The following is a 56132-nucleotide window of genomic DNA, read 5'->3' on the forward strand; positions in this document are numbered from 1 at the left end:
CGACACCACGTCGGTGACGGTCGACGGCACCGCCCAGGTCGCCGGCCGCGACGCCTACCGGCTCGTCATCAAGCCCAAGCAGTCCGGTACGACGGTCGGCGCGATCAGCATCGCGGTGGACGCCAAGACCGGCACGCCGCTGAAGTTCACGCTCACCCCGTCGAGCGGCGGCGCGGCTGTGATCGACGCCGGCTACACCCAGGTCAGCTTCGCGAAGCCGGCCGCCTCGACCTTCGACTTCACCCCGCCCAAGGGCGCCAAGGTCACCGAGGGGGACAGCCTCGACAAGGCGAACAAGACAGACAAGGGCGACAAGGGCGACAAAGTAACCAAGACGCCCGGCCAGGGCACTCCCGGGGAGCTCGGCAAGAACGGCTTCGACGTCCTCGGTAAGGGCTGGAACTCCATAGCCGTCCTCGACACCGGCAGCAAGGGCGGGCTGCCCACCGGCTCCGCCTCCGGCGGCGGTGACGTGAGCGGCTTCCTCGGCTCGCTCGGTGACCCGGTCTCCGGCAAGTTCGGCAAGGGCACGGTCTTCTCCACCCGGCTGATCAACGCCCTGATGACGGACAACGGCAAGGTGTACGTCGGCGCGGTGGACAAGGCGGCGCTGGTGAAGGCGGCGAACGCGGGGTAACAAGGGCGGGACAGGGTACCGAAGTGCCCTGTCCCGCACGACGAATCGAGGAAGCCGATGGACCAACCGTCCGCCACGGAGCGGGAGTCGGAGAGCCCGGGGAAGGACGACCCGGCACGCGCGAGCGTCATCGACACCCGCGGCCTCACCAAGCGCTACGGCGGACAGCTCGCCGTGGACGGTCTCGACCTGACCGTCCCGGTGGGCAGCGTCTTCGGCTTCCTCGGTCCGAACGGCTCCGGCAAGACCACCACCATCCGCATGCTGATGGGCCTGATCACACCCACCTCGGGCACGGCCCGCGTCCTGGGCCGCCCGATGCCGCGCGCCTCCCGCGCCGTACTGCCCCAGGTCGGCGCCCTCATCGAGGGCCCGGCGCTGTACGGCTTCCTCTCCGGCCGCGACAACCTGCTGCGGTACGACGCCGCCGACCCCACCGCCGACCCGCGCACCCGGCGTACCCGCGTCGAGACCGCGCTGGACCGGGTGGGCCTGAGGGCCGCCGCCGAGAAGAAGGCGAAGGCCTACTCCCTGGGCATGAAACAGCGCCTGGGGCTGGCCGCCGCACTGCTGCAGCCCCGCAAGCTGCTGGTCCTGGACGAGCCGACCAACGGCCTCGACCCGCAGGGCATGCGGGAGATCCGCTCCCTGGTGCGGGAACTCGCCGGGGACGGCACGACCGTCTTCCTTTCCTCTCACCTCCTGGACGAGATCGAGCAGGTCTGCACCCACGCGGCCGTGATGACGCAGGGCCGGCTGATCACCCAGGGCGCGGTGGCCGACCTGGCGGCCGGGGCGCGCGGCCGGCTCGTGGTGACCACCCCGGACACCGGCGAGGCGGCCCGGATCCTCAAGGAACAGGGCGTCTCGGACGTCGCCACCGCCGAGGACCGGGTGACCGGCGAGCCGCCAGAGCGCGACCTCGCCGAGGTCAACGCGGCGCTCGTCGCGGCGGGCGTGCGCGTGCGCGGCTTCACCCTCGAGCGTGCCTCGCTGGAGGACGCCTTCGTGGCCCTGACCGGGGAGGGCTTCGATGTCGCAGGCTGACGTGACGGTCGCGGAGGGAACCGCCGTACGGCCGAACCCGCTGTGGACCCTCGGTCTGCTCCGCAGCGAGCTGGGCGTCACCCTGCGGCGCTGGCGCACCCTCGCGCTGCTCGGCGTACTGGCGGCGGTTCCGGTCCTGGTCGGGGTCGCCGTCAAGATCGAGACGCGCGGCGGCAGCCAGGCCGGCGGGGGCGGTGGCGGTGGCGAAGGCCCGGCGTTCATCGCGCAGATCACCAACAACGGACTGTTCCTGGTGTTCACGGCACTGGCGGCGACCCTCCCGTTCTTTCTGCCGCTGGCCGTCGGAGTGGTGGCCGGGGACGCGATCGCGGGCGAGGCCAACGCGGGCACCCTGCGCTATCTGCTGGTCGCCCCGGCGGGCCGCACCCGGCTGCTGCTCACCAAGTACGCGACGACGATGGCCTTCTGCCTTCTGGCCACCCTGGTGGTGGCCGCCTCCGCCCTCGCCGTCGGCGCGATCCTCTTCCCGCTCGGCGACCTGACCACGATCTCCGGCACCCAGATCTCGTTCACCGAGGGCCTCGGCCGCGCCCTGCTGATCGCCCTGATGGTGGCGGCCTCCCTGACCGGCATAGCCGCGCTGGGCCTGTTCGTGTCCACGCTGACCAACAGTGGCATCGCGGCGATGGCGACCACCGTGGGCCTGCTGATCACCATCCAGATCCTCGACCAGATCCCCCAGCTGCACGCGCTCCAGCCGTACTTCTTCCCCCACTACTGGCTGTCCTTCGCCGACCTGGTGCGCGACCCCGTCTACTGGGACGACATGGTCAGAAACCTGGAGCTGCAGGCCCTGTACGTGGCGGTGTTCGGGTCGGCGGCCTGGGCGCGGTTCACGACGAAGGACATCACGGCGTAGCGGCGGCGGAAGCCTCACCCACCGCGAAGCGGGCCAGGGACGCCTCCCCCGGCGAATAACTCCTTGGCCCGCGCCAGCGCCGCCGTGTCCTTGAGGACATCACCTCGCGCGCTGCCGTTGCCGAGCAGTACCCCGCCGATGGGGGCACCGCCCACGCCCTTAATGCAGTGGGGGAGCACGCCCATGCAGGCGGCCGAGTTGTGGAGCAGGCCGGCGTACGGATCCGCGACGGACGGCTCGTGGTCCGCCGGCACGGCCACCCCCCACAGGGTGCGCCCCGGCAGGGTCGCCCTGAAGTCGAGTCCGGGGGCGCGCAGCCAGCCCGACCAGTAGTCCAGGTAGCGCTTGGTGAGGCCGGACACCGAGTACCAGTACACCGGCGAGGCGATCACGATGGTCGGTTGCCGCGAGTGTGGCGTCGAGCAGCAGGCCGGCGTTGGTATGCGAGGGCGCCCGCACATGGTCGGCGTCGCGTCGCAGGTCCACGAAGTCCGGCAGCGGATGGTCGGCCAGGCTGATCCACCGCTGTTCGACGCCGTCGGGCAGTTGTTCGGCGGCTCGGCGGGCAAGGAGTTCGGTGTGGCCGTCGGAGCGGGCACTGCCCAGTACGAACAGGAAACGGCGAGTCACGAGATCCCCCAGGTGAGCGGCGTGCGACAAATAAGGGTGTGTGCATCACATGTACACACATTGAATCTCGCCAGGGGTGCCGCCGCCGGACCGGGCCGGGTGGCCCCTTCCTGATGCGAGGCTGTGACGTCGTGGTGACGCGTGGGCGGAGGGGAGCGGTCAGACTTGACCGTACGCACGGGTACGACCGGACGGTGACGCCGGGGGAATGAGGGCCGATGTCCCGACTCAGCCGCGAGACGAAGCGGGAAGCTCAGCAGACCGGCGGGGCGGCGGAACCGGTCGAGGTCCGCGTGACGGGAGGCGCCGCGACCGTGGACGGCGTACCACTGTTCCCGGCGCCCGGTGAGGAGCCCCAGCAGGCGGTCCTCAACCACCTCCAGCGCCTCGCCCACGCCACCGGCCGTCCCGCCCTCGCCACCATCCACGACAGCCGCATCGGCTATGTCGTCCGCCTCCAGGTGAACCTGGACGGCTCCAGCAGCTTCACCGGCGATCCGGTACGGATGACCGCGCCCGCGGCGCCGAACGCGCCCACACCCCCTGTCCCGGCGGACCAGCCCCGCCAGGGCAGGCCGGCACACCTCCTGCGCGCCGTCGACGAGCAGTCCGTCGCGGAGGTGGCGGTCACGCACACGGCGGTCACGGAAGCGCCACCCACCTTCTCGCTGCGGGCGGTCCCGGAACCGCCGGCAACGGCACCGCCGGTGCCGGGTACGGTCCAGCCGCCGACCGGGGTGTTCGGTCCGCCGCCCGTCATGGACGGGACCCCGGCCCCCGCCGTCGTACCCGCTCAGGCCGTCACCGGGCCTCAGCGGGCGTCCCGGACCGATCCGCGCGCCGAACCCCTCATAGAACCCCTCGTGGGAACCGAATCCGCCCGCGCCCTGGACGCCGATCTCAGGCACAGCCGCGCCCGCGGTTTCGACGCGGTCGCCGAGGAGGTGCTCGGGGACGAGCCCGTGACCGTGACGGCGGAGGGGGCCGCGCTGCTCACCGAGCCCGTGTCGCGGATCAACGAGGCCGTCCGGACGGGCCGTATCGAAGTGGCGGCCGAACTCGCGGAGCGCACCGTCACCGAGGCCTCCGCGACCCTCGGCGAAGGTCACCCCGAGGTGCTGCATCTGCGCGAGCTGACCGCCTACATCGCCTACCTGGGGGGCGACCCGCTGCGCGCCTTCCACCTCTCCCTCGACCTGGCCCGGCGGCGCCGGCAGGCACGGGACGGCGAGGGGGCGTACGGGAACGTGCGGAGCGCGGCCACCGCCTGGCGCGCGGTGCGCGACCCGGAACACGGGCTGCGCCTCGGCCGCGACCTGATCGACCTGTGGGCGCAGCTCACCACCGAGGACGGCCCGGCCGCCGACGACCCGGAGGAACTCGAGTCCGCCCGCGCCCGCATGGGCCGCCTCACCGAACGCGCCCGCCGCGCGGCCGAGAACGTCTGAGGGTCAGTCGGTCACTGCACGCAGAACTCGTTGCCCTCCGGGTCGGCCATCACCGTCCACGCCCCGGCCGGCTCGGACACGTGTCGCAGCACCTTCGCGCCCAGCGCTTCGAGCCGCGCGACCTCCTCCGACCGCTGGCCCTCCTCGGCGTGCAGGTCGATATGGAACCGGTTCTTGCCGGACTTCCCCTCCGGTACCCGCTGGAACAGCAGCCGCCGCCCCAGCCCGGTCCCGCGCTCCTGGTCGAACGGATCGTCCGGATGCCGTACGGCGATCAGGTCACGGAAGGCGGCACGGCCGTGGTACTCCACGGTCGCCGCGCCGGGCAACGCGCCCAGTTCCAGCAGACGTTCGACGAACGCGCTGTTGTCCTCGGCCACATAGTGCAGCGCGGCGGCCCAGAAGTCGGCCTGTGTGTGCGGGTCGCGGGCGTCGACGACGAGCTTCCAGTGCAGGGGTGCGGGCGTCTGCGTCATGCCGCCTACTTATAGCCGACGGCTGTGGGCCTCACACCTGGCTTTTGGGAGTCTCCGTGGCCGCCGTCACCGGCCGTGGTACGGACGCCGCCGCGAGCGCACGTGCGGCCCGGCGGGCGGTGCGCAGCGCGTCCCAGGTGAGCAGGGCGAGGGCGAGCCAGACCAGGGCGAAGCCGGCCCAGCGTTCGGTGGGCATGGCCTCGTGGAAGTAGAGGACGCCGAGCAGGAACTGGAAGACCGGCGCCAGGTACTGCAGCAGACCGAGCGTGGAGAGCGGTACGCGGATCGCCGCGGCGCCGAAGCAGACCAGCGGGAGCGCGGTGACGATACCGGTGGAGGCCAGCAGGGCGGCGTGCCCGGCACCGTCGTTGACGAAGCTGGACCCGCCGTGGCCGGCCAGCCACAGCAGATAGCCGAGCGCGGGCAGGAACTGGATCGCGGTCTCCGCGGCGAGTGACTCGATGCCGCCGAGGTTGACTTTCTTCTTGACGAGTCCGTAGGTGGCGAAGGAGAAGGCGAGAACGAGCGAGATCCACGGCGGCTGCCCGTAGCCAACGGTCAGTACGACCACGGCGGCGAAACCGACGCCTACCGCCGTCCACTGCGCGGGCCGCAGCCGCTCCTTCAGCAGCAGCACGCCCATGGCGATGGTCACCAGGGGGTTGATGAAGTAGCCGAGCGAGGCCTCGACTACGTGCCCGGAGTTCACGGCCCAGATGTAGACGCCCCAGTTGACGGTGATCACAGTGGCGGCGACCGTCACCAGCGCCAGCCGGCCCGGCTGCCGCAGCAGCTCACCGGCCCAGGCCCAGCGCCGTACGAAGGCCAGCGCGACGGCGACGAAGGCCAGGGACCACACCATCCGGTGGGCCAGGATCTCCAGGGGCCCGGCGGGCTTCAGCAGCGGCCAGAAGAGGGGGACCAGGCCCCACATCCCGTAGGCCGCGAAGCCGTTCACCAGCCCCGCCCGCCGCTCACCCCTCGATATCTCGGCCACCGGCCCTCCTCACGCCCAGCTCCAGCACACCGGGACGAAGGTAGCGTCGAGCACCCCGGTCTGTCATGGCCGTATCGGCATACGGTCATGACAGACCCGAGGGGGAGGCTCTCAACGCCTACTTGAGCGCGGCGGCGACGGCCTCGGAGATCGGGGAGGCCGGGCGGCCGGCCAGGCGGGAGAGGTCGCCGGAGTCGACGACCAGCTCGCCCTTGGCGATCGACGCGTCGACGCCGACCAGGATCGCGGCGAACGGTCCGGGCACCCCGGCGCCGGTCAGGATGGACTGGAGCACCTCGCCGGGCACGGAGTTGTAGGCGATGTCCTTGCCGGTCTGCCGCGCGATCTCCGCCGCGTACTCGGCGAAGCTCCAGGCGACGTCGCCGCCGAGTTCGTACGTCTGGTTCTCGTGGCCCTCGCCGGTCAGTACGGCGACGGCGGCGGCCGCGTAGTCCGCGCGGGAGGCCGAGGAGACCCGGCCGTCGCCGGCGGCCGCTACGACGGCGTTGTGCTCCAGCACCGGGCCGAGGTTCTCGGTGTAGTTCTCGTGGTACCAGCCGTTGCGCAGCAGGGCGTAGGGCAGGCCGGAGGCGAGCAGCAGTTCCTCGGTGGCGCGGTGGTCGTCCACAAGGGAGGCCTTCAGGCCGGCCGGGGCGCTGGTGTAGGCGAGCAGCGCCACGCCGGCCGCCTTGGCGGCGTCGATGACGACCTTGTGCTGCTGCACCCGGCCCTTGTCGAACTCGTTGCCCGAGATCAGCAGCACCTTGTCGCCGGTGGCGAAGAGACCGTCGAAGGTCTCGGGGGAGTTGTAGTCCGCGACGGCGATCCTGACGCCCCGGGCGGCGAATTCGGCGGCCTTGGCCTCGTCGCGTACGACGGCGGTGATCTGCTCGGCCGGGACCCTCTCCAGCAGCTGCGTCACGACGTGACGGCCGAGGTGTCCGGTGGCTCCGGTGACAACGATGCTCATGGTCTGCGATCTCCTTGTGGGGTTCCGATGACACTAACCCTAGGAGGTGCGCTAACCGAAAGAAAGTACCCACTTTGAAGTAAGGTACTTGCATGGCCGTACGTACTCATGAAGTCGAGGAGCGCCCCGACGTGCCCGCCGGGAGGACCGACAAGTACGCCGTCGGTGAGGCGATGTGCCCCTACCGCCTGGTCCTGGAGCACGTCACCAGCCGCTGGGGCGTCCTGGTCCTGATCCAGCTCCTCGACCGCCCCCACCGCTTCAGCGAACTGCGCCGCGCCATCGGCCGGGTCAGCGAGAAGATGCTCACCCAGACCCTCCAGACCCTGGAACGGGACGGCCTCGTCCACCGGGACGCCAAGCCCGTCATCCCGCCCCGGGTCGACTACTCCCTCACCGGCCTCGGCCGCGAGGCGGCCCAGCAGGTACGGGACCTGGCGCTGTGGACCGAGCAGCGGATGGCGGACGTGGTCCGGGCGCGGGAGGCGTACGACGAGGCGAAGCGCGCCTGAACGCGAAGCGGGGCCCGGACATGGCGTCCGGGCCCCGCTCACACGTACCGACGCTCAGCCCGCGACCGTCCAGGTGTCCCCGCCGGCCAGCAGTGCCGCCAGGTCGCCCTTGCCGTGCTGCTCCACCGCCGTGTCCAGTTGCTCGGACATCTGGGTGTCGTAGACGGGCCTGTCCACCGAGCGGAAGACGCCGATGGGCGTGTGGTGCAGGTTGTCCGGGTCGGCCAGCCGGGACAGCGCGAAGGCCGTGGTGGGGGAGGGGGAGCGGACGTCGTGGACGACGATCTCGGACTCGTTGTCCGCCGTCACGTCGACCACGGTCAGGTCACCCGTGAGCCGGTCGCGTACGACTCCGCGCGCGCCGTCGGCGCCGAAGCGGATGGGCTGTCCGTGTTCCAGGCGGATGACCGCCTCCTCGGCGGACTGCTTGTCCTTGAGGGTGTCGAAGGCGCCGTCGTTGAAGATGTTGCAGTTCTGGTAGATCTCGATCAGGGCGGTGCCGGGGTGGGCGGCGGCCGCGCGCAGGACGTCGGTGAGGTGCTTGCGGTCGGAGTCGATGGTGCGGGCGACGAAGGAGGCCTCGGCGCCGATCGCGAGGGACACCGGGTTGAAGGGGGCGTCCAGGGAGCCCATCGGTGTCGACTTGGTGATCTTGCCGACTTCGGAGGTCGGTGAGTACTGGCCCTTGGTGAGGCCGTAGATCCGGTTGTTGAAGAGGAGGATCTTGAGGTTGACGTTGCGGCGCAGCGCGTGGATGAGGTGGTTGCCGCCGATGGAGAGGGCGTCGCCGTCACCGGTGACGACCCACACCGAAAGGTCGCGCCTGCTGGTGGCCAGGCCGGTGGCGATCGCGGGAGCACGGCCGTGGATGGAGTGCATCCCGTAGGTGTTCATGTAGTACGGGAAACGGGAGGAGCAGCCGATGCCGGAGACGAAGACGATGTTCTCCTTCGCCAGCCCGAGTTCCGGCATGAACCCCTGCACGGCGGCCAGGATCGCGTAGTCACCGCAGCCCGGGCACCAGCGCACCTCCTGATCGGACTTGAAGTCCTTCATGGACTGTTTCGCCTCGGCCTTGGGGACGAGCTGGAGCAGTCCGTCGGTGGCGTCAGTCATGGATGGCCTCCTTGAGCGCCTCGGCGAGCTGCTCCGCCTTGAACGGCATGCCGTTGACCTGGTTGTACGAATGCGCGTCCACGAGGTACTTCGCCCGGATGAGGGTGGCGAGCTGGCCGAGGTTCATCTCGGGAATCACGACCTTGTCGTAACGCCCCAGGACCGTGCCCAGGTTGCGGGGGAAGGGGTTGAGGTGGCGCAGATGCGCCTGCGCGATCGCCTCGCCGGCCCGGCGCAGCCGCCGGACCGCGGCCGTGATCGGCCCGTAGGTCGAACCCCAGCCCAGGACCAGGGTGCGTGCCCCGTCCGGATCGTCGACGTCGATGTCCGGGACGTCGATACCGTCGATCTTGGCCTGCCGGGTACGGACCATGAAGTCGTGGTTGGCGGGGTCGTAGGAGATGTTGCCCGTACCGTCCTGCTTCTCGATGCCGCCGATACGGTGTTCGAGGCCGGGCGTGCCGGGGATCGCCCAGGGGCGGGCGAGGGTGTGCGGGTCGCGTTTGTAGGGCCAGAACACCTCGGTGCCGTCGTCGAGGGTGTGATTGGGCCCGTGGGCGAACTGCACCCGCAGGTCGGGGAGTTCCTCCAGCTCCGGGATCCGCCAGGGCTCACTGCCGTTGGCCAGGTAGCCGTCGGAGAGAAGCATCACCGGGGTTCTGTACGTCAGCGCGATGCGGGCGGCTTCCAGGGCGGCGTCGAAGCAGTCGGCCGGGGTTCGCGGCGCGACCACGGGGACCGGTGCCTCGCCGTTGCGGCCGTACATCGCCTGCAGCAGGTCGGCCTGCTCGGTCTTGGTCGGCAGCCCGGTGGACGGCCCGCCGCGCTGGATGTCCACCACCAGCAGCGGCAGTTCCAACGACACCGCGAGCCCCACCGTCTCCGCCTTCAGCGCGACCCCGGGGCCGGAGGTGGTAGTCACGGCGAGTGAGCCGCCGAAGGCGGCGCCGAGTGCCGCGCCGATCCCGGCGATCTCGTCCTCGGCCTGGAAGGTCCGCACACCGAAGTTCTTGTGTTTCGACAGTTCGTGGAGGATGTCGGAGGCCGGGGTGATCGGATACGAGCCGAGGAACAGCGGCAGGTCGGCCAGGCGGGACGCGGTGACCAGGCCGTAGGCCAGGGCCAGGTTCCCCGAGATGTTGCGGTAGGTGCCCATCGGGAACGCGGCGGTCGCCGGGGCGATCTCGTAGGAGACCGCGAAGTCCTCGGTCGTCTCGCCGAAGTTCCAGCCCGCGCGGAAGGCCGCGAGGTTCGCGTTCATCACCTCGGGCTTGCGGGCGAACTTCTGCTTGAGGAACCGTTCCGTGCCCTCGGTGGGCCGGTGGTACATCCATGACAAGAGGCCGAGCGCGAACATGTTCTTGCTGCGCTCGGCCTCTTTACGACTGAGGTCGAATTCCTTGAGGGCTTCCACCGTCAGTGTGGTCAGCGGCACCGGGTGGACGCTGTAGCCGTCCAGTGAGCCGTCCTCCAGTGGGGAGGTGTCGTAGCCGACCTTCTGCATCGCCCGTTTGGTGAACTCGTCCGTGTTGACGATGATCTCCGCGCCCCGCGGCAGGTCCCCGATGTTGGCTTTCAGGGCCGCCGGGTTCATCGCGACCAGCACGTTCGGCGCGTCACCGGGGGTGAGGATGTCGTGGTCGGCGAAGTGCAACTGGAAGGAGGAGACCCCGGGGAGGGTGCCGGCCGGGGCCCGGATCTCGGCAGGGAAGTTCGGGAGGGTCGAAAGGTCGTTGCCGAAGGACGCGGTCTCCGACGTGAACCGGTCACCGGTGAGCTGCATGCCATCACCCGAGTCCCCCGCGAACCGGATGATCACCCGATCCAGACGCCGGACGGCCTTCACACCGCCCGGCTTGCGCTGTTCTCCCAAGACGGTTCCGTCGGCCTGTTCCGTTGTCCTGCTGACCTGGCTGGTCACTGAACTGGACCTCCTTCGAGGCGGCTGTCCGGGCGTGGTCGTCCCACGGACCATCCCACATACAACCCTACGTCGGTTAGGGTCGCCTTCCCGCGCCGGCCCACATGATGGACGGCGCTTTGAGACGACCTGTCGCCCTGACTTGTCACGATTTTCCCTCCCCCTGGCCGCCTTCCGGCTCCGACACGGTGTCGGCCCCGTCAGGAGTTCAGATAGGTCAGAACGGCCAGAACGCGCCGGTGGTCCCCCTCACTCTGGGACAGCCCCAGCTTGAGGAAGATGTTGCTGACGTGCTTCTCGACGGCTCCGTCGCTCACGACCAACTGCCGTGCGATCGCCGAGTTCGTCCGCCCCTCGGCCATCAGCCCCAGCACCTCCCGCTCCCGCGGGGTCAGCCCGGCCAGCACGTCCTGCTTACGGCTGCGGCCGAGCAGCTGCGCGACCACCTCGGGGTCCAGCGCGGTACCGCCCTCGGCGACCCGCACAACCGCGTCCACGAACTCCCGCACCTCGGCGACCCGGTCTTTCAGCAGATAGCCCACGCCCCGGCTGGACCCGGCCAGCAGTTCGGTGGCGTAGCGCTCCTCCACGTACTGCGACAGCACCAGCACCCCGAGCCGCGGATGCGCCTTCCGCAGCCGTACGGCGGCTCGCACCCCCTCGTCGGTGTGCGTCGGCGGCATCCGCACGTCCGCCACCACCACGTCCGGCATCGCACCCTGCGCGTCGAGATCGGCGATGGTCTTGACCAGCGCCTCCGCGTCACCGACGCCCGCGACGACGTCAAGTCCGCGGTCGGTCAACAGCCGGGTCAGCCCCTCTCTGAGCAGCACGGAATCCTCGGCGATGACCACCCGCACCCTGTCCTCCACGATCTCCCGGCCCCCCACACCCCGTCCGGCGTACATGCCTGCCCTGTCCGGAAGACCAGCATTCCAGCATTCGGGTCGGAGCGTGTCGGGGTCATGAGAGGAGACGAGTCAAATCAGCGCGTCCGGCGTCCGGCGTCGGGCATCGTGCGTCCGGCGACCGAGGACGAGCGCCGCTCCGCAGCCCTGTCCGGCCCGTCCGGCGTTTGAGGACGAGGCTCTTCAGACCGACGCGGGGTCGAAGGGGGCCGAGCCCCCCTGGTGCCCCCTGGTGCCCCCTGGTGCCCCCTGGTGATGGGACGGGTAAGGGCGGAGGGGGCGGAAATCCGCGCCCTCAGCCCCGCCAGGGCAGTTCCGCCGTCACCCGCGTAGGCCCACCCACCGGCGAGTCCACCACCAGGATCCCGTCGACCGCGTCGAGCCGCTCGGCCAGCCCCGCCAGCCCCGACCCCTTCGTCGTGTCCGCACCCCCCACCCCGTCGTCCACGACCTGCAACATCAACCGGTCATCGCTCCGCCACACATCCACCGCCGCCGCACTCGCCCGCGCATGCTTGCTGATGTTCTGCAGCAGCTCGGACACCGTGAAGTACGCGATCCCCTCGATCGCCGCCGCCGGCCGCTCCGCCAGGTCGACCTCCACCTGCACCGGCACCGTGCACCGCGAGGCCACCGCCGACAGCGCCGCGTCCAGCCCCCGGTCGGTGAGCACCGCGGGATGGATCCCCCGGGCCAGGTCCCGCAACTCCTGCAGCGCGGTCTTCACCTCGCCGTGTGCCTCGTCCACCATCCGCGCGGCGACCTGCGGATCCTCCCGCAGTTTCTCCTTCGCCAGCCCAAGATCCATGGCCAGCGCCACCAGCCGGGCCTGCGCCCCGTCGTGCAGATCCCGCTCGATGCGCCGCAGGTCGGCCGCGGCCGTGTCGACGACCACCCCCCGGTCGGACTCCAGCTCCACCACCCGTGACGCCAGCTTCGAGGGCCCGAGAAGCCCGTGCACCATCAGCCGGTCCACCAGCGTCAGCGCCCGCACGATCCACGGGGTGGCCAGCGTGAACAGCAGCCCCACCAGAGCGGTCACGGTGATCTCGAACGGGTTGTCGAGGTAGACGCTGTGATGCGCGTCGCCGTAGAGCTGGAGACCGTCCTGCCCGGCGTACATCGGCAAGACCCAGAACCACAGCGGGTACGTCAGCAGGGCCCAGCCGTACGCCCAGAAGTTGAGCGCGACGACGAAGGAGAACGTCGACCAGGGGAACTGGAGGACCGCGTACAGCAGATGACGCCATGACGTGCCGCTCTTCAGTACGGCGCCGATCCACGCCATCAACCCGGGCTTGCGCATCCGCAACGGTTCCGGGTCGGCCACCTCCAGGCCCAGCAGCCCGCGCGCCCGCGCCCGCTCCAGCGCCCCGAAGCCCCGGCAACCGGCGAGAGCAGCCGCCAGCAGCGGGATCCCGATGAAGGTCACCAGCAGACCGACGCCGACGGACAGCATCGTCACGGTCCACACGAACAGCGCGACGCCGATCGGAAAGCCCAGCAGCACATAGGCGAACTCACGCCAGCTGCGCGCCTCGAAGGGCGCCCGCAGCACGGCCGGCACCCGATGCCGACGCTCCCCGTACGGGCCGTAGCCGTCCCCCTGGTCCAGCCCGTACCCGTGGTCCTGCTCGTACCCGTATCCGTGCCCGTGCCCGTACTCCGTGGCCATCGGCGCCGTCCCGTCCGTCCTGTGCTGTCGCAGCTCGTCCCGTCAGGCCTGTCCCTGCCGTACCTCCACCCTGCTGTGCCGCAGGTCCACGGACCATGGAGGCCGTCGGCATCCTGAACGGGGGGTTTTCCCCACCCCCGCCACTTTCTCCTTCTCCCTCTCCCCCTCTCCTCTTTGCTTTCTCCGCTACGACCGGTCGCGCCAGGGCAGCTCGGCGGTGACCGTCGTGGGACCGCCGGCCGGTGAGTCGACGACGAACACGCCGTCCACCGCGCCCAGCCGATCGGCGAGCCCGCGCATCCCGGTGCCGCCGTGCAGGCTCGCGCCGCCGCGCCCGTCGTCCCGTACCTGGATCAGCAGCCGGTCGTCGGCGCGCCACACCTCGACCGAGGCACTGCGCGCCCCGCTGTGCTTGCTGACGTTCTGCAGCAGCTCGGAGACGGTGAAATAGGCGATGCCCTCGATCGCGGGCGCCGGTCTGTACGGCAGGTCGGCGGTCACCTGGACCGGTACCGTGCAGCGCGAGGCGACCGAGGACAGCGCCGCGTCCAGCCCCCGGTCGGTCAGCACCGCCGGGTGGATGCCCCGGGCGAGGTCCCTGAGCTCCCGCAGGGCCAGCTTCACCTCGCCGTGCGCCTCCTCGACCATCGCGGCGGCCCCGTCGGGATCCTCCAGCAGCTTCTCCTTCGCCAGACCGAGGCCCATGGCGAGGTTGACGAGACGGGCCTGCGCGCCGTCGTGCAGGTCCCGTTCGATGCGCCGCAGGTCGGCGGCGGCCCTGTCCACCACGACCCCCCGGTCCGACTCCAGTTCGGCGATCCGGCGCTCCAGCTCGTCGGAGGGCGACAGCAGACCCCGGACCATCGCCCGGTCCGCGTTCGCCAGCCCGCGCGCGATGAACGGCAGCACCGGCCACAGCACGAACAATGACGTCAGCACGATGCAGAACGTGAGGATGCCCCAGGGCAGCCGGATGAAGTCGTACAGCAGCGTCCGCCAGCCCACGGGATCCTTCAGCGCCATCCACAGCCGCTGAGTGCCCGCACCCCGCTTGGCCAACGGCATCGGAGTCGGCTCCTCCACCCGCACCCCGAGCAGCGCACGCGCGCGTGCCCGCTCCAGCTTCCCCAGTTGCCGGGCGCCCAGCAGCGTGCCGGCGAGCAGAGGGATGCCGACCACCGTGATCGTCAGCACGCCGCTCACGCACACCGACGTGAACACATAGATGAAGCCGAACACCGATATCGGCAGGTTCAGCAGAAGGTGCGCGATCTCCTTCCAGGTGTGACCGTCGTAGGCGAAGCGGACGGGACGCAGCCGGTCGCGGTCTTCTCCGCCGTCGGCCAGGCTGCGGGATCGGGGTACGGGTGCGGTCATATGCGCCAGCGTGCCGTGTGCCGTGGCGCAGCGCCATGGAGTTCGCCGCCCGGGGCACCCTGGGGAAAACCCCACCAGTCGCGGCCGGTGTCGGGTCTCCTCGTGTGACTTGCTGCTTACCGTGTCTTTATCAGGGCCTAGACTCCCGTGCGTACAGATCGTCGAATCAAGAGTTGACTGAGGTTACGACGCGGGGCCGGGTCCAGGCCCGTTGTCTGTCGAGGGAGTGAGGGGACGGACGATGTGGGAGACGGTGAGTGGTGAGCCGACCGTGGTCGTCGCCGCGGACTACTTCGCGTCCTACTCGGTCGTAGGACTGCTGACCCTCCTCGGCGTGCTCTTCGTCGCCGCCGCCTTCGGAGCCGGCCGGCTGCTGCGGCCAGTGGTCCCCACGCCCGAGAAACTCCTGACCTACGAATGCGGTGTCGACCCCGTCGGCGAGGGCTGGGCGCACACCCAGGTCCGCTACTACGTCTACGCCTTCCTCTACGTCATCTTCGCGGTCGACTCGATCTTCCTGTTCCCCTGGGCGACGGTCTTCGCCGCCCCCGGCTACGGCGCCACCACGCTCGTGGAGATGTTCGTCTTCCTCGGCTTCCTCGCCGTCGGCCTGCTGTACGCATACAAGAAGGGCGTCCTGACATGGACGTGACGCCGTCGGAGCCTGTGCTGCTCCCGGAACCGAAACGGCTGGGCGCGCTGGCCCGTCTCGCCCCCGAGCCGATGAAGGTCGTCCTCAACTGGGGACGCCGATACTCGCTCTGGGTCTTCAACTTCGGCCTCGCCTGCTGCGCGATCGAGTTCATCGCCGCGTCGATGGCCCGCCACGACTTCATCCGCCTCGGGGTGATCCCCTTCGCGCCGGGCCCCCGCCAGGCCGACCTGATGGTGGTCTCGGGCACGGTCACCGACAAGATGGCCCCGGCGGTCAAACGCCTGTACGAGCAGATGCCTGAGCCCAAGTACGTCATCTCCTTCGGCGCGTGCAGCAACTGCGGCGGCCCCTACTGGGACTCCTACTCCGTCACCAAGGGCGTCGACCAGATCATCCCCGTCGACGTCTACGTCCCCGGCTGCCCGCCGCGCCCCGAAGCCCTCCTCCAGGGCATCCTCAAACTCCAGGAGAAGATCGCGGCGGAGTCCCTGGGCGAGCGTTACGACACCCCCCGCCCGTCCGCCGCGGCCCTCCAGAGCGGCCTGGTGCGGCCGCCGGCCCCGGCCGCCGAAGGGGGCCCACGATGACGGCCCCCACCGGCTGGCTCCCCGCCCCCGTGGAGGAACTCTTCGGCCCCGACTCCACGGCCGAGGAGTCCTACGAGATCCTCACGGTCGACGTCCCTCCCTCCTCCTGGCTCGCCGCCCTCGAGACCGCTCGTACGACCCTGAGCTGCACCTTCTTCGACTGGCTCAGCGCGGTCGACGAACCCGGCACCGGCTTCCGCGTCTCCGCCCACCTCGTCGCCCTCACCCCGGTCCGCCGCCTGCTCCTGCGTACGACCGTGCCGCACTCCGCCCCCGAACTCCCGTCCGCCGTCGACGTCTACGCGGGCGCCCGCTGGCACGAACGCGAGACCCACGAGATGTTCGGCGTCCGCTTCTCCGGCCACCCCGGCCTGGACCATCTCCTCCTCCCGGAAACCTTCGAGGGTCACCCCCTCCGCAAGGACTTCGTGCTGGCGGCCCGCGTCGCCAAGGCCTGGCCGGGCGCCAAGGAACCCGGCGAGTCCGACCACGGCGGCCCCCGGCGCCGCCAGATGCTCCCCCCAGGCGTCCCCGACCCCAACGAATGGGGCCCCCTGAAAGGCCAGCTCCCCCCTGCCCCCGCCCGCCCGGCCCGAGCTGCGGCGGGCCGCTCCGCCGGCGAACGCCCGGCCCGCACGCCCGGCGAGCGCCCGGTACGGCGCTCCCGCACGGCAGCGGAGGGCTCGGCCAGCCAGGCGGTCGGCGCGGGGGACGCGGCGGGGCCGGCGCCTGCGGCGGAGGCGGCTGCCGCCGAGGCGCAGCCGACGGCCACCCCGCGCCGGGCCCGCAGCGCGAGCGAAGGGTCCGCTTCCCAGCGGGCCACCCCTGCGGAGCAGCCGCCGACGGCTCCGCCCAGGGCCGCGAGTGCGACCAAGGGGTCCGCCTCGCAGCCGGAGGCATCCACAGCAGACGACACCGCCCGGGCGGAAGAGCCGACGGCCGCCGCTCCCCGGGGGCCGCGTCGGGCACGTCCTGCCTCCGATGGCTCCGCGTCGCAGCGCGCGCAGGAGACGGCACCGCAGGCAGAACCGGCCACCCCGGCCCGCCCCGCGACCCCACGCAGGGCCGACGCACCGTGGCACCACGCCCGCCCGGCCTTCGACGAACCCGGAGACGAAGAACGGCGGGTTACGTCGGCCGAACCGACAGAGGCACGCGGGCCCGAGGCCGAGACGCCGGGGGCGGGCGAGCCGACGGTGGGGGAGCCGACGCTGGAGGGGGAGCCGACCGTGGAGGAGCCAGGCGGGTCTGAGTCGGCTACGCCCGCGCCGACTGCACCGGAGTCGGCCGAGTCGAAGCCTGCTGCCCCCGAGGCTCCCGGAAACGCCGGGACCCGCGAGGCCCCCGGGACCGTCGAAGACGCCGAGGCCGCCGAGAACGCCGGACCCGAGGCCTCACCCCCCGACTCCCCCAACCCCTCAGCCGCTGACGCTGCCCCCGAGGCACCGGCCCCCGAGGCGCCGGCCTCCGAGGCACCCGCCCCCGACGCTCCCCCCAGCCCTGAAGCCCCAGCCCCGGACAACGCCCCCGCCCAACAACCCGCCCCCCACGACGACCGCTCAGGAGGCCCGCAGTGAACGACGCTCTGGACGTCGCCCTGCGACTCCTCGCCGTGTTCGTCGTCTTCCTCACCTTCCCCCTGATCGTCGGTCAGACCGAGCACAAGGTGATGGCCCATATGCAGGGCCGCCTCGGCCCGATGTACGCCGGTGGCTTCCACGGCTGGGCCCAGCTGATCGCCGACGGCGTGAAGTTCGTGCAGAAGGAGGATGTGGTCCCGGCGGGCGCGGACCGCCGTATCTTCCAGCTGGCGCCCGCGGTGGCACTCCTCCCGTATCTGCTCGTGCTGCTCGCCATCCCGATCGGCCCCGGCGACGGTGCCGTCGGCCAGGTCCTGGACGCCGGTGTGTTCTTCGTGCTGGCCGTGATGGGCATCGGTGTCCTCGGCTCGCTCATGGCCGGCTGGGCCAGTGCCAACAAGTACTCCCTCCTCGGCGGCCTGCGCACCGCGGCCCAACTCCTCGCCTACGAACTCCCCATGCTGCTCGCTGCCGCCTCCGTGGCGATGGCGGCCGGCACGGTCTCCCTGCCGGGCATCGTCGGCGCCTTCCACTGGTGGTGGGTGCCCTGGCAGATCATCGGAGGCCTGGTCTTCTTCGTCGCCGGCCTTGCGGAACTCCAGCGGCCCCCCTTCGACATGCCCGTCGCAGACACGGAGATCATCTTCGGCGCGTACACCGAGTACACCGGCCTGCGCTTCGCCCTGTTCCTGCTCGCCGAGTACGCCGGGATCGTCGTCCTGTGCGGTCTGACCACCGTTCTCTTCCTGGGCGGCTGGCACGGCCCCTGGGGAGCCGACGGCCTCGGCTGGCTGTGGACCCTGCTGAAGACGGCGCTCCTCGCCTTCGTCGTGATCTGGCTCCGCGTGACCTATCCCCGCCTGCGCGAGGACCAGCTGCAGAAGTTCTCCTGGACTCTCCTCGTCCCCCTTTCTCTCGCCCAGATCGCCCTCACCGGCATCGTCAAGGTGGTGATCTCCTAACCGTGGCCCCCATTCCCGGCAGTGGCCTCGCCAAGGGCCTGGCCGTCACCCTGCGCACGATGACCCGGAAATCGGTCACCGAGCAGTACCCGGACGCCCTGCCCGAGCTCCCGCCCCGCACCCGCGGTGTGATCGGCCTGTTCGAGGAGAACTGCACGGTCTGCATGCTCTGCGCCCGTGAGTGCCCCGACTGGTGCATCTACATCGACTCCCACAAGGAGACCGTCCCGGCGGCGGCCCCGGGCGGCCGCGAACGCAGCCGCAACGTCCTGGACCGCTTCGCCATCGACTTCTCCCTGTGCATGTACTGCGGTATCTGCATCGAGGTCTGTCCTTTCGACGCCTTGTTCTGGTCCCCGGAGTTCGAGTACGCCGAGACCGACATCCGTGACCTCACCCACGAACGCGACAAGCTCCGCGAGTGGATGTGGACGGTCCCGGCCCCGCCCGCTCTCGACCCCGGCGCGGAGGAACCGAAGGAGATCGCCGCCGCCCGAAAGACCGCCGAGAAGCTCGCCGCCGCCCAGGCCGAGCCGGGGGAGGGGGAGTCGTGACCTTCCTCGCCCAGGCGCCGCACGGCTTCCTGTCCCCGACCGGGGTGGAGATCGCCTTTCTCCTCGTCGGCCTGGTCACCTTCGGCGCCGCCCTCGTCACGGTCACCACCCGACGGCTGGTGCACGCCGCCCTGTGGCTGGTGGTCACCCTCGGTGGTCTCGCCGTCGAATACCTGCTGCTCACCGCCGAGTTCATCGCCTGGGTGCAGGTCCTCATCTATGTGGGTTCCGTAGTCGTCCTCCTTCTCTTCGGTCTGATGCTCACCAAGGCCCCGATCGGCCGGTCCCCGGACGCCGACTCCGGGAACCGCTGGGCCGCGCTGGCCGTCGCCGTGGCCGCCGCGGCCGCCCTGGTCTGGGTGGTCGTGGACGCCTTCCGCACCACCTGGATCGACCTGGACGGCGCCGCCGCCGGTTCGACGAAGGTCACCGGTGAGAGCCTCTTCCAGAACTGGGTCCTGCCCTTCGAGGCCCTCTCCGTACTCCTCCTCGCGGCCCTGGTCGGCGCGATCGTCCTGTCTCGGAAGACGAAGGCGGACTCGGCCCCGCCCCCTGTGAACGGCCGGGCCGTCACGCAGAGTTCCCCCTCCGTCACGGATTCGGGGATTCACCCGATCGAGCAGGAAGGCGCCCGCTGATGCACCTCGCCTATCCCGCCGTCCTCTCCGCCCTCCTCTTCTGCACCGGCCTGTACGGCGTCCTGGGCCGCCGCAACGCGATCCTGGTCCTGATGTCGGTCGAGCTGATGCTCAACGCCGTCAACCTCAACCTCGTCGCCTTCGACGTCTGGCTGAGCAAGGCCGCCCGGGACACCCTGCACTCCGGTCAGGCGCTGACCCTTTTCACCATCGCCATCGCCGCCGCCGAGATCGGCATCGGCCTGGCGATCGTCCTCGCCGTCTACCGCAGCCGCGGCAGCTCCGACATCGACCGGCTCCGCGACACCGCCGAGGGCCACGAGCAGGGCACGCCCACGGACGGGACGGCCGACGAGAAGGCTGAGGCCACCGGGTGACCACGACCAACCTCGCCGTCCTCGTCCCCCTCCTGCCGTTCCTGGCCGCCGCGGCCGGCCTGCTCGTGGGGCGCACGGCCCCCGGCTTCGTCCGTCCGCTCGCGGTCCTGCCGACGCTGGCCGCACTCGCGCTGGCCATCGCGGTCGCCGTCGACCAGGCCGGCGACCGGGCCGTCGACGCCCACACCCAGCTCACCCCGACCGGCTCGGTCCCGATCGAACTCGCCCTGCACATCGACGGCTTCGCCGCCCTGGTCGCCGTCCTGGTCGTCTTCGTCGCCGTCTGTGTGCAGATTTACTCGACCGGCTACCTGCGCGACGACCCTCGCTACCCCTCGTACGCCGCCCTCGTCTCGCTCTTCACCTCCGCGATGCTGCTGGTCGTCTACTCCGGCGACCTGATCGTGCTACTGGTCGGCTGGGAAGTCATGGGCATCTGCTCCTACTTCCTGGTCGGCCACTACTGGGAGACCCCCGAAGCGCGCGCCGCCTCCGTCAAGGCCTTCCTGGTCACCAAGCTCGGCGACGTGCCGTTCCTGATCGGCCTGTTCGCGCTCGCCACCGACGCCGGGTCCTTCCGCATCACCACCATCCTCGGCACCGTCGCGAACGGCGGACTGCACCACCCGGCCCTGGTCGCCCTGCTGCTCCTGTGCGGTGTGGCGGGCAAGTCGGCCCAGTTCCCGCTGCACACCTGGCTCCCCGACGCCATGGCGGGCCCCACCCCCGTCTCCGCACTGATCCACGCCGCCACGATGGTCGCCGCCGGGGTCTACTTCGTCGCCCGTCTCCTTCCCGTCTTCGAGGCCAGCGCGGCCGTGATGATCGTCCTCGCCGTCATGGGCGCCGTCACGATGGTCGGTTCGGCCCTCGCCGCACTCGCCCAGGACGACATCAAGCGCGTGCTCGCCTACTCGACGATCGGCCAACTCGGCTACATGACCGGCGCCCTCGCCGTCGGCGACCGCGGTGCCGCCGTCTTCCACCTCCTGTCCCACGGCGCCTTCAAGGCGCTGCTGTTCCTCGCGGCCGGCGTGATCATCCACGCGGCCGGCACCAACTCGCTGGCCGTCATGTCCCGCACCTCCGGCCTTCGCGAACGTGTCCCGGACGCCTACTGGACGATGACCGTGGCGCTTCTCGCGCTCGCCGCGATCCCGCCCTTCAGCGGCTTCTTCTCCAAGGAGTCCGTCCTGGGTGCCGCCGAGCACGCGGCCACCGGCCACACCGCGCACGCACCCGGCAGCGCCGGCTGGATCGTCCTCGTCGCCGGCCTGGTCACCGCCCTGCTCACCGCCGCTTACGCGACCCGGTTGTGGCTGCTCGCCTTCCGGGGCCGGGGCACCGAGGCTCCGGACCACGGCAGGCAGCCGCTGTCCATGACCGTGGTGCTGTGGGTCCTGGCCGTCCCGTCCGTCGCCTTCGGCGGGTTCGCCTACCGGTCGCTGCCCGGCTGGTTCGACGGCCGTGACCTCACCCCGACCCCGACCACCACGATTCTCGGCACCGGCCTCGCGCTCGTCGGCGGACTCGTCACCTACGGCGCATGGCAGCGCACCAGGGTGCTGGCCGCCCGCTCCCCGATCGGGGCCGTCGCCGCGCACCCCGAGGGCGATGCCGGACTGGTCGAGGCCGAGGCCATCGCAGCCCACGAGCCCGCGTTCGGCGACGTGGCCTACGCACCCGACCCGGCGGACCCCGGCCGGCTGCTGCTCGGCCCGCTCCGCCGGCACGCCGCCGAAGGGTTCCACCTGGACGCCGTGTACGACGTGCTGTTCGTCCGCCCGGTCCTGGCCGCGGCGAGTCTCGTCCAGTTCCTCGACCGCGAGGTCGTCGACACCTACGTCCGCGGCGCGGCCGCCGCACCACGGCTGCTCGGCGCCGCCGTACGGCGCGCCCAGACCGGCAACGTCCAGACCTATGTGAGCGCGCTGCTCGCCGGCACTGTCGTCCTGGCGGTCGCCGTCCTCCTCGTCGCCACGGGAGTGTGAGCAGGCGTGATCAATATCAGCGAGTCCGTGATGCAGTTCCTTCTGGCATTGATCGTCGTAGGCCCGCTTCTCGGCGCCGTCGCCGCCCTGCTCCCCGCCCCGCCCGGGCTGAAGGGGAAGTCACCCGAGCAGGCCGTGCTCCGCCACGGCGTGACCGTGACCGGGGCGATCCTCATCGCCGCGCTCGTCCTAGCGCTCGGCTTCGACCACGACCATCCGTCCAGGATGCAGGCCACGACCGACATCAGCTGGATCCCCGCACTCGACGTGCGCATCCACCTCGGCATCGACGGCATCTCCCTCCCCCTCGTGGTCCTCACCGCGCTGCTGACCTTCCTCTGCGCGCTCTACTCGTACTTCAACATGCCTGCGGGCCCTTCCTCGAAGGCCTTTGTCGCACTGTTGCTCGTCCTGGAGTCCGGCACCCTCGCGAGCTTCGCCGTCCTCGACCTGCTGCTGTTCTTCCTCGCGTTCGAGATGGTCCTCATCCCGATGTACTTCCTCATCGCCCGCTGGGGCGGCGAGGGGCGGACCCAGGCCGCCTGGAAGTTCATCCTCTTCACCCTGCTCGGGTCCGTCGTCATGCTGCTCGGCCTGCTCCTGATCGGAATCAAGGCGGGCACGTTCGACATGGTGGCACTCGCCACTGACAACGGCCGGTCACTGACTACATCCGTACAGGTCATCGCTGCTCTGGCGATCGGGATCGGGCTCGCCGTCAAGACCCCGATGTGGCCCCTGCACAGCTGGCTGCCGGACGCCCACACCGCCGCTCCCACCGTCGGCTCGGTCCTGCTGGCCGGTGTCCTGCTGAAGATGGGTACGTACGGGTTCGTTCGTATCCTGCTGCCGATCGCGCCGGACGGATTCCGCACCTTCGCGCCGTACCTCGCCGCCCTCGCCGTGGTCGGGATCATCTACGGCTCACTGGCCTGCCTGAACCTGGCCAAACGGGGCGCGCGGGGCGACCTCAAGCGCCTGATCGCCTACTCCTCCGTCGGCCACATGGGCTTCGTCCTGCTCGGCATCGCCACCATGACCCCGACCGGCGTCAACGGCGCCCTGTTCGCCAACATCGCCCACGGCCTCATCACCGGCCTGCTGTTCTTCCTGGTCGGCGGCCTCAAGGACCGCACCGGCACCACCGACCTCGACACCCTGGCCCTCCCGGCGCCCGACCACCACCCCTCAACAAGCCGCTCCGCCGCGCCGGATCGCCTCCAAACCGGCGCCGCGCTGTACGGCAAGGCACCGCGCCTCGGCGGCCTCCTCGCCTTCGCCGCCGTCGCCTCGCTCGGACTGCCCGGACTCGCCGGGTTCTGGGGCGAGATGCTCGCCCTGTTCGGCGCGTTCAAGCCCGCCGCCGACCTCAGCCGCCCCGCCTTCCTCACCTTCATGGCGATCGCGGCCTTCGGCACCCTGCTGACGGCCGCGTACATGCTGGCCGTGGTCCGCCGCGTCTGCATGGGCGCCGTACCGCAGGACATGCCGAAGCTGGCGGACGTCCGCACCTACGAGTTCGCGGCCTGGACCCCGCTCGTCGCCCTCACCGTCGTCGCCGGACTGTGGCCCAAGGCCCTGCTCGGGCTGACCGACCCGGCCGTGCAGCAGCTCCTCGCAGGAGGCACCCGATGAGCGCCCTGGCCCAGCCGCTGGCCACGAACCTCGTCCAGTCCGTCGACTGGCTCGCCATCGCCCCGCCCACCCTTCCCGCTGTCGTCGCACTCGCCGTCCTGGTCGCCGACCTGTTCGTGCCCGAGGCCAGAAAGCCGCTCCTCGGCTGGGTCTCGGTCGCCGGACTCGCCGCGGCCACCGTCCTGCTGCTGCCGCTCCTGGCCCACGACCGCAGCACCTTCTGCCTGACGGGCCTCACGCGCGCGTGCAGTTACACGGCCGACCGGTTCACCCTGGTCGTGCAGTTCCTGGTGCTCGGCGGCGCCCTGCTCACGGCCCTGCTGTCCGTCACCACCCTGAAGGACGGCAACCGCCGCTATCCCCAAGGCGAGTTCTGGTTCCTGCTGCTCTCCGCGGCCGCCGGCGCCGCCCTGCTGCCCGCCTCCCGCGACCTCGCCACCCTGATCGTCGCCCTGGAGGTCGCCTCCCTGCCCGCCTTCGCCCTCGTCGGCATCCGGCACGGCGACAGGAGGTCCTCGGAAGCCGCCCTCAAGTTCTTCCTGTCCTCGGTGACCGCGACCGCCGTCAGCCTCCTGGGCGTCAGCTTCGTGTACGCCACCACCGGCAGCCTCTACCTCACCCAGGTCGCCGACCGCATCCAGCACGTCGACGGCCAGCTGCACACCCTCGCCCAAACGGGTGTCGTCCTCACCCTTGTGGGTTTCGCGTTCAAGACAGCCGCCGTCCCGTTCCACTTCTGGGTCCCCGACACCTACGTCGGCGCCCCGCTCCCCATCGCCGCCTACCTGTCGGTCGTCGGCAAGGCCGTCGGCTTCTCCGGCCTGATCCTGGTCACCGTCGTAGCCTTCCCGTCATACGCCGACGTCTGGGGCCCCGCACTCGCCGCCCTGGCCGCCCTCACCATGACCGTCGGCAACGTCGCAGCCCTGCGCCAGCAGGCCACGCGCGCGTACAGCGCGGTACGGCTGCTGGCCTGGTCATCGGTGGGCCAGGCCGGCTATCTGCTCGTGCCGATCGCCGCCGCCGGATACGCCAAGAACCCCCAGAAGGCCATCGGCTCCACCGTCGCCTACGCCCTCATGTACGCGGCAGTGAACCTCGGCGCCTTCGCGGTGGCCGCCCTGGTAGGCCGAACGAAGGAACTCAACCGGCTCTCCGACTACCGGGGCCTGTACCGCAAGAACCCGCTGACCGCACTGCTCCTGGCGTTCTTCCTGCTGTGCCTGGCCGGACTCCCGCCCGGCATCATCGGACTGTTCGCCAAGGTCACCGTCTTCTCGGCTGCCGTCGACGCGGGCCTCGGCTGGCTGGCCGTCGTCATGGCCGTCAACGTCGTGATCGCCCTTTACTACTACCTCCAGTGGACGGCCCTGCTGTTCCGCGCCCCCGAAGGCGAGACCACCAGGCACCACCTGCCGGCCCCCCTCACGGCCGCGCTCGCCCTCACCGGCGCCCTAGGCGTCGCCCTGTCCGGAGCGCCCCAACTGGTGCTCCGCTTCGCCGCCACCGGCCTGTTCTGACGCCTTCACGCGCGCGGGCCATCACGCGCGCGTAGGCGCGGCTCTCACCCGGACGGCTCACGCGGCGCACAGCGGACACAAGGGAACTAGTGGCCGCCGCCTGGCGTTGACCAGTGCGGGAGGGTCCACTGGACGTGACACCACGACACCGGTGGCATCGCAGATCGAAAGGCAGCACCGCAGGCAAAGGGTTCCCCTGCCGCACGACTTGGAGGGCGTACCGTGCACCGCCGGCACAACGGGCTCAGGACCGCAGTTCTCCTCGGGGGACTGTCGGCACTCATCATCGTCATCGGCAGCCTCTTCGGCCGAACGGGTCTGATCGTCGCGGTCCTCGTCGCCCTCGGTACGAACGCGTACGCGTACTGGAACAGCGACAAGCTGGCTCTACGCGCGATGCGCGCCCGCCCGGTGAGCGAGTTCGAGGCCCCGGCCCTGTACCGGATGGTCCGCGAACTCTCCACCCAGGCCCGCCAGCCCATGCCCCGCCTCTACATCTCCCCGACGGAGGCCCCGAACGCCTTCGCGACCGGCCGCAACCCTCGCAACGCCGCCGTGTGCTGCACCGAGGGCATCCTGCGCATCCTGGACGAGCGCGAACTGCGCGGCGTCATCGGCCACGAGCTCAGCCACGTCTACAACCGCGACATCCTCATCTCGTCGGTCGCCGGCGCCCTCGCCTCGGTGATCATGTTCCTGGTCAACTTCGCCTGGCTGATCCCGATCGGCCGCTCGGACGACGACGACGGCCCCGGCATCCTCGGCATGTTGCTGATCATGATCCTGGGCCCGCTCGCCGCCACCATCATCCAGCTCGCCATCAGCCGCTCCCGGGAGTACGAGGCGGACGCCTCCGGCGCCCAGCTCACCGGCGACCCGCTCGCCCTGGCCAGCGCTCTGCGCAAGCTGGATGCCGGCACCAAGCAGCTTCCGCTGCCCCCCGAGCCACGGATCGAGACCGCGAGCCACATGATGATCGCGAACCCCTTCCGCCCGGGCCAGGGACTGACCAAGATGTTCTCCACGCACCCGCCCATGGCGGAGCGGATCGCCCGGCTAGAGAAAATGGCAGGTCGCCCGCAGTGAAGACCATCCTGAACGTCATTTGGCTCGTACTGAGCGGCTTCTGGCTGTTCCTCGGCTACCTGCTGGCGGGCGTGCTCCTCTGCGTCACGATCATCGGCATCCCGTTCGGCCTGGCGGCCTTCCGTATCGCTGTCTACGCCCTGTGGCCCTTCGGGTACACGACCGTCGAGCGGCGGGACGCGGGCGCTCCCTCCTGTGTCGGCAACGTCCTGTGGCTGGTCCTCGCGGGCTGGTGGCTGGCCCTCGCCCACATCGTCACCGGTATCGCGATGTGCCTGACGATCATCGGGATCCCGTTCGGTATCGCCAACTTCAAGCTGATCCCCGTCTCCCTGCTCCCGCTGGGACGCGAGATCGTGCCCACGGACCAGCCGTTCGCCACCCGCTGACCACACGTCACCTCGTGGCGCGCGAGTTGTCCACAGGCCCGCACCCGGGCCGGGGTTGTCCACAGGCCGCCGCAAATGTCAGTGGCGGCCTGCATCATGAAGCCATGACCGAGATCGAGCAGTTGCTGACACGGGTGACCGTGCAGGCCCGCGACTTCCGTCCGTGGGGCTGGCCTTCGCTCCCCGCGCCCGTCGACGCCACCACGCTCGACCGCGCTCGGGAGGCCCTCGGCTTCTCTCTGCCACCTCTCCTCGCCGCGCTCTACGAGCAGGTGGGCGACGGAGGCTTCGGCCCGTCGTACGGCCTGTTGCCCCTGCTCGACGCCGCCCCCTCCGGCGAACCGGCCGCCGTCGCCCAGTACCTCACCAACCGCGAGTACGGCCGCAGGAACCCGGAGTGGCCCTGGCCGGAGGGCGTCCTGCCCATATCCCACTGGGGCTGCGGTATGTATGCGTGCGTGGACTGCCGCATCCCGGAGGCCGCGGTCCTGCTCTACGAGCCGAACGCCGACGGTGCCGACTGCGCCTGGTTCGTGGACGCGCCCTCCCTCACCGACTGGCTGTGCGTCTGGCTGAACGGCACGGGCTGGTACGAGGAGACGGACGAGGGCACGGATCTGGCGCCGTGGGACGACTTCCGGATACGCACGGCTCCGGGGCGGGCCTCCTGAGAGACAGGTCTTCTGAGAGACCAGGTCTCTCCTGAGAATCGGCCCTCCTGAGCGCGCTCGCCGCCTGCCGTGGCGTGCTCTCCACCGCAGGCTTCAGGCCACAGCCCGCCGTGACCGCCCACCGAGCCGGCGCCCATCGCGTGACCGCTCACCGAGTCGTCGCCCGCCGAGTCAGCGCTCGCCGCCGTACGTGACAGACGCGGCCGCCGGCTACCGGGCCGCTATCCACCGCCGTACGGCGTACGCCACCGCACCCACGGCCAGCACGGCCGCTCCTGTGGCCACCGACACCACCGGCAGCGCGAAGGCGAGCGCCGCACAGCCCAGCAGCCCCACCACCGGAACCACACGCGCACGGGGGGCCGGATCGAGTGTCCAGGCCGAGGCGTTGGCCACCGCGTAGTACGCCAGCACACCGAAGGAGGAGAATCCGATGGCGCCCCGGACGTCCACCGTCGCCGCCGCCACGGCGACCACCACGCCGACGGCCAGCTCGGCGCGGTGCGGCACCTGGAAACGCGGATGCACGGCGGCCAGCGCCGGGGGCAGATGGCCGTCACGGGCCATGGCCAGCGTGGTCCGTGACACCCCCAGGATGAGCGCCAGCAGCGAGCCGAGCGCGGCCACCGCCGCCCCCACCCGCACCACGGGCACCAGCCCCGGCACCCCGGCCGCCCGCACCGCGTCGGCCAGCGGCGCCCCGGCCCGTCCCAGCGCGTCGGCGCCCAGCACGGAGAGTGCGGCCACCGCCACGCACGCGTACACCACCAGCGCCATACCCAGGGCCAGCGGAATCGCGCGCGGGATGGTGTGCGCCGGGTCCCGCACCTCCTCGCCGAGGGTCGCGATCCGCGCGTACCCGGCGAACGCGAAGAACAGCAGACCGGCGGCCTGAAGCACCCCGCCCACACCCGATGACAGCCCGATGTCCAGCCGCCCGGCGTCCGCTCGCCCGGACGCCAGGCACACGACCACCACGGAAGCGAGGACCGCCAGCACGACGGCCACGATCACCCGTGTCAGCCAGGCCGACTTCTGGATACCCCCGTAGTTCACAGCGGTCAGCGCCACCACCGCCGCGACCGCCACCGCGTGCGCCTGCCCCGGCCAGACATACGCGCCCACGGTGAGCGCCATCGCCGCGCAGGACGCCGTCTTCCCGACGACGAACGCCCAGCCCGCGAGGTATCCCCAGAAGGCACCGAGCCGCTGCCGCCCGTACACGTAGGTGCCGCCCGACTGCGGGTAGCGGGCGGCGAGACGGGCCGAGGACATGGCGTTGCAGTAGGCGACCAGGGCGGCGACGGCCAGCCCGGGCAGCAGCCCCGACCCGGCCGCGCGGGCCGCCGGGCCCAGGGCCGAGAACACACCGGCCCCGATCATCGAGCCGAGGCCGACGACCACGGCGTCGCGCACACCGAGCGTGCGCCGCAAACCGGGAGGGGAGGACGTCATGCGCCGCACCCTACTGATCGCCGCAACCGCGCGGTATCGCCGTGGCGTCCTCGTCAACGACAGAGCACGAACAGACGCGCGACGGCCACCTGCGGATGGCTCGGACAGCCTGTCCGGCACAGTCGGCCCAGAACAAAATCACAGGGCCGGAACAGTGCGAACACAGCGCGGAAGGGCAGGTTCAGGGCATGGGCATCATCGGTTGGATCATCCTGGGGCTGTTGGCCGGCGCCATCGCCAAAATCCTGCTGCCGGGACGCGACCCGGGCGGCTTCATCGGCACGACCCTCATCGGCATAGTGGGCGCGTTCCTCGGCGGCTGGATATCGGCCCGCTGGCTGGACCACCCCATCACCAAGAACTTCTACGACGGCGCGACCTGGCTGGCGGCGATCGGCGGCTCGCTGGTCCTGCTGATCGTCTACCGCCTCCTGTTCGGCAATTCGCGCGACTGAGCCCCGGCCACGGCCGGCAGAGGAGAAGAGTGGGCGCCCTGGTGCCCACCCTTCTCGTACCTCGGCCGATGGTGACTACCGGTAGTTCACGAACTGGAGTGCGAAGTCGAAGTCCTGGCCCTTCAGGAGCGTGATCACGGCCTGGAGGTCGTCGCGGTTCTTGGAGCTGACGCGCAGTTCGTCGCCCTGGACCTGGGCCTTCACACCCTTGGGGCCCTCGTCGCGGATGACCTTCGCGACCTTCTTCGCGTTCTCCTGGGAGATGCCCTCCTCGATCGACGCGAAGATCTTGTACTCCTTGCCGGAGAGTTGCGGCTCACCAGCGTCCAGCGCCTTCAGCGAGATGCCGCGCTTGATCAGCTTCGACTGGAAGACGTCGAGGATCGCCTTGACCCGCTCCTCGGAGTTCGCCTCCATCAGGATCTTCTCGCCGGACCAGGCGATCGAGGCGCCCACGCCCTTGAAGTCATAGCGCTGCGAGACCTCCTTGGCGGCCTGGTTGAGGGCGTTGTCGACCTCCTGCCGCTCGACCTTCGAGACGATGTCGAAACTGGAGTCGGCCATGTCCTGTGGCTCCTTGTATCGGGGGGCGTAACGGGATGCGTTCCGGCGCGCGACGGCGGGCCGCGCCTGGTGTGGGGACCGGGCCGCATCCGCACTAGCCTAGCCACCCCACGTCTCGCGAGCGCGGATCAATCGGGTGGCGGAGCAGCCCTCGGGATCGGGTATTGTTTACGTCGTTGCCAGGAAGCACCGCCGAAAGCGGTTCGACTTGGTGGCAGACCCCGGCGGTGTGCCCGAGCGGCCAAAGGGAGCAGACTGTAAATCTGCCGGCTCAGCCTTCCCAGGTTCGAATCCTGGCGCCGCCACTTCGGGGAAGACCCCCTCTGGACTGTGGAAACACAGACCGGAGGGGGTCTTTTCGTTCTGTCATGGGGGTACGTCGAGTGGAGACGTGGCGTGCAGCGGCGTCGGGGCGCGCTTCTGAGGGCGTGTCATCCCGGCGAATGGAAAATCTGCACCCGGCCGACTCACGGTTGCAGCCAGCGACCCAGCCAGCGACCCGGCCAATGACCCGGCCGGTGATCCAATCGGTGCTCCACGAGGACGTGGAGGCGGGCCGGACCGAGGGGATGACGACACCGCGCTACCGGGGCCCGCACCACCGACACCGGGGACATCCGGATCAGCCGTCCTTGGGCCCCCACGGCCCCCGGTACGTGTGCCACACCCCCGGGCACACTGAACGCATGTCCTCCCGACGTAGAACCTGTCCGGTCTGCCGCCGCGAAATCGCTGTCGTCGCGGGACGCTTCGCACGGCACGACCCGCCCGGGGCGCGGGAGACCGGCGACCTGGTCTCCTGCTCGGGCTCGCGGCGGCAGGCCCAACTCGGGGCGGTCCAGCCGTCGTTGGACGGTCACGCCGTGCCGGACTTTCCCGGGCAGCTGCCGCTCTTCTGAGAGCTCCGCCCGGCCGCCGTCACCGTCACAAGTCCCAACGGCCGGGCGGCGACTTCAGTTCCCGGCCACCGACTTCACGGCCACCGGGATCGGCGTCGAGCCGCTGATCAGCTCCAGGGTCAGACCGGCTGTCGCCACCGTGTCTACCAACTCCGCGAGTACGGCGGCCACGTCGTCGCGCGGGATTTCACCCGGGCCCGTGTGCGCCTCCAGACGCACCAGGCCCGTGCCCGGCTCGTTCGTCAGCGAACCGGGGCGCAGGATCGTCCAGTCCAGGGCGCTCTGCCGGCTGATGTACGCGTCGGCCTCGCCCTTGGCCCGCAGATACACGTCGAAGACCCCGTCACCCTGGTGCGCCGGATCCGCGCCCATCGTCGAGACGACCACGAAACGGCGCACGCCCGCGCGCACGGCCGCGTCCGCGAACAGCACCGCCGCGCCTTTGTCCACCGTTTCCTTGCGGGCCGGGCCGCTGCCCGGGCCCGCGCCCGCCGCGAACACCGCCGCGTCCGCTCGCTGCAGATGAGCCGCGACCTCCTCGACCGACGCCGACTCCAGGTCGAGCAGCACCGGTTCGGCACCGGCTGCCCGCAGATCGTCGCCCTGCTCGGCTTTCCGGATGATTCCCGCGACCTCGTCCCCACGCGCGGAGAGCAGTCGCTCCAACCGCAGCGCGATCTGACCATGACCACCAGCGATGACAATGCGCATGTTTCCGACCGTACGCCCGAAGGCCCGCATCCGCCGCACGACTTCATGTGCCCCCACGCGCCCGCGCAGGTCCCGTCGAGCGCCAGAGGTAGGGGTTCGAGCCCCCCGTGGACACGCTCCTCTGCGCCGCGCGCTCCCGCGCACTCACCCGCACACCGGCGCCCGCGCTCCCGACACGCCCCCAGCGCCACGCCCCAGCGCCCACGCCCAGGCGCGCGCCTCAGGCGCCCGGGCCCCCGGAGTTCGCGCCGCCCGGAGTTCGCGAGCCTGCCCGCGTCCGCCGCCGCGCGCCCGCCCCCCGGAGCTGCGCCCGCCTCTGAGCCGCTGCCCCCGCACTGCCACCACCACGAGCCCGGCCCTTCGCCCACGCCCGCTACCCGCTCCCGCTCGCACTCCCCAGATAAGCGCCCGGCGCCTCCGCCCCGGGCGCCCCCTCAGGACACGTCCCCCCGCCCCCGCCCCTGCCGAGGCAGCCCCAGCTCCGCTGTCGCCGCCGAGTTGCAGTACTCGCGGACCGCGCTCGTGCGTGCCACCACGCGCCCCTCGTGCACCACGATCCGGCTGTAGGCGAGGGAGAGGGCACCGGCCAGGTGGTCGCCGCGTACGGCGAGGAGTTCGGCGGGGAAGCCGGCCTCGACGCGGACCTCGGGAAGGCCGAGGGCAGCACGGGAGGAGGAGCTCACGGTGTCGTAGGCGTCCTCGGGGCGCAGGCCGTGGCGGGAGGCCAGGAGGTAGGCCGCCTCCAGGGGATCGCCGCGGCCGACGGGGTTCGACAGGTCGCGCAAGGCCCCGCTGCCTGCGGCGACCCGCACCCCGGCCCCGCGCAGCAGCCGTACCGGAGCCGTGCCGCGCCGGTCGACGGAGCCGCAGCCGCCCTGGGGCAGGCACACCACCGTGACGCCGGCCGCGGCGAGCTGGTCCGCGACCCGGGCGGCCGCCTCACCGGGCAGGCGCGCGAGCCCGGCGCACGGGCCGAGTGTCACGCCGGGGCGCATGCCGCCCGCCATCGCCGCGAGCCTAGCCAGTCGGGCCGGGTCGACGGCGTCCGTGTGCAGATCGACCGGGCAGCCATGCTCGGAGGCCACCTCCAGCACGGCCTCCGCATAGCCCGTGGGATCGGGGTCCAGGTCAGGACAGCCGCCCAGCACGGATGCGCCCATCTTCGCGGCGTCCCGCAGTATCGCCAGCCCCTCGGCGCCGGCCACCCCGGTCAGCACGCGTGGCATTGCGACCGCCGACAGCTCCGCCAGCCCGCGCAGCGAGCGGCGCGCCTGGAGAACGGCGGCAAGGGCCGCCAGCCCCTGGACGTCGCCCACGCGCACATGCGCACGTACCGCCGTCGCGCCATGGCCGAGCTGCAACAGTGCCGCCTCCGTGGCGCGGCGCTGGACGTCCTCGGGTTCGCACGAGACAGGGCCGCCGCGACCGGCGGAGAGAGCGGTGTCGCCGTGGGCGTGTGGTTCGGCCGGGGCCGGGAGGAGGAGGTAGCCGCTCAGGTCCACGCGCGCGCCGCACGCGCGCGCCGCACCCGGCGCCAGGCTGCCGGCCGTACCGACCGCCTCGATGCGTCCGCCGCCCAGCCGTACGTCGACGGTCCGGCCGTCGGTGAGCCGCGCCCCGCACAGCAGGAGCCCGGTCGGTTCGGACTGTCCCGAGGAACCCGGGGAGTTGGACGACGACGAAGGCGGCTGCGGGTGGCTGTCGGGCATCGCGCTCCAGGAAGGTCGGTCCAGGTGGGGGACTCAAGATCACGCAGAGTGAGTCGAGCCTAGGGTGGCGAACCGCGCGGGGCGGGGAGGAGCGCAATAGTCGTACCGGCGTCGTCGGACCGGTCCGGACCGGTTCGGTACGCGCGCGTGAGGAGCGCCTGGAGCGGCCAGGGAGGCTGCCGTGAGCCGGGCGGAAGAGGCCCGGTAGGGCGGCGGGAAACGGATTTGGGTGAACGGCGGCCGAGCGTGTAATGTCTTCATCGCTCGCCCCAATAGCTCAGTCGGCAGAGCGTCTCCATGGTAAGGAGAAGGTCTACGGTTCGATTCCGTATTGGGGCTCTGGTGTGAGAGGTCCCGTCGCGAGGCGGGACCGATCTCATCAAAGCGGTGTAGCTCAGTCGGTAGAGCAAGCGGCTCATAATCGCTGTGTCACCGGTTCAAGTCCGGTCACCGCTACTGACAGTAGCCGATTGCGGGGTCGGTCCTTCGATCGGCTACTCTTGCTTGCGTTGAATCAGTCCATCCGTTCGTCTTAGGAGCACTCACGTGGCTGCCACCGACGTCCGCCCGAAGATCACGCTGGCCTGCGTGGAGTGCAAGGAGCGGAACTACATCACCAAGAAGAACCGGCGTAACAACCCGGACCGTCTTGAGATGAAGAAGCACTGCCCGCGTTGCAATGCGCACACCGCGCACCGCGAGACGCGATAACAACAGGCTCGTTCGTGAGGCCGTCCCCGACTCGGGGGCGGCCTCACGGCGTTTCGGCAGATGGCTTTCCCGCTAGTTTGTGGGGCATCACAGCAGACATCAGGAGGTGCCGGGCCAATGGCGCTCGACCAGTCCTTTGTGGGACGGACCTACCCACCCACCGAGCCCTACGAGGTGGGCCGGGAGAAGATCCGTGAGTTCGCCGAGGCGGTCGGCGACCCCAACCCCGTGTACACGGACCCGGAGGCCGCCAAGGCGCTCGGCTATTCCGACGTGATCGCCCCGCCGACGTTTGTCTTCTCGATCACTTTCCGTGCGGCCGGGCAGGTCGTCGAGGACCCGCAGCTGGGCCTGGACTACAGCCGGGTGGTGCACGGCGACCAGAAGTTCGCCTACCGGCGTCCGGTGCGTGCCGGCGACCGGCTGTCCGTCACCTCGACGATCGAGGCCGTCAAGTCCCTCGCGGGCAACGACGTCATCGACATCCGCGGCGACGTCCACGACGAGGCGGGCGAACTCGTGGTGAGCGCCCTGACCAAGCTGGTGGCCCGCGCGGCGGACGCAGAAGAAGGCGAGGCGTGAGGATCCGATGACATCGAAGATCGCGTACGAGGATGTCGAGGTCGGCACCGAACTGCCCGCCCAGACCTTTCCCGTGACCCGCGCCACGCTGGTGCGGTACGCGGGTGCCTCCGGGGACTTCAATCCCATCCACTGGAACGAGAAGTTCGCCAAGGAGGTGGGTCTGCCGGACGTCATCGCGCACGGCATGTTCACCATGGCCGAGGCGATCCGCGTGGTCACCGACTGGACCGGCGACCCGGGCGCGATCGCCGAGTACGGCGTCCGCTTCACCCGGCCCGTCGTCGTCCCGAACGACGACCAGGGCGCCCTGATCGAGGTCAGCGGCAAGGTCGCGGCCAAGCTCGACGACAACACCGTGCGCGTCGACCTGACGGCGATGAGCGCCGGGCAGAAGGTGCTGGGCATGTCGCGCGCGGTTGTACGGCTTAGCTGAGCCGAGCCCGAGCCCGAGCCCGAGCCCGAGCCCGAGCCCGAGCCGCTCGAGTTCGAGCCGAGCTGCGCCGGCAGTGAGCCCGCGCGTGCTTGCGGTAAGGGGTGCCCTCCATGGCGGGGCGCCCCTTACGTGTCGTTGCCCCGGGGGGCACGGCAGGGGTCCACGGGCGAGGGGGCAGGGGCGGGCTGACCCCCCTGAACCGTCCGCAGGCGACGACCCCTTGACGTAGTTAGTGATTGAGCACTAACTTACTCGCATGGTCAGGATGAGTGCCGAGGAGCGACGCGAGAGTGTCATCCGCGCGGCGATCGCCGAGTTCTCGCAGAGGGGCTACTACGGCACCTCCACCGAGGCGATCGCCAAGCGGGTCGGGGTTTCGCAGCCGTATCTCTTCCGGCTCTTCCCGGGCAAGAAGGCGATCTTCGCCGCCGCCTCGCAGCGCTGCATCGACGAGATGCGCGAGGTCTTCGAGAAGGCGGCCGAGGGGCTGGAGGGCGAGGAAGCCCTGTGTGCCATGGGTGCGGCGTATGTGCAGTTGATCCTGGAGCAGCCGGAGCGGCTCCAGATGCAGATGCAGACGTACATCACCGTCGCCGCCGCGGAGGCGGAGGGGGAGCGGGAGTTCGGTGAGCTCGTGCGGGCCGGCTGGCTGCGGCTCTGGGACACCGTCCATCTGCTCTCCGGGGCCGACGTCGACGACACCACGAGCTTCATGGCCAAAGGGATGCTCATCAACACCTACGCGGCCATGGGGTTCCCGCTCGAGCACCGGGTCTGGCAGGGGATTTACACGGCTGCCAAGGTCACGAGGCGGCTGGAGAAATAGCGCGCAGCGTCACGGGGGAGAGGCGGTCCGCCGGCCTCGGCCCCGTCCCTTACATGGGCGCGAAAGTTAGTGACTAATGACTAATAGCTAATCAATGCTTGGAACACGCTCTGGGGGAGCGATGTCACAACCAACGGCACAAAAGACCGCGCAAAAGACCGCGCAAAAGACCGCACGCCGTGGGGGCGCCGTATGGGCGCTCGTCATCACCAGCGTCGCCGGATTCATGGCGGCCCTCGACAACCTCGTCGTCACCACCGCACTGCCCTCCATTCGTGAGGACCTCGGCGGCGCCCTGGACGACCTCGAATGGACGGTGAGCGCCTACACGCTCACCTTCGCCGTCCTGCTGATGTTCGGCGCGGCCCTCGGCGACCGCTTCGGCCGCCGTCGGCTCTTCCTCGCCGGACTCACCATCTTCACCGGCGCCTCCGCCGCCGCGGCCATGGCACCCGGTATCGACTCCCTGATCGCCGCCCGCGCGGTGCAGGGTGTCGGCGCGGCCGTGATGATGCCGCTGACGCTCACCCTGCTGACGGCGGCCGTGCCCGAGGCCAGGCGCGGGATGGCGTTCGGCATCTGGGGCGCCGTCAACGGGCTCGCGGTCGCCTCCGGGCCGCTCATCGGCGGCAGCCTCACCGAGCATGTGTCCTGGCATTGGATCTTCTGGCTGAACGTCCCGCTCGGCCTGGCCCTGCTGCCGCTCGCCCGTCTCCGCCTCGCCGAGTCCCACGGCACCGGCGCCCCGCTCGACGTCCCCGGCACCCTCCTCGCCAGCGGTGGTCTCTTCGGGATCGTCTACGGCCTGGTGCGCGGCCCCGCCGACGGCTGGTCCAGCTCCCTCGTGCTCACCGGGCTGTTCGCGGGCGCCGCCCTGCTCGTCGGCTTCGTCATCCATGGCAGCCGCGCCAAGAACCCGATGCTGCCGATGCGGCTCTTCCGCTCCCGCGCCTTCTCCGGGATCAATGGGGCCAGTCTGCTGATGTTCCTCGGGATGTTCGGCTCGATCTTCCTGCTCAGCCAGTACATGCAGGGGGTCCTCGGATACTCGCCCACCGAGGCGGGCCTCAGGATGCTGCCCTGGACCGGCATGCCGATGCTCGTCGCACCGATCGCCGGGATTCTCTCCGACCGGATGGGCGGTCGCCCGGTCGTCGCCGCCGGGCTCTTCTTCCAGGCGGCCGGGCTCGCCTACATGGCATCAGTAGTCACCGCGCACGCCTCCTACGGCGCTCAGCTGCCGGGTCTGATCAGCAGCGGTATCGGTATGGGGCTGTACTTCGCCCCCGCCGCCAACCTCGTGATGTCCGCCGTACGTCCGCGGGAACAGGGCATCGCCTCCGGCACCAACAACGCGCTGCGCGAGGTCGGCGGTGCGCTCGGCATCGCCGTCATGTCGTCCATCTTCTCCGCCCAGGGCGGCTACGAGAGCGCCCAGAGCTTCGTGGACGGGCTACGGCCCGCCCTGGTCACCGGCGCGGCCGTGGTCGCCCTCGGAGGGCTGGCCGCCCTGCTCATCCCCGGCCGGCGGCGTGGCGCGCGGGTGGTGACCGAGGGGGAGCCGGCCTCGGCGCCGGTGACCGTCGGCAGCTGACGGCACGCGCGCGTGGGCCCCGTTCCCGGTGGCCGGTGGGACGGGGCCCACGCGCGCGTGCTCTCGTGACGGCGGGAGTGCCGGTGGCGTCTCGTAGTCTTGGGCGCGTGCAGGAACTCCACGACGCCCCCCTCGCCCCCCTCACCACCTTCCGGCTCGGCGGCCCCGCCACCCGGCTGCTCACCGCGACCACCGACGCCGAGGTGATCGCCGCCGTCCGTGAGGCCGACGACAGCGGGACCCCGCTGCTGGTCATCGGCGGCGGTTCGAACCTGGTCATCGGCGACAAGGGCTTCGACGGCACCGCCCTGCGCATCGCCACCACCGGCTTCGAACCGCGCGGTACGACGCTGGAGCTGGCGGCCGGCGAGGTGTGGACCGACGTGGTCGCCCGCACCGTCGAGGCGGGCCTCGCGGGCATCGAGTGCCTCGCCGGGATCCCGGGGTCCGCGGGCGCCACGCCCATCCAGAACGTCGGAGCGTACGGCCAGGAGGTCTCCTCGACCATCACCGAGGTCATCGCCTACGACCGGCGGGCCGGCCAGACGGTGACGCTGACCAACGAGGAGTGCGCGTTCTCGTACCGGCACAGCCGGTTCAAGGCCGACCCCGAGCGGTATGTCGTCCTACGCGTGCGCTTCGAGCTGGAGGACGCCGACGGGCTGTCGGCACCGGTGCGGTACGCCGAGGCCGCGCGGGCGCTCGGAGTGGAGCCGGGGGACCGGGCGCCGCTCGCGCACGCACGCGAGGCCGTCCTCAAACTGCGTGCCGGGAAGGGGATGGTGCTCGACCCCGAGGACCACGACACCTGGTCGGCGGGGTCCTTCTTCACCAACCCGATCCTCACGGACGAGCAGTTCGCCGCCTTCCACGCGCGCGTGTACGAGCGGCTCGGGGACGGCGCCGAACCGCCCGCCTACCCGGCGGGGGAGGGGCGTACCAAGACCTCGGCAGCCTGGCTGATCGACAAGGCCGGGTTCGGCAAGGGATACGGCAGCGGGGCGGCCCGGATCTCCACGAAGCACACGCTGGCGCTGACCAATCGGGGCGGGGCCACGACCGAGGACCTGCTGGAGCTGGCGCGTGAGGTTGTCGCGGGTGTTCACGAGGCGTTCGGTGTGACGCTCGTCAATGAGCCTGTGACCGTGGGCGTGAACTTGTAGCGGTCCGTACCGACTTTCGGCGGTCGTGTCGGGCCGCGGAGCCTGGGCGCCCCTTGCGGGACGCTTCAGTAGGCCACTCCCACCCCCTGCTTCACCGTCCCCCCGTCCTCGATCATCGACAGCATCGCGTGGGCCACGTCCGCCCGTGCGATGAAACGTCCCTTCGTGGGAAAGCCGCCGATCACCGTGCGGTAGGTGCCGGTGAGGGGCTTGTCCTGGAGGCGGGGTGGGCGGACCGACGTCCAGTCGGTGCCGCTGCGGGACAGCTCCGCCTCCATCTCGCGCAGGTCGTCGTAGACCGGCTTGAGGATCCTGCCGACCAGGCCGCGCGCGGTGCGGTCGAGGAGACCGTCGGCCGGTTCCGGACCCACCGGGGCCGCGCTGACCACCACAACGCGCCGGACCCCCTCGGCCTGCATGGCGGCCAGGACCGTGCGGGTCAGGCGGGCGGCGACCCCGGCGTCCCCCCGGCCGCGCGGGCCCAGACCGGAGAGGACCGCGTCCCGGTCGGCGACTGCGGGGCGGACCGCATCGGCGTCGGTGAGGTCCGCGCGGACCAACTCCAGGCCGGGGCCGGTCACGGTCAGCCTGGCGGGGTCGCGGACGACCGCCGTGACCCGGTGCCCGGACACCAGCGCCTGGCGGACGATCTCCCGGCCGATCCCACCGGTCGCGCCGAAGACAGTGAGGTTCATGACTGCTCCCGTGTGCTCATGCGTCAGGGGTGGGTGAGTATTCACCCACCCGCGCTCGGTCTCTAGAGTGGGTAAGCACTCACCCACCCGTCAAGGCTCTTCGGGGCATCCGTCGCAGCCGCAGGAAAAGGCGTGTGATCCTTGGGCGTCATGCAGCAGAAACCGGCCCGCGTCCGCATCCTCGACGCCGCTCACGAGCTGATGCGCACCGCCGGGCTCGCCCGTGCCACCACCAAGGAGATCGCCAGGGCGGCCGGCTGCTCCGAGGCGGCGCTCTACAAGTACTTCCCCAGCAAGGAAGAGCTGTTCGTGCACGTCCTGACCGAGCGGCTGCCGCGGCTGATCCCGCTGCTCGGCGAGCTCTCCCACGAACCCGGCCGGGGCTCTCTGGAGGAGAACCTCACCCAGATCGCGCGCCAGGCCGCCCTCTTCTACGAGGAGAGCTTCCCGATCACCGCCTCCCTCTACGCCGAGAAGCAGCTCAAACGCCGGCTCGACGACCAGTTGCGCACGATCGGCGCCGGCCCGCACGTGCCGATCCAAGCCCTCGACGCGTATCTGCGCGCCGAACAGGCGGCCGGGCGGATCCGCCCCGACGCCGACACCTTCGCGGCCGCCTCCCTCCTGCTCGGCGCCTGTGTCCAGCGCGTCTTCGCCTTCGAGGCGACCCCGACCGGCCAACGCCCGCCGGTCGACCCCTTCGCCGCCCGGCTCGTGCGCACCCTGCTCGACGGAATCTCCGCTGCCGAGGATCCCCGCCGCCCGCGACCCTGATGCCATGAGGCACTCCGGGTGCGGCTGAGCCTGCGCGAGTTCCGGCCCAACCCCGAGGAGAACCCCGATCAGGAAACCGGCGTGGTGAGCCACTTGTCGATGCCCGCCAGCAGCTTCGTCTTCGCGTCCTCCGGCGCCGCCGAACCCCGTACCGACTGCCGGGCCAGCTCCGCCAGTTCCGCGTCCGTGAAACCGTGGTGCACGCGCGCGATGTGGTACTGGGCGGCCAGCCGGGAGCCGAACAGGAGCGGGTCGTCGGCGCCCAGCGCCATCGGGACGCCCGCCTCGAAGAGGGTGCGCAGCGGGACGTCCTCGGGCTTCTCGTAGACGCCCAGGGCCACGTTGGAGGCCGGGCACACCTCGCAGGTGATGCCCCGGTCCGCCAGGCGCTTGAGGAGCCTCGGGTCCTCCGCCGCCCGCACGCCGTGCCCGATCCGGGAGGCGTGCAGATCGTCCAGGCAGTCCCGCACCGACGCCGGGCCCGTCAGCTCGCCGCCGTGCGGGGCCGCCAGCAGGCCGCCCTCGCGCGCGATGTGGAAGGCCCGGTCGAAGTCCCGCGCCATGCCCCGGCGCTCGTCGTTCGAGAGCCCGAAGCCGACCACGCCCCGGTCCGCGTACCGCACGGCCAGCCGCGCGAGCGTGCGCGCGTCCAGAGGGTGCTTCATTCGGTTCGCGGCCACCAGGACGCGCATGCCGAGGCCCGTCTCCCGGGACGTCGTCTCCACCGCGTCCAGGATGATCTCAAGGGCCGGGATCAGCCCGCCCAGCCTGGGGGCGTACGACGTCGGGTCCACCTGGATCTCCAGCCAGCCCGAGCCGTCCTTGATGTCCTCCTCGGCGGCCTCCCGGACCAGCCGCCGGATGTCCTCGGGCTCTCTCAGACAGGAGCGCGCGGCGTCGTACAGCCGCTGGAATCGGAACCAGCCGCGTTCGTCGGTGGCCCGCAGTTTCGGTGGTTCGCCGCTGGTCAGAGCGTCGGTCAGCGCCTCGGGGAGGCGTACGCCGTACTTGTCGGCCAGTTCCAGGACGGTTCCCGGCCGCATCGAACCGGTGAAGTGCAGATGCAGATGAGCCTTCGGCAGCTCAGAGACATCACGTACGTGCTCCATTCCAGGATCCTGCCGCACATAGCCGCCGTACCGGTAGCCGATTCCCCGTTAGTGGCCTTGCTCGCACGCGTGAGCGGGCACACGAAAACGGGCCGCCTCCCCGGAGGGAGACGGCCCGTACGCGCGCGTGGACGCGGGAAGAGGCTCAGTCCTTGGCTTCCGCCAGCAGCTTCTGCATCCGGCTCACGCCCTCGGCGAGGTCCTCGTCACCGAGCGCGTACGACAGCCGCAGGTAGCCGGGCGTGCCGAAGGCCTCGCCGGGTACGACCGCGACCTCCGCCTCCTCCAGGATCAGCTCGGCGAGCTCCACCGAGGAGGCCGGGCGCTTGCCGCGGATCTCCTTGCCGAGCAGCGCCTTGACCGACGGGTACGCGTAGAAGGCGCCCTCGGGTTCCGGGCAGATCACGCCGTCGATCTCGTTGAGCATCCGCACGATGGTCTTGCGACGGCGGTCGAAGGCCTCGCGCATCTTCGCCACGGCCTCCAGGTCGCCGGAGACGGCGGCCAGGGCGGCGACCTGCGCCACGTTGGAGACGTTCGAGGTGGCGTGCGACTGGAGGTTCGTGGCCGCCTTGACGACGTCCTTGGGGCCGATGACCCAGCCGACCCGCCAGCCCGTCATCGCGTACGTCTTGGCGACACCGTTGACGACGACGCACTTGTCGCGCAGCTCGGGCAGGATCGCCGGCAGCGAGGTGAACTTCGCGTCCCCGTAGACGAGGTGCTCGTAGATCTCGTCGGTCAGCACCCACAGGCCGTGCTCGACGGCCCAGCGGCCGATCGCCTCGGTCTCGGCCTCGGTGTAGACCGCGCCGGTCGGGTTGGACGGGGAGACGAAGAGCACGACCTTCGTCTTGTCGGTGCGCGCCGCCTCCAACTGCTCCACGGAGACGCGGTACCCGGTCGTCTCGTCCGCGACGACCGGCACCGGGACACCCCCGGCGAGACGGATCGACTCCGGGTACGTCGTCCAGTACGGGGCGGGGACGATGACCTCGTCGCCCGGGTCGAGGATCGCGGCGAAGGCCTCGTAGATCGCCTGCTTGCCGCCGTTGGTGACGAGGACCTGGCTCGCGTCGACCTCGTAGCCGGAGTCGCGCAGCGTCTTCGCGGCGATCGCCGCCTTCAGCTCGGGCAGACCGCCGGCCGGCGTGTAGCGGTGGTACTTCGGGTTCTTGCAGGCCTCGATCGCGGCGTCGACGATGTAGTCCGGGGTCGGGAAGTCGGGCTCACCGGCGCCGAAGCCGATCACCGGGCGTCCGGCGGCCTTCAGGGCCTTGGCCTTGGCGTCCACGGCGAGGGTGGCGGACTCGGAGATCGCGCCGACTCGGGCGGAGACCCGGCGCTCGGTGGGAGGGGTTGCAGCGCTCATGGGGTCCATCGTTTCAGACCGGAAACCTGCGTGGCACGCCGGTTTCACAGACTGAACAACCACGGACCGGACCGTGAACAAGCGTGCGGATCCGGTCCCCGGCCAGGACGATCTTCCGTACGGTCCCCCGGACTGCCGCTTTCTGTTCGACGCGGCGCCGCGGACCACGTACACTCTCACCTCGTTGGCCTTCAGCAGCCGTGGCTGAGCGGGTGCACTCCGAGCACTCGGCCGGATGCGGTACGTTGGGGGACACAGCAAAGGGTCGTAGCTCAATTGGTAGAGCACCGGTCTCCAAAACCGGCGGTTGGGGGTTCAAGTCCCTCCGGCCCTGCTACACACACCGCCAGGATGTGTGCGCATGTACGTACAAGCATTGCACCGCCGTGCGGCTCAGGAACCGGGCGCGGCACGGCCATGACCCGGGATCAGGTGAGGTTGAATGACGGACGCCGTGGGCTCCATCGATACGCCTGATGCCCAGGACGAGATGTCGGAGTCCAAGAAGAAGGCCCGCAAGGGCGGCAAGCGTGCCAAGAAGGGCCCGCTGAAGCGCCTCGCCACCTTCTATCGCCAGATCGTCGCGGAGCTCCGCAAGGTCGTCTGGCCGACTCGCCACCAGCTGACGTCGTACACCACCGTGGTGATCTTCTTCGTCGCCATCATGATCGCCCTGGTGACCGTGATTGACTATGGACTCAACCACGCTGCCAAGTACGTCTTCGGCTGAGCACAGAGCGAAGGGCGCCGTGGTACCGGCGCCCGTTTTCGCATGTTCCACCCCTATGTATCCAGGAAGAAGCAGCCATCGTGTCTGACCCGAACCTGAACGACGACGCCATCGAGCCCACTGGGCAGGCGGCCGAGACGGTCGACGACGAGCTCGACATCGTCGAGGGCGCGGACGAGCAGGACGAGTTCGAGGCTGCCGAGGCCGCACTGGGGGAGCCGGCCGAGGTGGCCGCGATCCACGTCGAGGACGAGGGCGCCGGCATCGCAGAGGCCGACGAGGTTGATGACGCCGAAGAGGCTGCCGAGGAAGAGCCCGCCGAGCCGGTCGACCCCGTCCAGGCACTGCGCGACGAACTGCGCCTGCTGCCGGGTGAGTGGTACGTCATCCACACCTACGCCGGCTACGAGAACCGCGTGAAGACCAACCTGGAGCAGCGCGCCGTCTCGCTGAACGTCGAGGACTACATCTTCCAGGCCGAGGTGCCGCAGGAAGAGGTCGTCCAGATCAAGAACGGCGACCGCAAGACCATCAAGCAGAACAAGCTGCCCGGTTATGTGCTCGTCCGCATGGACCTGACGAACGAGTCCTGGGGCGTCGTCCGCAACACCCCGGGTGTCACCGGCTTCGTCGGCAACGCCTACGACCCGTACCCGCTGACCCTGGACGAGATCGTCAAGATGCTCGCTCCGGAGGCCGAGGAGAAGGCGGCTCGCGAGGCGGCGGAGGCCGAGGGCAAGCCGATGCCGCAGCGTAAGGTCGAGGTCCAGGTGCTGGACTTCGAGGTGGGCGACTCGGTCACCGTGACCGACGGCCCGTTCGCCACGCTTCAGGCGACGATCAACGAGATCAACCCTGACTCCAAGAAGGTCAAGGGTCTCGTGGAGATCTTCGGGCGTGAGACGCCTGTGGAGCTTTCGTTCGACCAGATCCAGAAGAACTAGTTCCTTCTGGACGTCATGCTTCCGAGCAGGTCAGGCGAGAGCCTGACCTGCTCGGTTTTTGGCCGCGCATCCATACCCGTTATCGTTGTGCGGTATGCCTGCGTTCAGGGTGGTCCCCTTGCGCAGGCAGGACCCGAATGGAAAGGACCCGGAGAGCTATGCCTCCCAAGAAGAAGAAGGTCACGGGGCTCATCAAGCTCCAGATCAACGCCGGTGCGGCGAACCCCGCCCCGCCGGTCGGCCCCGCGCTCGGCCAGCACGGCGTCAACATCATGGAGTTCTGCAAGGCCTACAACGCCGCGACCGAGTCGCAGCGCGGTTGGGTCATCCCGGTCGAGATCACGGTCTACGAAGACCGCTCCTTCACCTTCGTCACCAAGACCCCGCCGGCCGCGAAGATGATCCTCAAGGCCGCTGGTGTGGAGAAGGGCTCCGGCGAGCCGCACAAGACCAAGGTCGCCAAGATCACTCAGGAGCAGGTCCGGGAGATCGCCCAGACCAAGCTTCCCGACCTGAACGCCAACGACCTGGACGCCGCGTCGAAGATCATCGCCGGCACCGCCCGTTCCATGGGCATCACGGTCGAGGGCTGAACCCCACCTTCGTCAGAACCACCGTGGTAGGGCCTGCTCGGCCCGTACACCACGACTCCTTCAGAACCCACAGGAGCAAGTTGTGAGCAAGCGCAGCAAGGCCCTTCGCGCTGCGGACGAGAAGATCGACCGGGAGAAGCTGTACGCCCCGCTCGAGGCCGTCCGTCTCGCCAAGGAGACCTCCACGTCCAAGTTCGACGGCACCGTCGAGGTCGCCTTCCGTCTGGGTGTCGACCCGCGCAAGGCCGACCAGATGGTCCGTGGCACCGTGAACCTCCCGCACGGCACCGGCAAGACCGCCCGGGTCCTGGTCTTCGCGACCGGTGACCGTGCCGAGGCCGCGCGTGCCGCGGGCGCCGACATCGTCGGCGCCGACGAACTGATCGACGAGGTGGCGAAGGGCCGTCTGGACTTCGACGCCGTCGTCGCCACCCCGGACCTCATGGGCAAGGTCGGCCGCCTCGGCCGCGTCCTCGGCCCTCGTGGTCTGATGCCGAACCCGAAGACCGGCACCGTGACCCCGGACACCGCCAAGGCCGTGACCGAGATCAAGGGCGGCAAGATCGAGTTCCGCGTCGACAAGCACTCGAACCTGCACTTCATCATCGGCAAGGCGTCCTTCGACGACGTGAAGCTGGTCGAGAACTACGGCGCGGCGCTGGAGGAGATCCTCCGTCTGAAGCCGTCCGCCGCCAAGGGTCGCTACATCAAGAAGGCCGCGGTGAGCACCACCATGGGCCCCGGCATCCCGGTAGACCCGAACCGCACCCGCAACCTCCTCACCGAGGAGGACCCGGCCGCCGTCTGAGCCCCGCGCTCGGTCCGGCAGCCGCGTCAGGGACGCGTCAGCGACAGCGGGCCCCGCAATCCGACAGGGTTGCGGGGCCCGTCCCCTTTTCCGCGGTACACCGGCCCTTGCCGGACTTCCGCCACGGCTGTCGGTGGCCTGGGTTAGCGTCGGGGGTGCGGGACTCGTATGGGGGTGGGCCGAGATGACGAGGTCGAGTGTGCGCCGGGTGGCCCTGGCGATCGCGGTGGCGAGCGCGCTGACCGGGGTGACCGCGTGCACTCCCTCGCCAGATCCGGACACCAAGGAAACAACCGCCCACCAGGCCCGCTCCCTGGCCGCCCTGCGCTCCGCCGAGCAGTCCACGCACCAGGCCCGGTCGGTCCGGGTCCGCTCCACCACGGCCCTCGGCTCCCTGATGTCCACGAAGGCCGAGGGCGCACTCGGCTGGACGGACGGCCTCACCGGCACGCTCACCATCACCTACACCGGCGGCACCACCGCCGACCTGATGCGCCGGCTCGACTCCACGTCCCTGGAGACCCGCTATCTCCGGGACGCCTACTACGCCAAGGTCGGCCCCGCGTTCGCCCGGCAGCTGGGCGGCAAGCACTGGATCAGGTACCCGTATGACTACCTCGCCACCCTCGGCGGCGGCTCGGGCGCGATGATGACGGACCTGATGCGCAACACCACGCCCAACCAGTCGGTACGGCTGCTGCTCGCCTCCGGGGACGTGCGGAGGACGGGCGAGGAGCAGGTCACCGGCGTGCATTCCACCCACTACTCGGGCACGGTGAACGTCTCCGACCTGGCCGGCGAGAGCGCGCTGCAAAGGCAGCTCACCCAGGCCGGCGTCGGCACCGAGACCGTCGACATCTGGGTCGACGACAGGGACCTGCTGGTCAAGAAGACCGAGAAGGCCGACACGGCGAACGGCGCGATGACCCAGACCGCCTACTACAGCGACTACGGCGTGAAGGTCACCGCCGAGCAGCCCCCGGCCGGCGACACCGAGGACTTCGGGACGCTGCTGAAGAAGCAGGGCGGCACCGTCTCCTGAGCGCCCGGGAGCACCCGGGCGGAGCCGATTTGCCTGACAGCGCACCGGTCCCGTACGCTCCTACAGAAGCCAAAGACCGCTGGTCGTTGCCGTGTGCTCGTAAGAGTGTGCGGTGGCCGAAGGATCCGCTGAACGGCGGACGACCCGCGCAGGTGACTGTGGAAGTGCTCCCGGGACACACGCTCACGTGTGTGTTCGGTCGAGCTACGCCCCGTGCGCCTGCGCCGGGGCGTTTCGTTTTCCCCAGCCCCTTCCGAGCGGTCCTCAACACCCGGAAGGAGGCCGACGCTCTATGGCAAGGCCCGACAAGGCTGCCGCGGTGGCCGAGCTGACGGAGCAGTTCCGCAGCTCGAACGCCGCCGTGCTGACCGAGTACCGGGGTCTCACCGTGGCGCAGCTCAAGACGCTGCGCCGGTCGCTCGGTGAGAACGCCCAGTACGCCGTGGTGAAGAACACGCTGACCAAGATTGCGGCCAACGAGGCCGGGATCTCGACGCTCGACGACCTGTTCAACGGTCCGACGGCGGTCGCCTTCGTCACCGGTGACCCGGTGGAGTCGGCGAAGGGTCTTCGTGACTTCGCCAAGGACAACCCGAACCTCGTCATCAAGGGCGGTGTCCTTGACGGCAAGGCGCTGTCCGCCGACGAGATCAAGAAGCTTGCGGACCTCGAGTCCCGCGAGGTTCTGCTCGCCAAGCTGGCGGGCGCCATGAAGGGCAAGCAGACCCAGGCTGCTCAGGTCTTCCAGGCGCTCCCGTCGAAGCTCGTCCGCACCGTGGACGCGCTCCGTGCCAAGCAGGACGAGCAGGGCGGTGCCGAGTAATTCGGCTCCCGAAATGACCGCCGCCTGAGGCACCCCGCCTGAGGCATAGGTCGTAGCGGGCCGAACGTACGCCCGCCAGACATGTACATCCGGCACCAGCCGAAATTAGTGGAAGGAAAGCCATCGTGGCTCTCACCCAGGACGAACTGCTCGCCGAGTTCGAGGGCATGACCCTCATCCAGCTCTCCGAGTTCGTGAAGGCGTTCGAGGAGAAGTTCGACGTCACCGCCGCCGCGGTCGCCGTCGCGGGCCCGGCCGGTCCGGCCGCCGCCGCCCCGGTCGAGGAGGAGAAGGACGAGTTCGACGTCATCCTCACCGGCGCCGGCGAAAAGAAGATCCAGGTCATCAAGGTCGTGCGTGAGCTGACCTCGCTCGGCCTGAAGGAGGCCAAGGACCTCGTGGACGGCGCCCCGAAGCCCGTCCTCGAGAAGGTCGCCAAGGACGCCGCCGAGAAGGCCGCCGAGTCCCTCAAGGGCGCCGGCGCCTCCGTCGAGGTCAAGTAAGGCCTCTGAGGTCGAGCAGACCTCTGTGCGCTGAAACACGTCCCTCGGGGCTGTAACGCGCGGACCGCGAAGAGCGATCATCCATCCGGGTGGTCGCTCTTCGGCGTTCCTGGGAGGCCGACCACGGTTACCTTGCACCCGCCCCGGCGGGGGGTATGGTGATCTTCGTCGTGTCCCTGGCGCGCCGGGTTTGCGCAGGGGGGCCTTGACGAACCGCACGCAGCGCGCAATTCTCAGGACGCGTCGCCAGAACGGTCCGAATCCGAGGCATGGATCGGCGACGAAGAGGGCAGTATCAACGTGCGTTGAGGGCAGGGATGACGCAGGCGTTGACGATGAAAAGGGTCTCAGAACATGGAGACTGGACATCAGTGTGCCAAGTGGCTACACTGACCCTTTGCGCTGCCTGTTAGCTGCCCTCTGCCCGTCACCAGGGGTCTGCCCTCACCCGAACGCCGACGACCGAACCTCCTCTGAACTGGAGTTTCCGTCTCTGTGTCCGGCAAGGGACCGGGGAGCGCGTAGTGAGTCCGAGCCCTCGGAAGGACCCCCTCTTGGCCGCCTCGCGCACTGCCTCGAACGCGAATATGAACAACGGCGCCAGCACCGCCCCGCTGCGCATCTCCTTTGCAAAGATCAAGGAGCCTCTTGAGGTTCCCAACCTGCTCGCGCTGCAGACCGAGAGCTTCGACTGGCTGCTCGGCAACACCGCCTGGCAGAGTCGGGTCGAGGAGGCTCTGGAGAACGGACAGGACGTCCCCACCAAGTCCGGCCTGGAGGAGATCTTCGAGGAGATCTCCCCGATCGAGGACTTCTCCGGGTCGATGTCGCTGACCTTCCGCGACCACCGCTTCGAGCCGCCGAAGAACAGCATCGACGAGTGCAAGGAGCGCGACTTCACGTACGCCGCCCCACTCTTCGTCACGGCCGAGTTCACCAACAACGAGACCGGTGAGATCAAGTCCCAGACGGTCTTCATGGGCGACTTCCCGCTCATGACGAACAAGGGCACCTTCGTCATCAACGGCACCGAGCGTGTCGTGGTGTCGCAGCTGGTCCGTTCGCCCGGTGTCTACTTCGACTCCTCGATCGACAAGACGTCCGACAAGGACATCTTCTCCGCCAAGATCATCCCGTCCCGGGGTGCCTGGCTGGAGATGGAGATCGACAAGCGCGACATGGTCGGTGTCCGTATCGACCGCAAGCGCAAGCAGTCGGTCACCGTGCTGCTCAAGGCGCTCGGCTGGACGACCGAGCAGATCCTCGAGGAGTTCGGCGAGTACGAGTCGATGCGCGCCACCCTGGAGAAGGACCACACCCAGGGCCAGGACGACGCGCTGCTCGACATCTACCGCAAGCTGCGTCCGGGCGAGCCCCCCACGCGCGAGGCCGCGCAGACGCTGCTCGAGAACCTGTACTTCAACCCGAAGCGCTACGACCTCGCCAAGGTCGGCCGCTACAAGGTCAACAAGAAGCTGGGCGCGGACGCTCCGCTGGACGCCGGCATCCTGACCGTCGAGGACATCATCTCGACGATCAAGTACCTGGTGAAGCTCCACGCGGGCGAGACCGAGACGGTCGGCGACAGCGGTGGCTCGATCGTCGTCGAGACCGACGACATCGACCACTTCGGCAACCGTCGTCTGCGCAGCGTCGGCGAGCTCATCCAGAACCAGGTCCGCACCGGTCTGGCTCGTATGGAGCGCGTCGTGCGTGAGCGCATGACCACCCAGGACGTCGAGGCGATCACGCCGCAGACCCTGATCAACATCCGGCCGGTCGTCGCCTCCATCAAGGAGTTCTTCGGCACCAGCCAGCTGTCCCAGTTCATGGACCAGAACAACCCGCTGTCGGGTCTCACCCACAAGCGCCGTCTGTCGGCGCTCGGCCCGGGTGGTCTCTCCCGTGAGCGGGCCGGCTTCGAGGTCCGTGACGTGCACCCGTCGCACTACGGCCGTATGTGCCCGATCGAGACGCCCGAAGGCCCGAACATCGGTCTGATCGGCTCGCTCGCCTCCTACGGTCGCGTCAACGCGTTCGGTTTCGTCGAGACCCCGTACCGCAAGGTGGTCGACGGCCAGGTCACCGACGAGGTGGACTACCTGACCGCCGATGAAGAGGACCGATTCGTCATCGCTCAGGCCAACGCCGGCCTCAACGACGACATGCGCTTCTCCGAGAACCGCGTCCTGGTCCGCCGCCGTGGCGGCGAGGTCGACTACGTCGCCGGTGAAGACGTGGACTACATGGACGTCTCGCCGCGCCAGATGGTGTCGGTCGCGACCGCCATGATCCCGTTCCTGGAGCACGACGACGCCAACCGTGCCCTCATGGGCGCGAACATGATGCGCCAGGCCGTGCCCCTGATCAAGTCCGAGGCGCCGCTCGTCGGCACCGGCATGGAGTACCGCTCCGCGGTCGACGCCGGCGACGTGGTCAAGGCCGAGAAGCCGGGTGTGGTCCAGGAGGTCTCCGCGGACTACATCACCACCGCCAACGACGACGGCACCTACATCACCTACCGCCTGGCCAAGTTCGCCCGCTCCAACCAGGGCACCTCGGTCAACCAGAAGGTCATCGTCAACGAGGGCGACCGGATCATCGAGGGCCAGGTCCTGGCCGACGGTCCGGCCACCGAGAACGGCGAGATGGCCTTGGGCAAGAACCTGCTCGTGGCGTTCATGCCGTGGGAGGGTCACAACTACGAGGACGCGATCATCCTGTCGCAGCGCCTCGTGCAGGACGACGTCCTCTCCTCGATCCACATCGAGGAGCACGAGGTCGACGCCCGTGACACCAAGCTCGGTCCCGAGGAGATCACCCGGGACATCCCGAACGTCTCCGAGGAGGTCCTCGCCGACCTCGACGAGCGCGGCATCATCCGTATCGGCGCCGAGGTCGTCGCCGGCGACATCCTCGTCGGCAAGGTCACGCCCAAGGGTGAGACCGAGCTGACGCCGGAGGAGCGCCTGCTGCGCGCGATCTTCGGTGAGAAGGCCCGTGAGGTGCGTGACACCTCGCTGAAGGTCCCGCACGGCGAGATCGGCAAGGTCATCGGCGTCCGCGTCTTCGACCGTGAAGAGGGTGACGAGCTTCCCCCCGGTGTGAACCAGCTGGTGCGCGTGTACGTCGCGCAGAAGCGCAAGATCACCGACGGTGACAAGCTCGCCGGCCGTCACGGCAACAAGGGCGTCATCTCCAAGATCCTGCCGATCGAGGACATGCCGTTCCTGGAGGACGGCACCCCGGTCGACATCATCCTCAACCCCCTGGGTGTCCCGTCCCGAATGAACCCGGGACAGGTCCTGGAGATCCACCTCGGCTGGCTCGCCAGCCGCGGCTGGGACGTCTCCGGGCTCGGGGAGGAGTGGGCGCAGCGCCTCCAGGTCATCGGCGCCGACCAGGTCGCCCCGCGCACCAACGTCGCGACCCCGGTCTTCGACGGTGCCCGCGAGGACGAGCTGGCGGGTCTGCTGCAGCACACCATCCCGAACCGCGACGGCGACCGCCTGGTGCAGCCGACCGGTAAGGCGCGGCTGTTCGACGGCCGTTCCGGTGAGCCGTTCCCGGACCCGATCTCCATCGGCTACATGTACATCCTCAAGCTGCACCACCTGGTCGACGACAAGCTGCACGCCCGCTCGACCGGCCCCTACTCGATGATCACCCAGCAGCCGCTGGGTGGTAAGGCCCAGTTCGGTGGCCAGCGGTTCGGCGAGATGGAGGTGTGGGCGCTGGAGGCTTACGGCGCCGCGTACGCCCTCCAGGAGCTGCTGACCATCAAGTCCGACGACGTCACCGGCCGCGTGAAGGTCTACGAGGCCATCGTCAAGGGCGAGAACATCCCCGAGCCCGGCATCCCCGAGTCCTTCAAGGTCCTCATCAAGGAGATGCAGTCGCTCTGCCTGAACGTGGAGGTGCTGTCCAGCGACGGTATGTCCATCGAGATGCGTGACACCGACGAGGACGTCTTCCGCGCTGCGGAGGAGCTCGGCATCGACCTGTCCCGGCGTGAGCCGAGCAGCGTCGAAGAGGTCTGACGGGAGTCCGGTAGGGGCCCCACCACCGTGTGAGGCCCCCGCCGACCCCCAGGCCCCCGTATCAGACCAAAGACTCACAACCCTGAGAGGGATTGACGCATAGTGCTCGACGTCAACTTCTTCGACGAGCTCCGGATCGGTCTGGCCACCGCTGACGACATCCGTCAGTGGAGCCACGGCGAGGTCAAGAAGCCCGAGACCATCAACTACCGCACCCTCAAGCCCGAGAAGGACGGACTCTTCTGCGAGAAGATCTTCGGTCCGACCCGGGACTGGGAGTGCTACTGCGGCAAGTACAAGCGCGTCCGCTTCAAGGGCATCATCTGCGAGCGCTGTGGCGTCGAGGTCACGCGCGCCAAGGTGCGCCGTGAGCGGATGGGCCACATCGAACTGGCCGCGCCCGTCACACACATCTGGTACTTCAAGGGTGTTCCCTCGCGCCTCGGCTACCTGCTGGACCTGGCGCCGAAGGACCTCGAGAAGGTCATCTACTTCGCGGCGTACATGATCACGTTCGTCGACGAGGAGCGCCGTACCCGCGACCTGCCCTCCCTGGAGGCGCATGTCTCGGTCGAGCGCCAGCAGATCGAGAACCGCCGGGACGCCGACCTGGAGGCCCGCGCCAAGAAGCTCGAAGCCGACCTGGCCGAGCTGGAGGCCGAGGGTGCCAAGGCCGACGTGCGCCGCAAGGTGCGCGAGGGTGCCGAGCGTGAGATGAAGCAGCTGCGCGACCGTTCGCAGCGCGAGATCGACCGCCTCGACGAGGTGTGGACCCGCTTCAAGAACCTCAAGGTCCAGGACCTGGAGGGCGACGAGCTGCTCTACCGCGAGCTGCGCGACCGCTTCGGGACCTACTTCGACGGTTCGATGGGTGCCGCGGCGCTGCAGAAGCGCCTGGAGTCCTTCGACCTCGACGAGGAGGCCGAGAAGCTCCGCGAGATCATCCGCACCGGCAAGGGCCAGAAGAAGACCCGCGCCCTGAAGCGGCTGAAGGTCGTCTCCGCGTTCCTGCAGACGAGCAACAGCCCCAAGGGCATGGTCCTGGACTGCGTCCCGGTCATCCCGCCGGACCTTCGCCCGATGGTGCAGCTGGACGGTGGCCGCTTCGCGACCTCCGACCTGAACGACCTGTACCGCCGTGTGATCAACCGCAACAACCGTCTGAAGAGGCTCCTCGACCTCGGCGCGCCCGAGATCATCGTCAACAACGAGAAGCGCATGCTTCAGGAGGCCGTTGACGCCCTCTTCGACAACGGCCGTCGCGGCCGTCCGGTCACCGGTCCCGGTAACCGCCCGCTGAAGTCCCTCAGCGACATGCTGAAGGGTAAGCAGGGCCGTTTCCGTCAGAACCTGCTCGGCAAACGTGTGGACTACTCCGCGCGTTCCGTGATCGTCGTGGGTCCGCAGCTGAAGCTGCACCAGTGCGGTCTGCCGAAGGCGATGGCGCTGGAGCTGTTCAAGCCGTTCGTGATGAAGCGCCTGGTCGACCTGAACCACGCGCAGAACATCAAGAGCGCCAAGCGCATGGTGGAGCGCGGCCGCACCGTCGTGTACGACGTCCTCGAAGAGGTCATCGCCGAGCACCCGGTGCTGCTGAACCGTGCGCCCACCCTGCACCGCCTGGGCATCCAGGCCTTCGAGCCGCAGCTGGTCGAGGGCAAGGCCATCCAGATCCACCCGCTCGTCTGCACCGCGTTCAACGCGGACTTCGACGGTGACCAGATGGCCGTGCACCTGCCGCTGTCCGCGGAGGCGCAGGCCGAGGCCCGCATCCTGATGCTGTCCTCGAACAACATCCTCAAGCCCGCCGACGGCCGTCCGGTGACGATGCCGACCCAGGACATGGTCCTCGGTCTGTTCTTCCTCACCACGGACAGCGAGATGCGGGACGTCAAGGGCGAGGGCCGGTCCTTCGGCTCGGCGGCCGAGGCGATCATGGCGTTCGACGCGGGCGACCTGTCGATCCAGTCGAAGATCGACATCCGCTTCCCGGTGGGCACCATCCCGCCGCGCGGCTGGACCCCGCCGGCCGTCGAGGAGGGCGAGCCCGAGTACCAGACGGGCGACAGCTTCCGTCTGCGTACGACGCTGGGCCGCGCGCTCTTCAACGAGCTGCTGCCCGAGGACTACCCGTTCGTCGACTACGAGGTCGGCAAGAAGCAGCTCTCCGAGATCGTCAACGACCTCGCCGAGCGCTACCCCAAGGTCATCGTGGCGGCGACGCTCGACAACCTGAAGGCGGCCGGCTTCTACTGGGCGACCCGTTCCGGTGTCACCGTGGCCATCTCCGACGTCGTCGTTCCCGAGGCGAAGAAGGAGATCGTCAAGGGCTACGAGGCGCTGGACGAGAAGGTCCAGAAGCAGTACGAGCGCGGTCTGATCACCAAGGACGAGCGCACCCAGGAACTCATCGCGATCTGGACCAAGGCGACCAACGAAGTCGCCGAGGCCATGAACGAGAACTTCCCGAAGACCAACCCGATCTTCATGATGGTGAACTCGGGTGCACGAGGCAACATGATGCAGATGCGTCAGATCGCCGGTATGCGTGGTCTGGTGTCGAACGCCAAGAACGAGACGATCCCGCGTCCGATCAAGGCGTCCTTCCGTGAGGGCCTGTCCGTGCTGGAGTACTTCATCTCCACGCACGGTGCCCGTAAGGGTCTCGCGGACACCGCCCTGCGTACCGCCGACTCGGGTTACCTCACCCGTCGTCTGGTCGACGTCTCCCAGGACGTCATCATCCGCGAGGAGGACTGCGGCACCGACCGGGGCCTCAAGCTCCACATCGCGGAGATCGGCGCCGACGGCGTGCTGCGCAAGGCGGAGAACGTCGAGACGTCCGTGTACGCGCGCTGCCTCGCCGAGGACATCGTGGTCGACGGTCAGGTCCTGGGCCCGGCCGGCACCGACCTCGGTGACGTGCTCATCGACGAGCTGGTGGCCCGTGGTGTCTCGGAGGTCAAGACCCGCTCGGTCCTGACCTGCGAGTCCGCCGTCGGCACCTGCGCCATGTGCTACGGCCGTTCGCTGGCCACGGGCAAGCTGGTCGACATCGGTGAGGCGGTCGGCATCATCGCCGCCCAGTCCATCGGTGAGCCCGGTACCCAGCTGACGATGCGTACCTTCCACACCGGTGGTGTGGCCGGTGACGACATCACCCAGGGTCTGCCGCGTGTCGTCGAGCTCTTCGAGGCCCGTACCCCGAAGGGTGTCGCCCCGATCTCCGAGGCCCAGGGCCGCGTGCGGATCGAGGAGACCGAGAAGACCAAGAAGATCGTCATCACGCCGGACGACGGCAGCGACGAGACGGCGTACCCGATCTCGAAGCGCGCCCGACTCCTGGTCAGCGAGGGCGAGCACGTCGAGGTGGGCCAGAAGCTCACCGTGGGTGCCACCAACCCGCACGACGTGCTGCGCATTCTGGGCCAGCGTGCCGTCCAGGTCCACCTGGTCGGCGAGGTCCAGAAGGTGTACAACTCGCAGGGTGTGTCGATCCACGACAAGCACATCGAGATCATCATCCGGCAGATGCTCCGCCGAGTGACGATCATCGAGTCCGGCGACGCCGAGCTGCTGCCCGGCGAGCTGGTCGAGCGCTCGAAGTTCGAGCACGAGAACCGTCGTGTGGTTCAGGAGGGCGGTCACCCGGCCTCCGGTCGTCCGCAGCTCATGGGTATCACCAAGGCCTCGCTGGCCACGGAGTCCTGGCTGTCGGCGGCGTCCTTCCAGGAGACGACGCGAGTCCTCACCGACGCGGCGATCAACGCCAAGTCCGACTCGCTCATCGGCCTCAAGGAGAACGTCATCATCGGTAAGCTCATCCCGGCCGGTACGGGTCTGTCCCGCTACCGCAACATCCGGGTCGAGCCGACCGAGGAGGCGAAGGCCGCGATGTACTCGGCCGTCGGCTACGACGACATCGACTACTCGCCGTTCGGCACGGGCTCCGGCCAGGCCGTTCCGCTGGAGGACTACGACTACGGTCCGTACAACCAGTAAGCGAGCATGAGCTGAGGGGCGGCCACTCCGTTACGGGGTGGCCGCCCTTCGGCGTTTCACCGTGCCGTCAGCTGCAGAGCGGTGACGACCACGGTCGCCACGGCGGCCAGTACGCCGACACTGGCCAGCGGCCATCTCGACCGCTCCAGCGCGTCGAGGCGCCGCTCATGGTCGGCGAGCTGCTTGTCGGTCTGGTCGCTGCGCTGGTCCAGCAGCGCGAGGGAGCCGTCGACGCGGGCGAACGCGGCCTCCAGTGCGCCCCGCAGCCGCTCCAGCTCCAGGGCGACGGCGATCGGGTCGTTCGGGTCAGGATCGGTCATCAGCGCCTCCCGTCCGTAGCCAGGAGGGCAGCA

Annotated in this window: 53 protein-coding genes, 4 tRNA genes and 1 pseudogene (2 of these 58 cut by a window edge); 40 read left to right on the forward strand and 18 right to left on the reverse strand. The window is 69.8% G+C overall.

Going from position 1 to position 56132, the window contains the following annotated elements:
- The 3 genes in view from ABZ396_RS19865 to ABZ396_RS19875 are tightly spaced (at most 57 nt apart) and all read left to right on the forward strand, a layout consistent with a single transcriptional unit that may run on beyond the window.
- Positions 1-637: the 3' portion of a DUF2092 domain-containing protein gene (locus ABZ396_RS19865; RefSeq protein ID WP_358919065.1), read on the forward strand. Its footprint begins 602 nt before the window's first position; 637 of the gene's 1239 nt are visible here — the last part of the coding sequence; its start codon lies beyond the left edge, outside the window; its stop codon occupies positions 635-637.
- Between the two features lie 57 nt (positions 638-694).
- Entirely contained in the window at positions 695-1684 is a 990-nt protein-coding gene (locus ABZ396_RS19870) for an ABC transporter ATP-binding protein (RefSeq protein ID WP_358919067.1), read from the forward strand.
- Complete coding sequence (locus ABZ396_RS19875; protein ID WP_358919069.1) at positions 1671-2564, forward strand: ABC transporter permease; 894 nt, start codon at positions 1671-1673, stop codon at positions 2562-2564. The genes ABZ396_RS19870 and ABZ396_RS19875 overlap by 14 nt, the downstream gene beginning before the upstream one ends.
- On the opposite strand, the pseudogene ABZ396_RS19880 reads toward ABZ396_RS19875, so the two are convergent.
- Positions 2554-3194 (reverse strand): annotated as a pseudogene (locus tag ABZ396_RS19880) (NAD(P)H-dependent oxidoreductase). The gene ABZ396_RS19875 and the pseudogene ABZ396_RS19880 overlap by 11 nt on opposite strands.
- 218 nt (positions 3195-3412) lie before the next feature.
- Between ABZ396_RS19880 and ABZ396_RS19885 the strand changes: the two are divergent.
- The gene (locus tag ABZ396_RS19885; protein ID WP_358919071.1) at positions 3413-4642 is read left to right on the forward strand and encodes a tetratricopeptide repeat protein; all 1230 of its coding nucleotides are present in this window, start codon (positions 3413-3415) and stop codon (positions 4640-4642) included.
- Between the two features lie 11 nt (positions 4643-4653).
- Here the strand turns inward: ABZ396_RS19885 and ABZ396_RS19890 are convergent, their stop codons facing one another.
- From ABZ396_RS19890 to ABZ396_RS19900, 3 genes are all read right to left on the reverse strand, one after another.
- Complete coding sequence (locus ABZ396_RS19890; RefSeq protein WP_358919073.1) at positions 4654-5118, reverse strand: VOC family protein; 465 nt, start codon at positions 5116-5118, stop codon at positions 4654-4656.
- A gap of 31 nt (positions 5119-5149) precedes the next feature.
- Complete coding sequence (gene rarD, locus ABZ396_RS19895; RefSeq protein ID WP_358919075.1) at positions 5150-6115, reverse strand: EamA family transporter RarD; 966 nt, start codon at positions 6113-6115, stop codon at positions 5150-5152.
- A 118-nt stretch (positions 6116-6233) separates the two neighbouring features.
- Positions 6234-7085, reverse strand: coding sequence for an SDR family oxidoreductase (locus ABZ396_RS19900; RefSeq protein ID WP_358919077.1), 852 nt, complete (start codon positions 7083-7085; stop codon positions 6234-6236).
- Between the two features lie 173 nt (positions 7086-7258).
- On the opposite strand from ABZ396_RS19900, the gene ABZ396_RS19905 reads away from it, so the two are divergent.
- A complete protein-coding gene (locus tag ABZ396_RS19905) occupies positions 7259-7597 on the forward strand; it encodes a helix-turn-helix domain-containing protein (RefSeq protein ID WP_358919103.1) in 339 nt (112 codons plus the stop codon).
- Positions 7598-7651: 54 nt separating this feature from the next.
- Here the strand turns inward: ABZ396_RS19905 and ABZ396_RS19910 are convergent, their stop codons facing one another.
- The 5 genes from ABZ396_RS19910 to ABZ396_RS19930 form a co-directional block, all read right to left on the reverse strand.
- Positions 7652-8713, reverse strand: a complete 1062-nt coding sequence (locus ABZ396_RS19910) for a 2-oxoacid:ferredoxin oxidoreductase subunit beta (protein ID WP_358919079.1) — start codon at positions 8711-8713, stop codon at positions 7652-7654.
- Positions 8706-10634 carry a 2-oxoacid:acceptor oxidoreductase subunit alpha gene (locus ABZ396_RS19915; RefSeq protein ID WP_358919081.1) on the reverse strand — a complete coding sequence of 643 codons (1929 nt, stop codon included), beginning with the start codon at positions 10632-10634 and terminating at the stop codon, positions 8706-8708. The genes ABZ396_RS19910 and ABZ396_RS19915 overlap by 8 nt, the downstream gene beginning before the upstream one ends.
- A 200-nt stretch (positions 10635-10834) precedes the next feature.
- A complete protein-coding gene (locus ABZ396_RS19920; protein WP_358919083.1) occupies positions 10835-11542 on the reverse strand; it encodes a response regulator transcription factor in 708 nt (235 codons plus the stop codon).
- Positions 11543-11837: 295 nt separating this feature from the next.
- Positions 11838-13217, reverse strand: a complete 1380-nt coding sequence (locus ABZ396_RS19925) for a sensor domain-containing protein (protein WP_358919084.1) — start codon at positions 13215-13217, stop codon at positions 11838-11840.
- Between the two features lie 186 nt (positions 13218-13403).
- Positions 13404-14594, reverse strand: a complete 1191-nt coding sequence (locus tag ABZ396_RS19930) for a sensor domain-containing protein (protein ID WP_358919086.1) — start codon at positions 14592-14594, stop codon at positions 13404-13406.
- Between the two features lie 241 nt (positions 14595-14835).
- On the opposite strand from ABZ396_RS19930, the gene ABZ396_RS19935 reads away from it, so the two are divergent.
- From ABZ396_RS19935 to ABZ396_RS19995, 13 genes are all read left to right on the forward strand, one after another.
- Positions 14836-15246, forward strand: a complete 411-nt coding sequence (locus ABZ396_RS19935; protein ID WP_358919088.1) for an NADH-quinone oxidoreductase subunit A — start codon at positions 14836-14838, stop codon at positions 15244-15246.
- Complete coding sequence (locus ABZ396_RS19940; protein ID WP_358919090.1) at positions 15237-15836, forward strand: NADH-quinone oxidoreductase subunit B family protein; 600 nt, start codon at positions 15237-15239, stop codon at positions 15834-15836. Before ABZ396_RS19935 ends, ABZ396_RS19940 begins: the two co-directional genes overlap by 10 nt.
- Positions 15833-17413 carry an NADH-quinone oxidoreductase subunit C gene (locus ABZ396_RS19945; protein WP_359185227.1) on the forward strand — a complete coding sequence of 527 codons (1581 nt, stop codon included), beginning with the start codon at positions 15833-15835 and terminating at the stop codon, positions 17411-17413. The genes ABZ396_RS19940 and ABZ396_RS19945 overlap by 4 nt, the downstream gene beginning before the upstream one ends.
- Complete coding sequence (locus ABZ396_RS19950) at positions 17410-18378, forward strand: complex I subunit 1 family protein (RefSeq protein ID WP_358926927.1); 969 nt, start codon at positions 17410-17412, stop codon at positions 18376-18378. The genes ABZ396_RS19945 and ABZ396_RS19950 overlap by 4 nt, the downstream gene beginning before the upstream one ends.
- A 2-nt stretch (positions 18379-18380) precedes the next feature.
- Entirely contained in the window at positions 18381-18932 is a 552-nt protein-coding gene (locus ABZ396_RS19955; protein ID WP_358926926.1) for an NADH-quinone oxidoreductase subunit I, read from the forward strand.
- Positions 18929-19570: an NADH-quinone oxidoreductase subunit J gene (locus tag ABZ396_RS19960; RefSeq protein WP_358926925.1), complete on the forward strand. Its 642-nt coding sequence runs from the start codon at positions 18929-18931 to the stop codon at positions 19568-19570. Before ABZ396_RS19955 ends, ABZ396_RS19960 begins: the two co-directional genes overlap by 4 nt.
- Positions 19570-19947, forward strand: a complete 378-nt coding sequence (gene nuoK, locus ABZ396_RS19965; RefSeq protein ID WP_358926924.1) for an NADH-quinone oxidoreductase subunit NuoK — start codon at positions 19570-19572, stop codon at positions 19945-19947. Before ABZ396_RS19960 ends, nuoK begins: the two co-directional genes overlap by 1 nt.
- Positions 19944-21938 (forward strand): NADH-quinone oxidoreductase subunit L, encoded by a 1995-nt coding sequence (locus tag ABZ396_RS19970; RefSeq protein ID WP_358926923.1) that lies wholly within the window; start codon positions 19944-19946, stop codon positions 21936-21938. The genes nuoK and ABZ396_RS19970 overlap by 4 nt, the downstream gene beginning before the upstream one ends.
- 6 nt (positions 21939-21944) lie before the next feature.
- Positions 21945-23573 (forward strand): NADH-quinone oxidoreductase subunit M, encoded by a 1629-nt coding sequence (locus tag ABZ396_RS19975; protein WP_358926922.1) that lies wholly within the window; start codon positions 21945-21947, stop codon positions 23571-23573.
- Entirely contained in the window at positions 23570-25093 is a 1524-nt protein-coding gene (locus tag ABZ396_RS19980; protein WP_358926921.1) for an NADH-quinone oxidoreductase subunit N, read from the forward strand. The genes ABZ396_RS19975 and ABZ396_RS19980 overlap by 4 nt, the downstream gene beginning before the upstream one ends.
- Positions 25094-25315: 222 nt before the next feature.
- Positions 25316-26179 (forward strand): zinc metalloprotease HtpX, encoded by an 864-nt coding sequence (gene htpX / locus ABZ396_RS19985; protein WP_358926920.1) that lies wholly within the window; start codon positions 25316-25318, stop codon positions 26177-26179.
- On the forward strand, positions 26176-26568 hold the full coding sequence (locus ABZ396_RS19990) for a YccF domain-containing protein (protein WP_358926919.1): 393 nt from the start codon (positions 26176-26178) through the stop codon (positions 26566-26568). The genes htpX and ABZ396_RS19990 overlap by 4 nt, the downstream gene beginning before the upstream one ends.
- A 104-nt stretch (positions 26569-26672) precedes the next feature.
- Complete coding sequence (locus ABZ396_RS19995; protein ID WP_358926918.1) at positions 26673-27239, forward strand: SMI1/KNR4 family protein; 567 nt, start codon at positions 26673-26675, stop codon at positions 27237-27239.
- A gap of 210 nt (positions 27240-27449) precedes the next feature.
- On the opposite strand, the gene ABZ396_RS20000 is transcribed toward ABZ396_RS19995, so the two are convergent.
- Positions 27450-28694: an amino acid permease gene (locus tag ABZ396_RS20000; protein WP_358926917.1), complete on the reverse strand. Its 1245-nt coding sequence runs from the start codon at positions 28692-28694 to the stop codon at positions 27450-27452.
- A 188-nt stretch (positions 28695-28882) separates the two neighbouring features.
- Here ABZ396_RS20000 and ABZ396_RS20005 point away from each other — a divergent pair, with 188 nt between their 5' ends.
- Positions 28883-29149, forward strand: coding sequence for a GlsB/YeaQ/YmgE family stress response membrane protein (locus ABZ396_RS20005; protein ID WP_358926916.1), 267 nt, complete (start codon positions 28883-28885; stop codon positions 29147-29149).
- Positions 29150-29224: 75 nt separating this feature from the next.
- On the opposite strand, the gene ABZ396_RS20010 is transcribed toward ABZ396_RS20005, so the two are convergent.
- Positions 29225-29713 carry a YajQ family cyclic di-GMP-binding protein gene (locus tag ABZ396_RS20010; RefSeq protein ID WP_358926915.1) on the reverse strand — a complete coding sequence of 163 codons (489 nt, stop codon included), beginning with the start codon at positions 29711-29713 and terminating at the stop codon, positions 29225-29227.
- Positions 29714-29936: 223 nt separating this feature from the next.
- Here ABZ396_RS20010 and ABZ396_RS20015 point away from each other — a divergent pair.
- Positions 29937-30018 (forward strand) — tRNA-Tyr (locus ABZ396_RS20015).
- 381 nt (positions 30019-30399) lie between these two features.
- Positions 30400-30612, forward strand: a complete 213-nt coding sequence (locus ABZ396_RS20020; protein WP_358926914.1) for a hypothetical protein — start codon at positions 30400-30402, stop codon at positions 30610-30612.
- 54 nt (positions 30613-30666) lie between these two features.
- Here ABZ396_RS20020 and ABZ396_RS20025 read toward each other — a convergent pair whose 3' ends face one another.
- Both ABZ396_RS20025 and ABZ396_RS20030 read right to left on the reverse strand, forming a co-directional pair.
- Complete coding sequence (locus ABZ396_RS20025) at positions 30667-31323, reverse strand: SDR family oxidoreductase (RefSeq protein ID WP_358926913.1); 657 nt, start codon at positions 31321-31323, stop codon at positions 30667-30669.
- A gap of 434 nt (positions 31324-31757) precedes the next feature.
- Entirely contained in the window at positions 31758-33032 is a 1275-nt protein-coding gene (locus ABZ396_RS20030; RefSeq protein ID WP_358924075.1) for an amidohydrolase family protein, read from the reverse strand.
- Positions 33033-33298: 266 nt separating this feature from the next.
- On the opposite strand from ABZ396_RS20030, the gene ABZ396_RS20035 reads away from it, so the two are divergent.
- From ABZ396_RS20035 to ABZ396_RS20070, 8 genes are all read left to right on the forward strand, one after another.
- Positions 33299-33371, forward strand: a tRNA-Thr gene (locus ABZ396_RS20035).
- A 44-nt stretch (positions 33372-33415) separates the two neighbouring features.
- A tRNA-Met gene (locus ABZ396_RS20040) sits at positions 33416-33488 on the forward strand.
- Between the two features lie 90 nt (positions 33489-33578).
- Positions 33579-33743 carry a 50S ribosomal protein L33 gene (rpmG, locus tag ABZ396_RS20045; protein ID WP_003948671.1) on the forward strand — a complete coding sequence of 55 codons (165 nt, stop codon included), beginning with the start codon at positions 33579-33581 and terminating at the stop codon, positions 33741-33743.
- Between the two features lie 117 nt (positions 33744-33860).
- Positions 33861-34325: a MaoC family dehydratase N-terminal domain-containing protein gene (locus tag ABZ396_RS20050; protein ID WP_358924077.1), complete on the forward strand. Its 465-nt coding sequence runs from the start codon at positions 33861-33863 to the stop codon at positions 34323-34325.
- Between the two features lie 7 nt (positions 34326-34332).
- Entirely contained in the window at positions 34333-34761 is a 429-nt protein-coding gene (locus ABZ396_RS20055) for a MaoC family dehydratase (protein ID WP_358924079.1), read from the forward strand.
- A 256-nt stretch (positions 34762-35017) separates the two neighbouring features.
- Positions 35018-35587, forward strand: coding sequence for a helix-turn-helix domain-containing protein (locus ABZ396_RS20060; RefSeq protein ID WP_358924081.1), 570 nt, complete (start codon positions 35018-35020; stop codon positions 35585-35587).
- A gap of 121 nt (positions 35588-35708) precedes the next feature.
- Positions 35709-37181: an MFS transporter gene (locus ABZ396_RS20065; RefSeq protein WP_359185242.1), complete on the forward strand. Its 1473-nt coding sequence runs from the start codon at positions 35709-35711 to the stop codon at positions 37179-37181.
- A 107-nt stretch (positions 37182-37288) separates the two neighbouring features.
- Entirely contained in the window at positions 37289-38344 is a 1056-nt protein-coding gene (locus ABZ396_RS20070; protein ID WP_358924148.1) for a UDP-N-acetylmuramate dehydrogenase, read from the forward strand.
- 65 nt (positions 38345-38409) lie between these two features.
- Here ABZ396_RS20070 and ABZ396_RS20075 read toward each other — a convergent pair whose 3' ends face one another.
- Positions 38410-39039: an NAD(P)H-binding protein gene (locus tag ABZ396_RS20075; RefSeq protein ID WP_358924083.1), complete on the reverse strand. Its 630-nt coding sequence runs from the start codon at positions 39037-39039 to the stop codon at positions 38410-38412.
- A 150-nt stretch (positions 39040-39189) separates the two neighbouring features.
- Between ABZ396_RS20075 and ABZ396_RS20080 the strand changes: the two genes are divergently transcribed.
- Complete coding sequence (locus ABZ396_RS20080; RefSeq protein WP_358924085.1) at positions 39190-39813, forward strand: TetR/AcrR family transcriptional regulator; 624 nt, start codon at positions 39190-39192, stop codon at positions 39811-39813.
- Between the two features lie 68 nt (positions 39814-39881).
- Here the strand turns inward: ABZ396_RS20080 and ABZ396_RS20085 are convergent, their stop codons facing one another.
- Positions 39882-40922: an adenosine deaminase gene (locus ABZ396_RS20085; protein ID WP_358924087.1), complete on the reverse strand. Its 1041-nt coding sequence runs from the start codon at positions 40920-40922 to the stop codon at positions 39882-39884.
- A 145-nt stretch (positions 40923-41067) separates the two neighbouring features.
- The gene (locus ABZ396_RS20090) at positions 41068-42294 is read right to left on the reverse strand and encodes a pyridoxal phosphate-dependent aminotransferase (RefSeq protein WP_358924088.1); all 1227 of its coding nucleotides are present in this window, start codon (positions 42292-42294) and stop codon (positions 41068-41070) included.
- 261 nt (positions 42295-42555) lie between these two features.
- Here ABZ396_RS20090 and ABZ396_RS20095 point away from each other — a divergent pair.
- The 10 genes from ABZ396_RS20095 to ABZ396_RS20140 all read left to right on the forward strand — a co-directional run bounded on the left by ABZ396_RS20095 (position 42556) and on the right by ABZ396_RS20140 (position 55779).
- Positions 42556-42628, forward strand: a tRNA-Trp gene (locus ABZ396_RS20095).
- A gap of 108 nt (positions 42629-42736) precedes the next feature.
- Positions 42737-43024, forward strand: coding sequence for a preprotein translocase subunit SecE (gene secE, locus ABZ396_RS20100; protein ID WP_358924090.1), 288 nt, complete (start codon positions 42737-42739; stop codon positions 43022-43024).
- A gap of 80 nt (positions 43025-43104) precedes the next feature.
- Entirely contained in the window at positions 43105-43968 is an 864-nt protein-coding gene (gene nusG / locus ABZ396_RS20105; protein ID WP_358924092.1) for a transcription termination/antitermination protein NusG, read from the forward strand.
- Positions 43969-44126: 158 nt separating this feature from the next.
- Positions 44127-44561 (forward strand): 50S ribosomal protein L11, encoded by a 435-nt coding sequence (rplK, locus tag ABZ396_RS20110; protein WP_132857189.1) that lies wholly within the window; start codon positions 44127-44129, stop codon positions 44559-44561.
- Positions 44562-44643: 82 nt separating this feature from the next.
- Entirely contained in the window at positions 44644-45369 is a 726-nt protein-coding gene (gene rplA / locus ABZ396_RS20115; RefSeq protein ID WP_358924094.1) for a 50S ribosomal protein L1, read from the forward strand.
- 184 nt (positions 45370-45553) lie between these two features.
- Positions 45554-46411 carry a hypothetical protein gene (locus tag ABZ396_RS20120; protein WP_358924096.1) on the forward strand — a complete coding sequence of 286 codons (858 nt, stop codon included), beginning with the start codon at positions 45554-45556 and terminating at the stop codon, positions 46409-46411.
- Positions 46412-46703: 292 nt separating this feature from the next.
- Complete coding sequence (gene rplJ / locus ABZ396_RS20125) at positions 46704-47234, forward strand: 50S ribosomal protein L10 (protein ID WP_352223093.1); 531 nt, start codon at positions 46704-46706, stop codon at positions 47232-47234.
- A 122-nt stretch (positions 47235-47356) separates the two neighbouring features.
- Entirely contained in the window at positions 47357-47737 is a 381-nt protein-coding gene (gene rplL / locus ABZ396_RS20130; RefSeq protein ID WP_358924150.1) for a 50S ribosomal protein L7/L12, read from the forward strand.
- A gap of 554 nt (positions 47738-48291) precedes the next feature.
- A complete protein-coding gene (gene rpoB, locus ABZ396_RS20135) occupies positions 48292-51777 on the forward strand; it encodes a DNA-directed RNA polymerase subunit beta (RefSeq protein ID WP_358924098.1) in 3486 nt (1161 codons plus the stop codon).
- A gap of 102 nt (positions 51778-51879) precedes the next feature.
- The gene (locus ABZ396_RS20140; protein WP_358924100.1) at positions 51880-55779 is read left to right on the forward strand and encodes a DNA-directed RNA polymerase subunit beta'; all 3900 of its coding nucleotides are present in this window, start codon (positions 51880-51882) and stop codon (positions 55777-55779) included.
- Between the two features lie 56 nt (positions 55780-55835).
- On the opposite strand, the gene ABZ396_RS20145 is transcribed toward ABZ396_RS20140, so the two are convergent.
- Both ABZ396_RS20145 and ABZ396_RS20150 read right to left on the reverse strand, forming a co-directional pair.
- A complete protein-coding gene (locus ABZ396_RS20145; protein WP_358924101.1) occupies positions 55836-56099 on the reverse strand; it encodes a hypothetical protein in 264 nt (87 codons plus the stop codon).
- On the reverse strand, positions 56086-56132 hold the final stretch of the coding sequence (locus ABZ396_RS20150) for a hypothetical protein (protein ID WP_358924102.1). The gene runs 181 nt beyond the window's last position; 47 of the gene's 228 nt are visible here — the last part of the coding sequence; the start codon falls outside the window, past its right edge; it ends in the stop codon at positions 56086-56088. Before ABZ396_RS20150 ends, ABZ396_RS20145 begins: the two co-directional genes overlap by 14 nt.

Source organism: Streptomyces sp. NPDC005866 (assembly GCF_040629895.1).
GTDB lineage: Bacteria > Actinomycetota > Actinomycetes > Streptomycetales > Streptomycetaceae > Streptomyces.

Coding starts and splice junctions, on each gene's coding strand:
- rplK (WP_132857189.1), top strand. CDS start 44,127: ATGCCTCCCAAGAAGAAGAAGGTCACGGGGCTCATCAAGCTCCAGATC.
- ABZ396_RS20090 (WP_358924088.1), bottom strand. CDS start 42,294: ATGAGCGCTGCAACCCCTCCCACCGAGCGCCGGGTCTCCGCCCGAGTC.
- ABZ396_RS20050 (WP_358924077.1), top strand. CDS start 33,861: ATGGCGCTCGACCAGTCCTTTGTGGGACGGACCTACCCACCCACCGAG.
- ABZ396_RS19945 (WP_359185227.1), top strand. CDS start 15,833: ATGACGGCCCCCACCGGCTGGCTCCCCGCCCCCGTGGAGGAACTCTTC.
- ABZ396_RS19995 (WP_358926918.1), top strand. CDS start 26,673: ATGACCGAGATCGAGCAGTTGCTGACACGGGTGACCGTGCAGGCCCGC.
- ABZ396_RS20120 (WP_358924096.1), top strand. CDS start 45,554: ATGACGAGGTCGAGTGTGCGCCGGGTGGCCCTGGCGATCGCGGTGGCG.
- ABZ396_RS20085 (WP_358924087.1), bottom strand. CDS start 40,922: ATGGAGCACGTACGTGATGTCTCTGAGCTGCCGAAGGCTCATCTGCAT.
- ABZ396_RS19910 (WP_358919079.1), bottom strand. CDS start 8,713: ATGACTGACGCCACCGACGGACTGCTCCAGCTCGTCCCCAAGGCCGAG.
- ABZ396_RS19885 (WP_358919071.1), top strand. CDS start 3,413: ATGTCCCGACTCAGCCGCGAGACGAAGCGGGAAGCTCAGCAGACCGGC.
- ABZ396_RS19905 (WP_358919103.1), top strand. CDS start 7,259: ATGTGCCCCTACCGCCTGGTCCTGGAGCACGTCACCAGCCGCTGGGGC.
- ABZ396_RS20000 (WP_358926917.1), bottom strand. CDS start 28,694: ATGACGTCCTCCCCTCCCGGTTTGCGGCGCACGCTCGGTGTGCGCGAC.
- ABZ396_RS19875 (WP_358919069.1), top strand. CDS start 1,671: ATGTCGCAGGCTGACGTGACGGTCGCGGAGGGAACCGCCGTACGGCCG.
- ABZ396_RS20075 (WP_358924083.1), bottom strand. CDS start 39,039: ATGAACCTCACTGTCTTCGGCGCGACCGGTGGGATCGGCCGGGAGATC.
- ABZ396_RS20145 (WP_358924101.1), bottom strand. CDS start 56,099: ATGACCGATCCTGACCCGAACGACCCGATCGCCGTCGCCCTGGAGCTG.
- ABZ396_RS20080 (WP_358924085.1), top strand. CDS start 39,190: ATGCAGCAGAAACCGGCCCGCGTCCGCATCCTCGACGCCGCTCACGAG.
- ABZ396_RS20020 (WP_358926914.1), top strand. CDS start 30,400: ATGTCCTCCCGACGTAGAACCTGTCCGGTCTGCCGCCGCGAAATCGCT.
- ABZ396_RS19870 (WP_358919067.1), top strand. CDS start 695: ATGGACCAACCGTCCGCCACGGAGCGGGAGTCGGAGAGCCCGGGGAAG.
- ABZ396_RS19935 (WP_358919088.1), top strand. CDS start 14,836: ATGTGGGAGACGGTGAGTGGTGAGCCGACCGTGGTCGTCGCCGCGGAC.
- ABZ396_RS19930 (WP_358919086.1), bottom strand. CDS start 14,594: ATGACCGCACCCGTACCCCGATCCCGCAGCCTGGCCGACGGCGGAGAA.
- ABZ396_RS19925 (WP_358919084.1), bottom strand. CDS start 13,217: ATGGCCACGGAGTACGGGCACGGGCACGGATACGGGTACGAGCAGGAC.
- ABZ396_RS20005 (WP_358926916.1), top strand. CDS start 28,883: ATGGGCATCATCGGTTGGATCATCCTGGGGCTGTTGGCCGGCGCCATC.
- ABZ396_RS20060 (WP_358924081.1), top strand. CDS start 35,018: ATGGTCAGGATGAGTGCCGAGGAGCGACGCGAGAGTGTCATCCGCGCG.
- ABZ396_RS19890 (WP_358919073.1), bottom strand. CDS start 5,118: ATGACGCAGACGCCCGCACCCCTGCACTGGAAGCTCGTCGTCGACGCC.
- rplJ (WP_352223093.1), top strand. CDS start 46,704: ATGGCAAGGCCCGACAAGGCTGCCGCGGTGGCCGAGCTGACGGAGCAG.
- ABZ396_RS19920 (WP_358919083.1), bottom strand. CDS start 11,542: ATGTACGCCGGACGGGGTGTGGGGGGCCGGGAGATCGTGGAGGACAGG.
- ABZ396_RS20065 (WP_359185242.1), top strand. CDS start 35,709: ATGTCACAACCAACGGCACAAAAGACCGCGCAAAAGACCGCGCAAAAG.
- ABZ396_RS20025 (WP_358926913.1), bottom strand. CDS start 31,323: ATGCGCATTGTCATCGCTGGTGGTCATGGTCAGATCGCGCTGCGGTTG.
- nuoK (WP_358926924.1), top strand. CDS start 19,570: ATGCACCTCGCCTATCCCGCCGTCCTCTCCGCCCTCCTCTTCTGCACC.
- ABZ396_RS19940 (WP_358919090.1), top strand. CDS start 15,237: ATGGACGTGACGCCGTCGGAGCCTGTGCTGCTCCCGGAACCGAAACGG.
- ABZ396_RS20010 (WP_358926915.1), bottom strand. CDS start 29,713: ATGGCCGACTCCAGTTTCGACATCGTCTCGAAGGTCGAGCGGCAGGAG.
- ABZ396_RS19900 (WP_358919077.1), bottom strand. CDS start 7,085: ATGAGCATCGTTGTCACCGGAGCCACCGGACACCTCGGCCGTCACGTC.
- secE (WP_358924090.1), top strand. CDS start 42,737: ATGACGGACGCCGTGGGCTCCATCGATACGCCTGATGCCCAGGACGAG.
- ABZ396_RS19980 (WP_358926921.1), top strand. CDS start 23,570: ATGAGCGCCCTGGCCCAGCCGCTGGCCACGAACCTCGTCCAGTCCGTC.
- ABZ396_RS20030 (WP_358924075.1), bottom strand. CDS start 33,032: ATGCCCGACAGCCACCCGCAGCCGCCTTCGTCGTCGTCCAACTCCCCG.
- ABZ396_RS20055 (WP_358924079.1), top strand. CDS start 34,333: ATGACATCGAAGATCGCGTACGAGGATGTCGAGGTCGGCACCGAACTG.